The organism is Micrococcus sp. KRD012, from assembly GCF_017168555.1.
Classification (GTDB): Bacteria; Actinomycetota; Actinomycetes; order Actinomycetales; family Micrococcaceae; genus Micrococcus; species Micrococcus luteus.
In genome coordinates this window covers 73,566-120,357 of record NZ_JABFBB010000021.1, presented here as the reverse complement: position 1 = coordinate 120,357, position 46,792 = coordinate 73,566, and the positions used below count along the sequence as shown (strand labels likewise).

39 protein-coding genes, 1 tRNA gene and 1 pseudogene are annotated in these 46,792 nt (G+C 73.7%); 18 read left to right on the top strand and 23 right to left on the bottom strand.

Annotation, left to right across the window (positions count from 1 at the left end; translation table 11 throughout):
* Positions 1-96: 96 nt before the first annotated feature.
* Positions 97-1,047: a proteasome assembly chaperone family protein gene (locus J1M37_RS09140; protein ID WP_052833426.1), complete on the top strand. Its 951-nt coding sequence runs from the start codon at positions 97-99 to the stop codon at positions 1,045-1,047.
* A gap of 22 nt (positions 1,048-1,069) precedes the next feature.
* Here J1M37_RS09140 and mshC read toward each other — a convergent pair whose 3' ends face one another.
* The 3 genes from mshC to J1M37_RS09125 form a co-directional block, all read right to left on the bottom strand.
* The gene (mshC, locus tag J1M37_RS09135) at positions 1,070-2,338 is read right to left on the bottom strand and encodes a cysteine--1-D-myo-inosityl 2-amino-2-deoxy-alpha-D-glucopyranoside ligase (protein WP_036384808.1); all 1,269 of its coding nucleotides are present in this window, start codon (positions 2,336-2,338) and stop codon (positions 1,070-1,072) included.
* Positions 2,339-2,402: 64 nt separating this feature from the next.
* The gene (locus tag J1M37_RS09130; RefSeq protein ID WP_036315183.1) at positions 2,403-3,236 is read right to left on the bottom strand and encodes an undecaprenyl-diphosphate phosphatase; all 834 of its coding nucleotides are present in this window, start codon (positions 3,234-3,236) and stop codon (positions 2,403-2,405) included.
* Positions 3,237-3,305: 69 nt separating this feature from the next.
* Complete coding sequence (locus J1M37_RS09125; RefSeq protein ID WP_036315190.1) at positions 3,306-3,524, bottom strand: hypothetical protein; 219 nt, start codon at positions 3,522-3,524, stop codon at positions 3,306-3,308.
* A gap of 93 nt (positions 3,525-3,617) precedes the next feature.
* On the opposite strand from J1M37_RS09125, the gene J1M37_RS09120 reads away from it, so the two are divergent.
* Entirely contained in the window at positions 3,618-3,857 is a 240-nt protein-coding gene (locus J1M37_RS09120; RefSeq protein WP_036384809.1) for a DUF5703 family protein, read from the top strand.
* Positions 3,858-3,908: 51 nt separating this feature from the next.
* Here the strand turns inward: J1M37_RS09120 and J1M37_RS09115 are convergent, their stop codons facing one another.
* Entirely contained in the window at positions 3,909-5,234 is a 1,326-nt protein-coding gene (locus J1M37_RS09115; protein WP_036384810.1) for a M20/M25/M40 family metallo-hydrolase, read from the bottom strand.
* A gap of 116 nt (positions 5,235-5,350) precedes the next feature.
* Between J1M37_RS09115 and J1M37_RS09110 the strand changes: the two genes are divergently transcribed.
* Both J1M37_RS09110 and malQ read left to right on the top strand, forming a co-directional pair.
* Positions 5,351-5,434, top strand: a tRNA-Leu gene (locus tag J1M37_RS09110).
* Positions 5,435-5,519: 85 nt separating this feature from the next.
* Positions 5,520-9,029, top strand: a complete 3,510-nt coding sequence (gene malQ / locus J1M37_RS09105; protein ID WP_206452461.1) for a 4-alpha-glucanotransferase — start codon at positions 5,520-5,522, stop codon at positions 9,027-9,029.
* A 67-nt stretch (positions 9,030-9,096) separates the two neighbouring features.
* Here the strand turns inward: malQ and J1M37_RS09100 are convergent, their stop codons facing one another.
* The 3 genes from J1M37_RS09100 to J1M37_RS09090 are packed head-to-tail and all read right to left on the bottom strand — an operon-like array spanning position 9,097 to position 12,718.
* Positions 9,097-9,990, bottom strand: a complete 894-nt coding sequence (locus J1M37_RS09100; RefSeq protein ID WP_041103818.1) for a MaoC/PaaZ C-terminal domain-containing protein — start codon at positions 9,988-9,990, stop codon at positions 9,097-9,099.
* Between the two features lie 2 nt (positions 9,991-9,992).
* Complete coding sequence (locus tag J1M37_RS09095; RefSeq protein WP_049146795.1) at positions 9,993-11,342, bottom strand: 3-oxoacyl-ACP reductase; 1,350 nt, start codon at positions 11,340-11,342, stop codon at positions 9,993-9,995.
* Between the two features lie 32 nt (positions 11,343-11,374).
* Complete coding sequence (locus J1M37_RS09090) at positions 11,375-12,718, bottom strand: acetyl-CoA C-acetyltransferase (RefSeq protein ID WP_041103821.1); 1,344 nt, start codon at positions 12,716-12,718, stop codon at positions 11,375-11,377.
* A gap of 118 nt (positions 12,719-12,836) precedes the next feature.
* Between J1M37_RS09090 and J1M37_RS09085 the strand changes: the two genes are divergently transcribed.
* Both J1M37_RS09085 and J1M37_RS09080 read left to right on the top strand, forming a co-directional pair.
* On the top strand, positions 12,837-13,550 hold the full coding sequence (locus J1M37_RS09085; RefSeq protein WP_041103822.1) for a TetR/AcrR family transcriptional regulator: 714 nt from the start codon (positions 12,837-12,839) through the stop codon (positions 13,548-13,550).
* Positions 13,547-15,670 (top strand): acyl-CoA dehydrogenase family protein, encoded by a 2,124-nt coding sequence (locus J1M37_RS09080; protein ID WP_044658927.1) that lies wholly within the window; start codon positions 13,547-13,549, stop codon positions 15,668-15,670. Before J1M37_RS09085 ends, J1M37_RS09080 begins: the two co-directional genes overlap by 4 nt.
* A 76-nt stretch (positions 15,671-15,746) precedes the next feature.
* Here J1M37_RS09080 and glgA read toward each other — a convergent pair whose 3' ends face one another.
* The gene (gene glgA / locus J1M37_RS09075) at positions 15,747-16,943 is read right to left on the bottom strand and encodes a glycogen synthase (protein WP_070709398.1); all 1,197 of its coding nucleotides are present in this window, start codon (positions 16,941-16,943) and stop codon (positions 15,747-15,749) included.
* 113 nt (positions 16,944-17,056) lie between these two features.
* Between glgA and glgC the strand changes: the two genes are divergently transcribed.
* Positions 17,057-18,301 (top strand): glucose-1-phosphate adenylyltransferase, encoded by a 1,245-nt coding sequence (gene glgC / locus J1M37_RS09070; protein WP_206452460.1) that lies wholly within the window; start codon positions 17,057-17,059, stop codon positions 18,299-18,301.
* 103 nt (positions 18,302-18,404) lie between these two features.
* The gene (pepN, locus tag J1M37_RS09065) at positions 18,405-21,053 is read left to right on the top strand and encodes an aminopeptidase N (RefSeq protein WP_041103827.1); all 2,649 of its coding nucleotides are present in this window, start codon (positions 18,405-18,407) and stop codon (positions 21,051-21,053) included.
* 79 nt (positions 21,054-21,132) lie between these two features.
* On the opposite strand, the gene J1M37_RS09060 is transcribed toward pepN, so the two are convergent.
* From J1M37_RS09060 to J1M37_RS09035, 6 genes are all read right to left on the bottom strand, one after another.
* A complete protein-coding gene (locus J1M37_RS09060) occupies positions 21,133-21,777 on the bottom strand; it encodes a hypothetical protein (RefSeq protein ID WP_241250976.1) in 645 nt (214 codons plus the stop codon).
* A 373-nt stretch (positions 21,778-22,150) separates the two neighbouring features.
* The gene (locus tag J1M37_RS09055) at positions 22,151-23,209 is read right to left on the bottom strand and encodes a lipoate--protein ligase family protein (RefSeq protein ID WP_206452459.1); all 1,059 of its coding nucleotides are present in this window, start codon (positions 23,207-23,209) and stop codon (positions 22,151-22,153) included.
* A 103-nt stretch (positions 23,210-23,312) separates the two neighbouring features.
* Entirely contained in the window at positions 23,313-23,570 is a 258-nt protein-coding gene (locus tag J1M37_RS09050; RefSeq protein ID WP_049160177.1) for a type B 50S ribosomal protein L31, read from the bottom strand.
* Positions 23,571-23,679: 109 nt separating this feature from the next.
* Positions 23,680-24,522: a TrmH family RNA methyltransferase gene (locus J1M37_RS09045; protein ID WP_206452458.1), complete on the bottom strand. Its 843-nt coding sequence runs from the start codon at positions 24,520-24,522 to the stop codon at positions 23,680-23,682.
* On the bottom strand, positions 24,515-25,360 hold the full coding sequence (locus J1M37_RS09040) for a sulfite exporter TauE/SafE family protein (protein ID WP_041103831.1): 846 nt from the start codon (positions 25,358-25,360) through the stop codon (positions 24,515-24,517). Before J1M37_RS09040 ends, J1M37_RS09045 begins: the two co-directional genes overlap by 8 nt.
* Entirely contained in the window at positions 25,357-26,181 is an 825-nt protein-coding gene (locus J1M37_RS09035; protein ID WP_052520061.1) for an ABC transporter ATP-binding protein, read from the bottom strand. Before J1M37_RS09035 ends, J1M37_RS09040 begins: the two co-directional genes overlap by 4 nt.
* Positions 26,182-26,267: 86 nt before the next feature.
* On the opposite strand from J1M37_RS09035, the gene serB reads away from it, so the two are divergent.
* Entirely contained in the window at positions 26,268-27,104 is an 837-nt protein-coding gene (serB, locus tag J1M37_RS09030; RefSeq protein ID WP_063189219.1) for a phosphoserine phosphatase SerB, read from the top strand.
* Positions 27,105-27,177: 73 nt separating this feature from the next.
* On the opposite strand, the gene J1M37_RS09025 is transcribed toward serB, so the two are convergent.
* Positions 27,178-27,936 carry an SDR family oxidoreductase gene (locus J1M37_RS09025; protein WP_206452457.1) on the bottom strand — a complete coding sequence of 253 codons (759 nt, stop codon included), beginning with the start codon at positions 27,934-27,936 and terminating at the stop codon, positions 27,178-27,180.
* A 37-nt stretch (positions 27,937-27,973) separates the two neighbouring features.
* Positions 27,974-28,720: a beta-ketoacyl-ACP reductase gene (locus J1M37_RS09020; RefSeq protein WP_041103838.1), complete on the bottom strand. Its 747-nt coding sequence runs from the start codon at positions 28,718-28,720 to the stop codon at positions 27,974-27,976.
* Between the two features lie 169 nt (positions 28,721-28,889).
* Here J1M37_RS09020 and J1M37_RS09015 point away from each other — a divergent pair, with 169 nt between their 5' ends.
* Positions 28,890-29,357 carry a DUF3099 domain-containing protein gene (locus J1M37_RS09015; protein ID WP_206452456.1) on the top strand — a complete coding sequence of 156 codons (468 nt, stop codon included), beginning with the start codon at positions 28,890-28,892 and terminating at the stop codon, positions 29,355-29,357.
* Positions 29,358-29,705: 348 nt separating this feature from the next.
* Positions 29,706-30,602 (top strand): SURF1 family cytochrome oxidase biogenesis protein, encoded by an 897-nt coding sequence (locus tag J1M37_RS09010; RefSeq protein ID WP_206452455.1) that lies wholly within the window; start codon positions 29,706-29,708, stop codon positions 30,600-30,602.
* Between the two features lie 30 nt (positions 30,603-30,632).
* Here the strand turns inward: J1M37_RS09010 and abc-f are convergent, their stop codons facing one another.
* The gene (gene abc-f / locus J1M37_RS09005) at positions 30,633-32,231 is read right to left on the bottom strand and encodes a ribosomal protection-like ABC-F family protein (RefSeq protein ID WP_113914471.1); all 1,599 of its coding nucleotides are present in this window, start codon (positions 32,229-32,231) and stop codon (positions 30,633-30,635) included.
* A gap of 122 nt (positions 32,232-32,353) precedes the next feature.
* Here abc-f and ypfJ point away from each other — a divergent pair.
* A pseudogene (gene ypfJ / locus J1M37_RS09000) lies at positions 32,354-33,296 on the top strand (KPN_02809 family neutral zinc metallopeptidase).
* Between the two features lie 108 nt (positions 33,297-33,404).
* Here ypfJ and J1M37_RS08995 read toward each other — a convergent pair.
* The 5 genes from J1M37_RS08995 to J1M37_RS08975 all read right to left on the bottom strand — a co-directional run bounded on the left by J1M37_RS08995 (position 33,405) and on the right by J1M37_RS08975 (position 38,025).
* Entirely contained in the window at positions 33,405-33,731 is a 327-nt protein-coding gene (locus J1M37_RS08995) for a metal-sulfur cluster assembly factor (RefSeq protein WP_002855327.1), read from the bottom strand.
* A 1-nt stretch (position 33,732) separates the two neighbouring features.
* Positions 33,733-34,497: a Fe-S cluster assembly ATPase SufC gene (sufC, locus tag J1M37_RS08990; RefSeq protein ID WP_036315253.1), complete on the bottom strand. Its 765-nt coding sequence runs from the start codon at positions 34,495-34,497 to the stop codon at positions 33,733-33,735.
* Positions 34,498-34,543: 46 nt separating this feature from the next.
* On the bottom strand, positions 34,544-35,782 hold the full coding sequence (gene sufD / locus J1M37_RS08985; protein WP_206452454.1) for a Fe-S cluster assembly protein SufD: 1,239 nt from the start codon (positions 35,780-35,782) through the stop codon (positions 34,544-34,546).
* Position 35,783: 1 nt separating this feature from the next.
* Positions 35,784-37,256, bottom strand: coding sequence for a Fe-S cluster assembly protein SufB (gene sufB / locus J1M37_RS08980; RefSeq protein WP_036315257.1), 1,473 nt, complete (start codon positions 37,254-37,256; stop codon positions 35,784-35,786).
* A 76-nt stretch (positions 37,257-37,332) separates the two neighbouring features.
* Positions 37,333-38,025: a helix-turn-helix transcriptional regulator gene (locus J1M37_RS08975; protein WP_225348950.1), complete on the bottom strand. Its 693-nt coding sequence runs from the start codon at positions 38,023-38,025 to the stop codon at positions 37,333-37,335.
* A 246-nt stretch (positions 38,026-38,271) separates the two neighbouring features.
* On the opposite strand from J1M37_RS08975, the gene J1M37_RS08970 reads away from it, so the two are divergent.
* Genes J1M37_RS08970 through J1M37_RS08955 form a run of 4 tightly spaced genes read left to right on the top strand, consistent with a single transcriptional unit; the run spans position 38,272 to position 42,086 of the window.
* Positions 38,272-39,279: an IS481 family transposase gene (locus J1M37_RS08970; protein WP_206452453.1), complete on the top strand. Its 1,008-nt coding sequence runs from the start codon at positions 38,272-38,274 to the stop codon at positions 39,277-39,279.
* A gap of 9 nt (positions 39,280-39,288) precedes the next feature.
* Complete coding sequence (locus J1M37_RS08965) at positions 39,289-40,254, top strand: ABC transporter ATP-binding protein (protein WP_342345135.1); 966 nt, start codon at positions 39,289-39,291, stop codon at positions 40,252-40,254.
* Entirely contained in the window at positions 40,251-41,027 is a 777-nt protein-coding gene (locus J1M37_RS08960) for an ABC transporter permease (RefSeq protein WP_101967465.1), read from the top strand. The genes J1M37_RS08965 and J1M37_RS08960 overlap by 4 nt, the downstream gene beginning before the upstream one ends.
* A 42-nt stretch (positions 41,028-41,069) precedes the next feature.
* Positions 41,070-42,086 (top strand): COX15/CtaA family protein, encoded by a 1,017-nt coding sequence (locus J1M37_RS08955; protein WP_049147877.1) that lies wholly within the window; start codon positions 41,070-41,072, stop codon positions 42,084-42,086.
* Between the two features lie 87 nt (positions 42,087-42,173).
* Here J1M37_RS08955 and J1M37_RS08950 read toward each other — a convergent pair whose 3' ends face one another.
* Complete coding sequence (locus tag J1M37_RS08950) at positions 42,174-43,157, bottom strand: heme o synthase (protein ID WP_036315269.1); 984 nt, start codon at positions 43,155-43,157, stop codon at positions 42,174-42,176.
* A 262-nt stretch (positions 43,158-43,419) separates the two neighbouring features.
* On the opposite strand from J1M37_RS08950, the gene tkt reads away from it, so the two are divergent.
* Both tkt and tal read left to right on the top strand, forming a co-directional pair.
* On the top strand, positions 43,420-45,594 hold the full coding sequence (gene tkt, locus J1M37_RS08945) for a transketolase (RefSeq protein WP_095353369.1): 2,175 nt from the start codon (positions 43,420-43,422) through the stop codon (positions 45,592-45,594).
* A gap of 59 nt (positions 45,595-45,653) precedes the next feature.
* The gene (gene tal, locus J1M37_RS08940) at positions 45,654-46,772 is read left to right on the top strand and encodes a transaldolase (protein WP_036338557.1); all 1,119 of its coding nucleotides are present in this window, start codon (positions 45,654-45,656) and stop codon (positions 46,770-46,772) included.
* Positions 46,773-46,792 lie beyond the last annotated feature (20 nt).

The window sequence follows — 46,792 nt, the reverse complement described above, 5'->3', positions numbered from 1 at the left end:
GGCATGGAGTGCATCCTATCGAGCGCCGCCGCCGGGGTGTGCCGGGCGGGTCGCGGGCCGTGGCCCCGTCGTCGGGCCGTGTCTAGGCTGGCCGCCATGACCGACGCTACCTCCGAGGACCAGCCGGACGACGTCCTGGGCCCGCTGCGGACCCACCTGACGGCGACCGTGGACGCGCTCGAGGCCGGGCGGCGGGCCCCCACGGTCCTGTTGCTGGCCTTCGAGGGGTGGAACGACGCCGGGGAGGCCGCGACCGGGGCCCTGGGCGCGCTGCGGGAGCAGTGGGACGCGGCGGACGCGGGACGGGTGTGCGACGGCGAGTTCTACGACTACCAGGTCACCCGGCCGCTGGTCCGGCGCGACGCCGACGGGCTGGGGACGCTGGACTGGCCGGCGGTCACCCTGCACGAGGCGCTCCTGGACCGTGAGGGTCGGCCCGTCGCGGGCGAGGCCGCCCCGCCGGACGGGGTGCGTGTGCTCCTCGCCGTCGGCGTGGAGCCGAACGTGCGGTGGCGCGCGTTCCTCGAGGAGCTGTTCACGGCGGCCGACGCGCGTGACGTGGACGCCGTCGTGACGCTGGGCGCGCTGCTGGCGGACGTGCCCCACACCCGGCCCCTGCGCGCCCGCCCGACCTCGCCGCTCGTGGACGTGCGGGTGGCCGTCGGCGCGGACCGTCCGGTCTACGAGGGGCCCACCGGGATCATCGGCGTCATCGCGGACGAGGCCGCACGCCGCGGCCTGCCGAGCCTCTCACTGTGGGGGACGGTGCCCCACTACGTGGCCCAGGCGCCCTCCCCCAAGACGCTGCTCGGGCTGGTCGAGGCGGTCGAGGACCTGCTGCACGTGAGCGTGTCCACGCGCGGGCTCGAGGACGACGCGAGGGCCTGGCAGCGCGGCGTGGACGAGCTGGCCGCCGAGGACCCCGACGTCGCCGCCTACGTCCGGCAGCTCGAGGAGGCCCAGGACACCCAGCAGCTGCCGGAGGCCTCGGGCGAGTCGATCGCGCGGGAGTTCGAGCGCTACCTTCGCGGGCGCGGCGGACGCTGACGCCCGGCCCCGCCCGGCGGGGTCAGCGCAGGCGCAGACCCAGCAGCGCCGCCACGACGTCGACGACCGGCACCGGGTCGGCGGCGGCCTCGGCCAGGCCCGGCAGGGTGCCGGCCGCCCATGCGTCGAGGGCCTCCAGCGCGCGGGGGGCGTCGAGGTCGTCCGAGAGCGCCGCGTGGACCGCGTCCAGCACGGCGACGCCGGCGGCGGCATGCGGCCCGTCCAGGGCGGCGCGCCAGCGGGCCACCCGCGCCTGGGCGTCGGCCAGCACCTGCTCGGACCACTCCCAGTCCGACCGGTAGTGGTGCGCGAGGATCGCCGCCCGGACGGCCACCGGCTCGACGCCCCGCGCCCGCAGACGGGAGACGAGTTCGAGGTTGCCGAGGGACTTGGACATCTTCTCGCCGTCCAGGGCCACCATGCCGGTGTGCGCGTAGGTGTGCGCGAGCGGCAGGCCGTCGACGGCGGTGGCGTGCGCGGCGGAGAACTCGTGGTGCGGGAACCGCAGGTCGGAGCCGCCGCCCTGCACCGTGAACGGCGCCGGCAGGTGGGCCCGGGAGATCACGGAGCACTCGATGTGCCAGCCGGGCCGGCCGGAGCCGAGCGACCGACCGTCCCAGGCCGGCTCGCCCTCGCGGTGCACGCGCCACAGCAGCGGGTCCAGCGGGTCGCGCTTGCCGGGGCGGTCGGGATCGCCTCCCCGCTCCGGGAACACCGCGGCCATCTCGTCCAGGCCCATCGCGGAGACCTGCCCGAGGCGCCAGTCGGTCGCGGACTGGGCCGCGCGGACGTCGAAGTAGACGTCCCCGTCGGGCTCGCCGTCGCCGCCCGGCACGCGGTAGGCCCGGCCCGCCGCCAGCATCGTCTCGACGGCGTCCACCACCAGGCCCACCGCCTCGGTCGCGCCGACGTAGTGGTCCGGGGCGAGCACCTCGAGGGCGGCCATGTCCGCACGGAACAGGTCGGTCTGCTCCTCGGCGAGCGCGCGCCAGTCGACGCCGGTCGCCTCGGCCCGCTCGAGCAGGGGGTCGTCCACGTCGGTCACGTTCTGGACGTAGGCGACCTCGAGACCGGCCGCGCGCCAGTAGCGGTGCAGCAGGTCGAAGGCCACATAGGTGCTCGCGTGGCCGAGATGCGTCGCGTCGTACGGGGTGATCCCGCAGACGTACAGCGAGGCGCGCTGCGCGTCGTTGCCCGGATGCCGAGTCCGTCCCGTGGCGGTGTCGTGCAGCCGCAGCCGGTCGGGGCGGCTCGGCACGGCGGGCGGGGCGGGGGTGCTCCAGGACTTCACGGGACTCCTCAGATCGGGGTGGTTCGGCGGTGCCGGGCCGCCATGCCCGGCGGCGGGAGCGGGCTCAGGCGCTGATGACGCCCGCGCCCAGCAGGGCGAACAGGACGCCGCCCAGGAGGATGCGGTACCAGACGAACGGCAGGTACGAGTTGGTGCTGATGAAGCGCATGAGCCAGGCGATGACCGCGTAGGCCACCACGAAGGCGATCGCGGTCGCGACCAGCGTCTCCCCCATGCCGTACGGGCCCTGCGTGCCGGGATCGGTGAGCGAGGTGTACAGCTTGTACAGGCCGGAGGCGAACACGGCGGGCACCGCCAGCAGGAACGCGTAGCGGGTGGCGGCGGGCCGGGTGTAGCCCATGGCCAGGCCGGCCGCGATGGTGCCGCCGGAGCGCGAGACGCCCGGGATCAGCGCGAGGGCCTGGGCCAGGCCGTAGAGGACGCCGTCCCGCACGGTGAGCTTCTCGAGCGGCTTGGTCTGACGGCCGAGCCGGTCCGCCAGGGCGAGCAGGACGCCGAACACGATGAGCATGGTCGCCGTGATCCACAGCGACCGGAACTCCGTGTCGATCCAGTCCTCCAGCAGCAGGCCCAGGACCGCGATCGGGATCGAGCCCACGATGATCAGCCAGCCCATGCGCGCATCGGGGTCCGAGTGCGGGATCCGCCCCGTGACCGCGGCGCACCACCGGCCGATGATGCGGGTGATGTCGCGCCAGAAGTAGATGAGGACCGCCAGCTCCGTGCCGAGCTGCGTGATGGCCGTGAAGGCCGCCCCCGGGTCGGTCGCGGAGGGCAGGAACTCGCCCACGATGCGGATGTGGGCGGAGGAGGAAATGGGCAGGAACTCCGTGAGGCCCTGCACCAGGCCCAGGATGATGGCTTCGATCCACGTCACGGAGGGTCACTGTACGCCACGGCCCCGGGTGGGAACCCGGGGCCGTGCGATCCGTCACGAGCAGGACGGTCAGTCGTCGTCGTCCTCGTCGTCGAAGAGGTCGAGCGGGGTGACCTCCTCGGTGTCCGCGTACAGGGCGTCCTCGTAGGCCTCGAAGGCGTCGGCCACGGCGAAGAAGGCGGCTTCGACGGCGGGGTCGTCCTCGCCCCGCTTGTTCTGCGCGGCCACGAGGTGTTCGTTCAGGGCGGTGGTGAGGGCCTCGAGGGCCATGCGGGCGTCAGAGCTCATGGGTGAACGGTAACCCGGTGGCCGGTGACGCGGCCAGGGGTGGGCCGTGCGGGACCGGCCGCCGGACCCGACGCCGTCTGCCAGGATGGGCGGGTGCGTGAACAGCTGATGTCCTCGACCCTCGACGCGATCTCCCGCGGACAGAAGTGGGAGTACCTGGTGATGACGGTCGCCGCCCACGAGTCCCTCGCCGACGCCCGGCGGCGCCTCGTGGAGCACGCGGAGTACGGCCAATGGGAGCTGCAGCGCTCCGTGCACTACCGTGACGGGGCGCGCCGCTACTGGATGCGCCGCCGGGTGATGCGCGTGGCCTCGACCCTGCAGACGGTCTGAGGCGCGGGCGCGACGACGGCGCCCCGGCCCTCGTCGCGCCCGCGGCCCGGATCAGCGCGGCTCCAGCATCCGCTCGAGCACCCGGCAGCCGAACTCGAGCGCGTCCACGGGCACCCGCTCGTCGATGCCGTGGAACAGGGACGTGAAGGCCAGGTCGGCGGGCAGGCGCATGGGCGCGAAGCCGTAGCCGGTGATGCCCAGCCGGGAGAGGGACTTGTTGTCCGTGCCCCCGCCGAGCATGAACGGCAGCACCTGGGCCTCGGGGTCCTCCGCCTGCAGCGAGGCGATCATCAGCTCCACCAGGTCCCCGGAGAAGGGGGTCTCCAGGGCGACGTCCCGGTGCTCGGGTGCGATGGTCACGTCGGGACCGGCGAGCTCGGCGATCGTGGCGAGGGCGGACTCCTCCTCCCCGGGGATCAGGCGCACGTCCACGGTGCCGGTGGCCGAGGACGGGATGACGTTGTGCTTGTAGCCGGCGGTCAGCCCCGTCGGGTTGGACGAGGTGCGCAGGGTGCCGGCCACCCAGGAACGGGCCTGCCCGAGCGCGTCGAGCTGCGGCGTCGGGTCCGTCTCGTCGAAGTCCACGCCCATGATCTCGGCCACCTGTTCGAGCAGCGCGCGCGTGGTCTTGGTGTACACGAGCGGCCACTCGTGCCCGCCGATGCGGGTCATGGCGCCGGCCAGCCGGGTGACCGCGTTGTCCGGGTGCGGGGCCGAGCCGTGCCCGGGGGCGCCCTCCGCGGTGAGGTTGAGCCAGGCGAGCCCCTTCTCCGCGGTCTGCACGAGGTAGGCGCGCGAGCCGTGCACCTCGGTGGAGAAGCCCCCCACCTCGGAGATCGCCTCGGTGCACCCGTCGAACACCTCGGGGTGATGGTCCACGACCCAGCGTGCGCCGTAGACGCCGCCGGCCTCCTCGTCGGCGAAGAACGCAACCGTCAGGGGTCGCCGCGGCCGGCGGCCCGTGCGGGCCAGGTGCAGCAGCACCGCGAGCACCATGGCGTCCATGCCCTTCATGTCCACGGCGCCGCGCCCCCAGATCATGCCGTCCTTGAGCTCGGCGCCGAACGGGTCCACGCTCCACTCGTCCGCCTCGGCGGGGACCACGTCCGTGTGCCCGTGGATGACGAGCCCCGGCGCCTCCGGATCCCAGCCCGGCAGGTGCCCGACGACGGAGACCCGGCCCGGCGCCGACTCGAAGAAGCGGGGGGTCATCCCCGCCTCGGTCATGAGCCGGGCGCAGTACTCCGCGGCCTCAGGCTCACCGACGGAGACGTTGCCCCCGCGGTTGGTGGTGTCGATCCGGATGAGGTCGCGGCAGATCTCCACGACGCGGTCCTCGGGGCGCGAGCGGGCGGGGTTCTCGATGTTCTCGACCATGGTTTTGAGCCTAGCCCGAACCCGTGCTATCTTTCTCGAGTTGCCCGGAGCGGGACGGACCGGACAGGACCGGAACGCGGTGGGCGACGGAGCCTCTCCCAGGGCTCCACCGATGAGCGCGAGTGGCGGAATTGGTAGACGCGCAGCGTTGAGGTCGCTGTGTCCGCAAGGACGTGGGGGTTCAAGTCCCCCCTCGCGCACCGCTCGTCGAGCAGCAGGGCCCCGGTCGTCACGACCGGGGCCCTGCGTGTTCCCCGGACCGGCGTCCCCTCTAGAGTGGTGTCTGTGCGACGGCAGGCGCCGTCGGTGGAACCGCACGACGGCATGGAGGACCTGATGGCCCTGGAAGCCCCCGCACTGCTGCACCGGCTCGCGCGAGCCCACGGGGTGCAGCCCGAGTACGTCGGGCAGGACGGCTCGGCCCAGACCGTGCCGGACGAGGCCCTCGTGAAGGTGCTCGCCGCCCTCGGGGTGTCGGTCCGTCCGGACGGGGTCGCCGCTCTGGCCGAGGCGCTGGAGGAGGCGGAGACGGCCCCCTGGCGGGACGTGCTCCCGCCCACCGTGGCCGCCCGGTCCGGCCACCGCCTGTCCGTGCCGTGCCACGTGGCCGCGGGCGAGCCGGTCGTGGCCCGCGTGCGCACGGAGGACGGGCGGACCCTCGAGGTGAGCGTGAGCGAGCCGGTGTCCGAGGTCCGCCTCGTGGACGGCGTCGAACGCGAGCGCGTCCACGTTCAGATCCCCGCCGACCTCGCCCCGGGCTGGCACCGGCTGGAGGTGACCAGCGGCTCCGGCTCCACCGCCTCCGCGGTCCTGGTCTGCGCCCCGACCCGGCTGAGCACGGCGCGTCCCTTCCTCGAGCGCCGCGGCTGGGGCGCGGCCGCGCAGGGCTACTCGGTGACCTCGGCGGACTCGTGGGGCATCGGCGACGCGGCGGACATGGCGTCCCTGGCCGAGATCGTCGCCCGGCACGGTGCCGACTTCCTGCTGCTGCACCCCCTGCACGCGATCGAGCCCGGCCCCCATCCGGCGGACTCCCCCTACTCCCCCGTCTCCCGTCGGTTCCTCTCGGCGCTGGTCGTGCACGTGCCCTCGATCCCCGAGTTCGCCGACCTGCCCGCCGCGGAGCAGGCGGAGCTGCGGTCGGCCGGCGCCCGCGTCCAGGCGGAGCTGGAGCGCACCGGCCGGATCGATCGGGCCGCCGTCGCCGCCGTCCTGTGGCCCGCGCTGCGCCGCGTGCACGAGGTGCCCCGCTCCCCCGAGCGCGAGGCCGCCTACGCACGGTTCCGCGCCGAGGCCGGCCCGGGCCTGGACGACTTCGCCCTCTGGTCCGTCCTGCGGCTGGACGGCGACGGCACCGGACCCGATCTCGCCGACCCGGCCTGGGCGCCGGGCGGGGTCGAGGCGGAGCGGGTCCGCGTCGAACGCGCGACCGACGTCGACCTGCACCGCTGGGTGCAGTGGATCGCCGCCGAGCAGCTCGCCGGCGTGCAGGAGCGGGCCCGGGCGGCCGGCATGCGCATGGGCGTCATGGTGGACCTGGCAGTCGGGGCGACCCGCGAGACCGCGGACGCGTGGATGCTCGGGGACGTGCTGGTGCCGACCATGTCCGTCGGCGCGCCGCCCGAGCTGTTCAACCAGCTGGGCCAGGACTGGTCGCAGCACCCCTGGCATCCGCGCCGCCTGGCCGAGACCGGCTACGCCGCGTTCCGGGACATGCTGCGCACCGTGCTGCGCGGCGCGGGCGGCATCCGGATGGACCACGTCCTGGGGCTGTTCCGCCTGTGGTGGATCCCGGAGGGCGCCGGTGCCACCCAGGGCGCGTACGTCGAATACGACCACGAGGCGATGCTCGCCGTGCTCACGCTCGAGGCCGAGCGGGCCGGCGTCGTCGTGGTGGGCGAGGACCTCGGCACGTTCGAGCCGTGGGTGCAGCGCCGCCTGGCCGAGGCCGGCGTGCTCGGCACGTCGATCCTGTGGTTCGAACAGGAGGACGGCGAGCCCACCCCGCCGGAGCGCTACCGGCGGCTGGCCATGGCGGCGGTGAACACGCACGACCTGCCGCCCACGGCCGGTTACCTCGAGGGCGTCCAGGTGGACCTGCGCGAACGGCTGGGCCTCTACACCGTGGACGTCGCCCAGGAACGCCGCCGGTCGGCGGAGGAGGTGCGCGCGTTCCTCGCCGCCGCGGCCCGGCGCGGGCTGCTCGCCGAGGCGGACGTGGACGTCCCCGACGCCGGCCCCGAGGTGCGCGAACGCCAGATCGTGGCCCTGCACCGCCTGCTCGCGCAGGCGCCCTCGGCCCTGCACAGCGTGGCGCTCGTGGACGCCGTGGGCGAGCGGCGCATCCAGAACCAGCCCGGCACCCTCCAGGACCAGTACCCGAACTGGACTGTGCCGCTCGGCGACGGCGCCGGACGGATGGTCTCCGTCGAGGACCTGGCGGACTCGGCGTCGGCGGCCCGGCTGTTCGACGCCGTGGACGCCGAACTGCGGGCGTCCGTGCCGGTGGGGATCGGGGTCAGCCTGCACACCTCCCCCCTGGCCCAGCCCGGCCGCGGCGACGCCGGCGGCATGAACGTCTACGTGCGGCAGGCCGCCGTGGCCCTGGCCCGCCGGGGCGTGCGGATGATCCTGCTGACCCGGGCGGAGGAGCCGGTGGGAGCGGATGCCGCACGGGTCCGGATGCTGGACGCCGGCGGGCAGGCCCCGCCGGTCACGGTCGTGGACCTCGCCGCCGGGCCGTCCGCTCCCGTGCCCAAGGAGGAGCTGGCGGGACTCGGCGCCGAGTTCACCCGCGCGGCCCTGGACTGGCTCGCCTCGGACGCCGTGCCGGGCGGTCCCGTCCTCGGTGGCGCGGACGCCCCGCCCGTCGCGTTCGTGCACGGCCACTACTGGCTCTCCGGGTCCACCGCCGCGGCGCTGGCGCGGGCGGCGCACGCCCCGTACCTGCAGACCATGCACACCACGGCGGCGGCGAAGATGCTCGAGGACCCCGAGCTGCGCGAGCCGGCCGCGCGGATCGAGGCCGAGCGCGAGGTCGCCGAGCGGGCCGACCTGCTCGTGGTCAACTCCGCCGCCGAGGTCGCCGACCTGCGCGAGCTGCTGGACGTGCCCCGCGCCCGCACCCGGGTGCTGCCCCCCGGGGCCGACCTCGAGACGTTCACGCCGGAGGGCGCCGCGCAGTGGCCGGGCGCCCCGGAGGACGACGGGGCCCTGCGCGTCCTGTTCGCCGGCCGCGTGCAGCGGCACAAGGGCCCGCACCTGCTCGTGGCCGCCCTCGGGGTGCTGCGCGAGCGGGCCGGTGGCGCGGGCGCCGACCCGGGGGTGCGCCTGCACGTGAACGGGGCCGCTTCGGGGGACGACGAGCTGGACCTGGCGGGCCTGGCCGCGCGGGAGGGGGTCGCCGACCTGGTGACGTTCTCCGGGCCGGTGCCCGCGCCCGCCCTGGCCGCCCAGTTCCGGGCGGCGGACGTCGTGGCGATGCCGAGCGCGTCCGAGACCTACGGCCTGGTCGCCCTCGAGGCACAGGCCTGCGGCACGCCCGTGCTGGCGCACCGGGTCGGCGGACTGGTCTACGCGGTCCTCGACGGCGTGTCCGGCCGCCACGTGACGGCGGGCACCCCCGAGGCGTGGGCCGATGCCCTGGCCGAGATCCTGGCGGATCGTGACGCCTGGGCGGCACTGGGGACCGGCGCCGTGCGCCACGCCGCCGGTCACTCGTGGGAGGCCTACGCGGACGGGCTGCTCGAGGCCGTCACCGCCGTGCCGCGGCGGTCGCCCGGGCTGGACGCCTGACCGCCCGAACGCACCGGCCCGCCGAGACAGCGAGTCTCGGCGGGCCGGTGCGCGGGCCCGGTGGCCGTCAGGACCCGAGCGGAGTGATCTCCCCGGAGAAGTGCGGGCGCCGGCGCCGCGCATCCCAGCCGCACACGCGCGTGCCGCCGTCGGGCCCGGGCTCGTAGCGGACGGCCACGGTGGTCGGCAGCACGACGGGCGCCTCGAAGTCGATGTGCCAGCGGAACCCGGCGCCGGCCGGCTCCCGGCCCTCGAGCATCCGGGCGGCCAGGAACATCCCGTGGGCGATCGCGCCCTTCATGCCGAACAGGCGGGCCGAGACGCCGGTCAGGTGGATCGGGTTCCAGTCCCCGGAGACGCCCGCGTACCGGCGCCCGGCCCCCGTGCCGAAGCGCCACTGGGCGGTCGGCGTCGGGGGCACGAAGTCCGGGCGGGCGGGCCGCTCGGGACGCAGGCCGGAGAGGTGGACGCCCTTGGCGAGGTACCGGGAGACGCCCTCCCACAGCAGTGCCTCCGCGCCGTCGTCGCCGGGCCCCTCGACGGTCACGACGACGTCCACGGCCGTGCCCGCGTGGTGCGGGACGAGACCCACCGCACGCGCGGTGACGCGCAGGGCGGTCTCAGCCGGGACGGGCCGGTGGTGCAGGACCGTGTTGCTCAGGTGCACCAGCCCGGGCAGGGGCAGCGGGAACTCGGGGTCGGCCATCAGCTCCATGGCCGCGCCGAACACCTGGGTGTGCACCAGGACCGAGGGCAGGTCCGCCGGATCCGCGGACCCGACGGCCCCGCGCCACGCGGTCACGGCCTCGGCCGGGATGCGGTGGCCGGTCACGACCACCTGACGGTCCGGGAGCTCGCGGGGACGGCGCCGACGGACGACGGCGTCCGTGGCGGCCCGCCCGGCGGCCCGGACGTAGAGCCGGCCGAGGGAGGGCGGGGCGGACAGCTGCGTGGTCTGCATCCTCACGCCCCCAGCTTCGACTGGCCGCAGACCCGCAGTGTGGCCCCGTTGGTGCCGCCGGCGGCGTCCGAGGCGAGCCAGGCCACCGTCTCGGCCACGTCCTGCGGCAGGCCGCCCTGCTGCAGCGCGTTGAGCCGCCGGCCCACCTCGCGCGTGGCGAGCGGGATCTTCGCGGTCATCTCGGTCTCGATGAAGCCCGGGGCCACCGCGTTGATCGTGCCCCCGCGGGCCGCGAGGACCGGGGCGGACGCCGCGGTCAGGCCGATGACCCCGGCCTTCGAGGCCGCGTAGTTCGTCTGGCCGCGGTTGCCCGCGATGCCGGAGATGGAGGCGAGGCCCACGATGCGCAGCCCCTGACCCGCCACGTCCCGGGCGTCCTCGGCGAGGAAGGCCTCGTTCATGGCCAGCTGGGCCGTGGTGTTCACGGCGAGGACGGAGTCCCAGCGTGCGGCGTCCATGTTGGCCAGCATCCGGTCCCGGGTGATCCCGGCGTTGTGCACCACCACGTCCATCCGGCCGTGCCGGGTGCGGCAGTGCTCGAGGATGCGCGCGCCGGCGTCCGGCGCCGTGATGTCCAGCGCGAGCGCGGTGCCGCCCACCTCGTTCACGACCTCGGCCAGCGCCTCACCCGCCGCCGGGACGTCCACGCCGACGACGACGGCCCCGTCGCGGGCGAGCGTCCGCACGATGGCGGCGCCGATGCCGCGGGCGGCGCCCGTGACCACGGCGACCTTGCCGGCCAGCGGGCGCGCCGCGTCGGCGGGGACAGCGCCGTCGGCGGTGGCGACGGGCACGAACTGGCCGGAGACGTACGCCGCGCGGCCGGAGAGCAGGAACGCCAGCGCGCCGGCCGCACCGGGGGCGGTGAGCGGAACGCCCTCGCCCAGGACCAGGCCGTTGGCCGTGCCGCCGCGGCGCATCTCGTGCGCGATGGAGCGGGTCAGGCCCGTCACGCCCTGGCGGGCGGCGCGCAGGGTCGGGTCCGTGGCGGACTCGGGGTCCTCGAACACCGTCACCACGCGCGAGGAGGAGCCCAGCGAGCGCAGCGCGCCGCCGATCTCCAGCGCCACCGCGCCGAGGTCCGCGGGCGTGGCGACCCCGTCGAAGCACGCGACGATCGCCGCGTGGCGGGCGCCCTCCCGGGGGGCGTCGGCAACCTCGAGGCCCCACGAGGCCAAGAGGGTGCGGGCGTCCGCGGCTGCGGGGGTCGCGCCCAGGACGAGCACGGAGCCGGGCAGCACGGGGTCGCCGGGGGTGTGCCGGCGCAGCTCGACGGGCTGAGGCAGGCCCAGGGCGCCGGTGAGGCGGCGGCCCAAGGGCGAGGCGACGAAGGTGCCGTAACGGTCGGTCATGGTCGGTCCTCTCGGATCGGGTCGGTCGGGGCTCAGCGGCCGCGCAGCAGGGCGACGATGCCCTGGCCGCCGGCGGCACAGACGGAGATGAGGCCGAGAGAGCCCTCCCCCTTCTCATGCAGCATCTTGGCCAGCAGGGCGACGATGCGGCCGCCGGTCGCGGCGAAGGGGTGACCGGCCGCCAACGAGGAGCCGTGCACGTTGAGCCGGGCGCGGTCCACCGAGCCCAGCGCACCCGGCAGCCCGAGGCGCTCGCGGCAGTACTCCTCGTCCTCCCAGGCGGCGAGCGTGGACAGGACGGTGCCGGCGAACGCCTCGTGGATCTCCACGAAGTCGAGGTCGTCGAGGGTGAGCCCGTGCCGGGCCAGCAGGCGCGGGACGGCGTAGGCGGGGGCCATGAGCAGGCCCTCGTGCCCGTCGACGAAGTCCACGGCGGCGTTCTCCATGTCCACGAACTCGGCGAGCACGGGAAGCCCGCGCTCGGCGGCCCACTCCTCGGAGGAGAGCAGCACCGCGGAGGCGCCGTCGGTGAGCGGGGTGGAGTTGGCCGCCGTCATGGTCGCCTCGTCCCCCAGCTGGCGACCGAACGCGGGCTTCAGGCCGGCCAGCTTCTCCGGCGTGGAGTCGGGGCGGAGGTTGTTGTCGCGGGCCAGGCCGTGGAACGGGGTCACCAGATCGTCCATGTACCCGGCGGCGTACGCGGCGCCGAGGTTCCGGTGGGAGGCCGCGGCGAGCTCGTCCTGGGCCTGACGGGTGATGCCCCACTTGTGGGTGGTCAGGGCCTGGTGCTCGCCCATGGACATGCCGGTGCGCGGCTCGCCCGCGCCGGCCGGCTCGGGCACGAGCTGCCCGGGGCGCAGCTGGGCGAGGGCGCGCAGGCGGTCCTTCGTGGTCTTGGCGGTGTTGAGCTGCAGCAGCACGCGGCGCGCACCGTCGGAGAGCGAGACGGGGGCGTCCGAGATCGAGTCCACGCCGCCGCCGATGGCGGAGTCGAGCTGGCCGAGCCGGATCTTGTTGGCCAGGGTGCCCAGGGCCTCCATGCCGGTGGCGCAGGCCACCTGGACGTCGGCGGCCGGGGTCGCGGCGGAGAGCGCGGAGCCCAGGACGGCCTCGCGGGTGAGGTTGAAGTTGCGCGGGTGCTTGAGGACGGCGCCGGCGGTGACCTGACCGAGGCGCTCGCCCTGGAGCCCGAACCGCGCGACGAGGCCGTCGAGCGTGGCCGTGAGCATCTCCTGGTTCCCGACCTCGGCGTAGGCGGTGTTGGCACGGGCGAACGGGATGCGGTTGCCGCCCAGGATGACGGCGGGGCGCAGCGCTCCGCCGGCGACGGCGGGGCGGGAGGCGGTCTCGGACGCGGGGGTCTCGTGGTGGGTCATGACGGTCCTCTCGACGGCGGGCCCACCGCCGACGCGGCGGGGGCGTTGTCACCCCGGACGATACGGACGTCGGCGGGGTGGGTGACTGTGATCCACAGTACCTGATACGCTCGGTTTCGTGAATCCCGTCACGTCCACCGCCCGGGACGGTCGCAGCGTCCGCTGGGACCGGCACCGCGCCGAGCGCCGTCTGGAACTGGTCCGGGCCGCCCGGTCGGCCGTGCACGCCCTGGGCGCACACGCCTCGATGGAGGAGATCGCGTCCCACGCGGGCACCTCCAAGACCGTCTACTACCGCTATTTCGGCGACCGCGAGGGCCTGCGCCTGGCGGTGTCCGAGCGGGTCACCGCCCACATGGAGCGCCGCCTGCTCGAGGTCGCGGACGAACCGGTCTCCGAACCCGAGGCGCTGCGTCGCATGGTCGAGGTGTATCTCACGGTCGCGGCGACGTCGCCCGAGGTGTACGCGTTCGCCGTCGCCCCGTCCCCCGCCGCGGCCGAGGCCCCTGTGCTGGGCCCGTTCCTCGAGCGCGTCTACGCCATGCTCGAGTCGGGCCTGGCGCGCGGGATGGCCGCGCGGGGCCACGCCCCGGCGCCGGCGGACCCGCTCGCCCTGTGGCCGCGCGCCGCCGTCGGCCTCGTCCGGGCCGCCGCCGAGACCTGGCTGCGGACCCCGGCCGCCGGTCGCATCCCGGTCGAGGCGATGGCCCGCGCCATCGCCGACTGGCTGCTCACCGGCCTCATCGGCGCCGCGCCCGGCGCCGCCCTCGAACCCGCGGCGGCGGACGCCGACCGCGCCCGCCCCCACTCACGAACAGGAGCATCGTCATGACCGTCCACGAGAAGCTCGCCCCCCAGTCCTCGACGCCCAGCACCGAGGTTCCCTCCGACGTCGCCGAGATCGCGCCCGAGCGGCCGACGCCCGGCTCCCTCGACGCCGCGGCCCTCGAGGAGGCCCTCCTCGGCCGCTGGGCCGCGGAGCGCCGCGAATCCCGCGAACTGGTCAAGGATCCCGCCCTGTGGCGCGACCCGCTGCTCGGCATGGACGAGCACCGCGCCCGCGTCCTGCGGCAGCTGGGCGTCCTCGTGGAGCGCAACGCGGTCCACCGCGCCTTCCCGCGCGAGTTCGGCGGCGAGGACAACCACGGCGGCAACCTCGCCGCCTTCGGTGACCTCGTGCTCGCCGACCCCTCCCTGCAGATCAAGGCCGGTGTGCAGTGGGGCCTGTTCAGCTCGGCGATCCTGCACCTGGGCACCGCGGAGCACCACCGCCGGTGGCTGCCGGGCGCGATGGACCTGAGCGTCCCGGGCGCCTTCGCCATGACCGAGATCGGGCACGGCTCGGACGTCGCCTCGATCGCGACGACCGCCACGTACGACGAGGCGACCCAGGAGTTCGTCATCCACACCCCGTTCAAGGGCGCCTGGAAGGACTACCTCGGCAACGCCGCGCTGCACGGCAGGGCGGCCACGGTCTTCGCGCAGCTGATCACCCGGGGCGTCAACCACGGCGTGCACTGCTTCTACGTCCCCATCCGGGACGAGGAGGGCGCCTTCCTGCCCGGCGTGGGCGGCGAGGACGACGGCCTCAAGGGCGGACTGAACGGCATCGACAACGGCCGTCTGCACTTCACTCAGGTCCGCATCCCGCGCACCAACCTCCTCAACCGCTACGGCGACGTGGCCGAGGACGGCACCTACTCCTCGCCCATCGCCTCCCCCGGGCGTCGCTTCTTCACGATGCTCGGCACGCTCGTCCAGGGCCGCGTCTCCCTGTCCCTCGCCGCCACCACGGCCTCCTTCCTCGGCCTGCACGGTGCGCTGGCCTACGCGGAGCAGCGCCGCCAGTTCAAGGCCTCCGACCCGCAGCGGGAGGAGGTGCTGCTGGACTACCAGAACCACCAGCGCCGCCTCATCGACCGCCTGGCCCGCGCCTACGCGGACGCCTTCGCCTCCAACGAGCTCGTCGAGAAGTTCGACGACGTCTTCTCGGGCCGCTCCGACACGGACGTGGACCGGCAGGAGCTCGAGACGCTCGCCGCGGCCGTGAAGCCGCTGACCACGTGGCACGCCCTGGACACCCTGCAGGAGGCCCGCGAGGCGTGCGGCGGCGCCGGGTTCCTCGCCGAGAACCGGGTGGCCCAGATGCGCGCCGACCTGGACGTGTACGTCACGTTCGAGGGCGACAACACGGTGCTCCTGCAGCTCGTGGGCAAGCGTCTGCTGACCGACTACTCGAAGGAGTTCGGACGTCTCAATGTGGGCGCCGTCTCCCGCTACGTGGTCCATCAGGCCTCGGACGCCCTCCACCGTGCGGGCCTGCACAAGGCCGTCCAGTCCGTGGCCGACGGCGGGTCCGAGCGCCGCTCGGCGAACTGGTTCAAGGACCCCGCCGTCCAGCATGAGCTGCTCACCGAGCGCGTCCGTGCCAAGACCGCCGACATCGCCGGCACCCTCTCGGGGGCCCGGGGCAAGGGCCAGGCGGCGCAGGCGGAGGCGTTCAACACGCGCCAGCACGAGCTCATCGAGGCCGCCCGCAACCACGGCGAGCTTCTGCAGTGGGAGGCCTTCACCCGCGCCCTGGAGGGCATCACGGATGAGACCACGAAGACCGTCCTGACGTGGCTGCGCGACCTGTTCGCGCTGCGCCTCATCGAGGACGACCTCGGCTGGTTCGTGGCCCACGGCCGCGTCTCGAGCCAGCGCGCCCGGGCCCTGCGCGGCTACGTCAACCGGCTGGCCGAGCGGCTGCGCCCCTTCGCCCTCGAGCTCGTCGAGTCGTTCGGCCTCGAGCCCGAGCACCTGCGCATGGCGGTGGCCACGGACGCCGAGACCCAGCGCCAGGAGGAGGCCCACGCCTGGTTCACGGCCCGCCGGGCCGCCGGCGAGGAGCCGGAGGATGAGAAGGCCGTGCGCGCCCGCGAGAAGGCGGCGCGGGGTCGCCGCGGCTGACCGTGGCCGTCCCCGGACGCACACGGGCCCCCGTCACCTCGCGGTGGCGGGGGCCCGTGTGCGTGGTCGGGCGGGCTCAGCGCAGCACGGCCTCGTAGACCTCGATCGTGCGCTCCGCGATGGTCTCCCACGAGAAGTGCTCGATCGCGCGGGCCCGGCCGGCCTCACCCATCGCGCGGGCGCGCTCCGGGTCCTCCACGACGCGGGTGAGCGCGGCCGCGAAGTCGGCGGCGAACCTCTCCTCGTCCACGGGCGCCCCCGTGCCGTCGTCGACCTGCTCGAAGGGGACGAGCAGGCCGGTCTCGCCGTCCTGCACGACCTCCGGGATGCCGCCCACGGCGGAGGCGACGACGGCGGTGCCGCACGCCATCGCCTCGAGGTTGACGATGCCCAGCGGCTCGTAGACCGAGGGGCAGGCGAACACGGTGGCGGCCGTGAGGATCTCCATCACCTCGTGGCGCGGGATCATCCCCTCGATCACGACGACGCCCTGGCGGGTGCGCCGCAGCTCGGCGATCAACCCGTTCACCTCGTGCGCCAGCTCCGCGGTGTCCGGGGCGCCTACGCACAGCACGAGCTGGACGTCCTCCGGCAGTCGCAGGGCCGCACGGAGCAGGTGGGGCACGCCCTTCTGGCGCGTGATGCGGCCGACGAACGCGACGGAGGGCTTGTCCGGGTCGATCCCGTACTTCTCCAGTGCGGCGGTGCCGGTCTGCGGGGTCCAGACCTGGGTGTCGATGCCGTTGTGGACCGTGTGCACCTTGGTCGGGTCCACGTCCGGGTAGCAGGCCAGGATGTCCCGACGCATGCCGTCCGAGACCGCGATGACCGCGTCCGCCCCGAGGTAGGCCGTGCGCTCGGCCCAGCTGGACAGGGCGTAGCCGCCGCCGAGCTGCTCCGCCTTCCAGGGGCGCAGCGGCTCGAGGGAGTGCGCGGAGAGGACGTGGGGGGTCTCGTGCAGGAGCTTGCCGAGGTGGCCGGCCAGGTTGGCGTACCAGGTGTGGGAGTGGATGACGTCGGCGCCCTCGAGGTCGCCGAGGATCGTGAGGTCGGTGGCCAGGGTCTGCACGGCCCCGTTGGCGGCGTCGAACCCGGGCGGGTTCGGGTACGTCAGGACGCGGGCCCCGTGGTAGTCCGGGTCGCGCGGCTCGCCGAAGGCGTGCACGCGGACGTCGGCACGGGAGGCGAGGACGCGGGTCAGCTCGGCGACGTGGACGCCGGCACCGCCGTAGATGGACGGGGGGAACTCTTTGCTCACGATGTCGATGCGCACGCCCCCAACCTAGTTCAGCCCGGCGGGGGTCGATAGTCTGGCGGCACGGATGCCCCGCACGCCCAGAGCACGCGTGCGGGTCGCGACGACCCGGCTCACGAGGAGTGACGCAGATGGTGCAGAAGAAGGTCCTCTCGGTCGTGCTGGCGGGCGGTGAGGGCAAGCGTCTGATGCCGCTGACGGCCGACCGTGCCAAGCCTGCCGTCCCGTTCGGCGGCACGTACCGCCTCATCGACTTCGCGCTGTCCAACCTGGTCAACAGCCGGTACCGCGAGATCGTCGTGCTGACGCAGTACAAGTCGCACTCGCTGGACCGCCACATCTCCGAGACGTGGCGGATGTCCACGCTGCTGAACAACTACGTGGCCTCCGTGCCGGCGCAGCAGCGCCGGGGCAAGGACTGGTTCACGGGCAGCGCGAACGCCATCTACCAGTCCATGAACCTGATCCACGACGCACGGCCGGACATCGTCGTCGTCATCGGCGCGGACCACGTCTACCACATGGACTTCCAGCAGATGGTGGACCAGCACATCGCCTCGGGGGCCAAGGCGACCGTGGCCGCGGTGCGCCAGCCGCTCGAGCTGGCCTCCTCGTTCGGGGTGATCGAGACGGACCCGCAGGACAGGACGCGGATCTCGGCGTTCGTGGAGAAGCCGGAGACGACCCCCGGCCTGCCGGACGACCCCACGCAGTTCCTGGCCTCGATGGGCAACTACGTGTTCGACACGGACGCCCTCGTGGCGGCGCTGAACCAGGACGAGGAGAACCCCGAGTCGAACAACGACATGGGCGGGGACATCATCCCGCTGTTCGTGGAGCGCGGCGAGGCCGGGGTGTACGACTTCACCACCAACGAGGTGCCCGGCGGCACGGCCGGCAAGCACTACTGGCGGGACGTCGGCACCCTGGACTCCTACTACGACGCGCACATGGACCTGGTGCAGCCGTGGCCGGAGTTCAACCTCTACAACCGCGAGTGGCCGCTCTACACCCGCCAGTCCGTCTCCCCGCCCGCCAAGCTCGTGCGCTCGTCCACCCGCCGCCCCGGCTCGGCGAACGACTCGATCCTCTCCCAGGGTGTGGTCATCTCCGGGGGCACCGTGGCCCAGTCCGTGCTCTCCACGGACGTGCGCGTGCACAACGAGGCGTGGGTGGAGCAGTCGGTGCTGCTGGACTCCGTCGTGATCGGCGAGGGGGCCCACGTGCGCAACGCGATCCTGGACAAGAACGTGGTCGTGCCCCCGGGCGCGCGCATCGGCTTCGACCGGGCGGAGGACGAGGCGAACGGCTACACCGTGACAGAATCCGGCCTGACGGTGCTCTCCAAGGGCCAGCCCGTCCCGAAGCCGCACTGACGCGGCCCCGGGCCGCCGGTCCCGGACCACCGCCGACGCGCGGGCACGCCCCGGTGTGTCCGCGCGTCGCCGTCCCCGCTGGATCCCCGACCGGAGGCTCGCCTTGACCGACACCACCCCCGACCTCGACGCCACCAACGTCACCCGCGCTGAGGCCGCGGACCGCTCCCGCCTGCTCACGGTGCAGGACTACGTCGTGGACGTGGACCTCTCCGACGCCCGGGACGCCGCGACCGACACCTATCCGGTCCGCACCGTGATCCGCTTCGCGTGCGCCGAGCCCGGCGCGCAGACCCACCTGGACTGGATCCACGGCGGTGTGGAGTCGGTGACCCTCAACGGCACGGCGCTGGACGTGGCCGAGGTCGTGGGCGGGGCCCGGGTGCTGCTGCCCGACCTGGCGGCGCAGAACGTGGTCGAGCTGGTCGGCCGTTCCGTGTACTCCCGGTCGGGCGAGGGCCTGCACCGCTTCACGGACCCCGCTGACGGCGAGGTCTACCTCTACACCCAGTACGAGCCCGCCGACGCGCGCCGCGTGTTCCCGGACTTCGAGCAGCCGGATCTCAAGGCCGCCTTCACCTTCTCCCTCACCGGACCCGCGGACTGGGTGCTGGCCTCGAACCGGCCGGAGGTGTCCCGGACGCCGGCCGGGGACGGTGTCGTCCGGGTGGAGTTCGCCCCGACGCTCCCCCAGTCCACCTACATCACGACGCTGCTCGCCGGCCCCTATGCGCAGTGGGAGGACGCCTGGGACGGTCACCCGGCCAGCGGTGCGCAGGCCGTGCCGCTGCGGCTGTTCACCCGGCGCACGATGGCCGACGCGTTCGACCCCGTGGCCGTGTTCGACGTGACCAAGCGGGGGCTGACGTTCTTCCACGACCTCTTCGGCGTCGCGTATCCGTGGGGCAAGTACGACCAGGCGTTCGTGCCCGAGTACAACCTCGGCGCCATGGAGAACCCGGGCCTCGTGACCTTCACCGAGGACTTCGTGTTCACCTCGCGGGCCACCGCGGTCCAGTACGAGGGCCGGGCCAACGTGATCCTGCACGAGATGGCGCACATGTGGTTCGGCGACCTCGTGACGATGCACTGGTGGGACGACCTGTGGCTCAAGGAGTCGTTCGCGGACTACATGGGCGCCCTCGGCGTGGACGAGGCCACCGACTTCCGGACCGCATGGGTGACCTTCGCGTCCCGCCGCAAGGCCTGGGCGTACGTGCAGGACCAGATGCCGACGACGCACCCCATCGTCGCGGACATCGTCGACCTCGAGGCCGCCCGTCAGAACTTCGACGGCATCACCTACGCCAAGGGCGCCTCCGTGCTCAAGCAGCTGGCCGCCTACGTGGGCCGTGCGGCGTTCCTCGACGCCGCGCACCGCTACTTCGCCGCCCACGCGTGGGGCAACGCCTCCCTCGCCGACTTCATGGCCGCGCTCGAGGCCGCCTCGGGGCGGGACATGCGCGCATGGGCGGACGCGTGGCTGCACACCTCCGGCGTGCCCCGCCTGCGGGTCGACGTCGACGGCGACGCCCCGGTGCTGCGCCAGGAGGGCACGGACCCGGTCACGGGCGAGTCGATCCTCCGCCCACACGTGCTGAAGGTCGGCGTCTTCACGCCCGGGCAGGACGGCGTCCTGCGCCGCACCGCCCAGGTCACCGCCGACGTGCCGGGCGGGGCGGAGCGCGCGGCCGTGCCCCTGCCGGACCTCGAGGTCCCCGGGGGCGTCCGCCTCGTGCTGCCCAACGACGAGGACCTCACCTACGCCGCCGTCGCGCTCGACGCGGGGTCGCTGCGCGCGGCCCTGACCCACCCCATCGCGGACCCGCTCGCGGAGGCCACCGTGTGGGCCGCCCTGTGGTCGATGACCCGCGACGGCGAGCTGCCGGTCGCCCGGTTCCTCGACGCGATGGCGACGCTGTCCGCGCGGATCGCGACCGTGGGCGTGCACGCGCAGGTGCTGGCGCAGGCCGCCGCGGCCGTGGGCCAGTACGCCCGCGCCGAGGACCGGGACGCGCTGCGCGCCCTGGTGGGCGAGGTGCTGGCCGAACAGACCCGGACGCTCGAGGCCGGCTCCGACCGCCAGCGCACCGCGGCCCGCACGTGGGCGACGCTGGCGCGGGCCGACGTCGGGATGGCCGCGGCCCTCGAGGCCGCCCTGCTCGGCGAGGACGCGGCGACGTCGGCGCCGGGCCTGGCGATCGACGCGGAGCTGCGCTGGCTCGTGCTCCAGGCCCTCGCCGCGACCGGCCGGGCCGACCAGGACCGCCTGGACGCGGAGCTCGAGGCCGGCCGCACCGCCCAGACGGTCACGTGGCATCGCCTCGCCACGGCCGCCCGCCCCGATGCCGAGGTCAAGGCCGCGGCGTGGGAGGCGGTCATGTCCGGTCGCACGGCCACTGGCACGGAGCTGTCCAACGACCTGCTCTCGGCCACGGCGGCCGGCTTCGCCGCGGGCGAGGTCGAGCTCCTCGCCCCCTACGAGTCCGGCTTCTGGCCGCGCCTGACCTCGGTGTGGGCCTCACGATCCAACGGGCTGGCCTCGCGCGCGATCGGCGGGCTGTTCCCGGGCCGCCAGGACGCGGTGGCCGGCGACGCGGACGCGCAGGAGTCGCACCCGACGCTGGCCGCGGCCCAGCGCTGGCTGGACGAGCACCCCGACGCCCCGGGGGCCCTGCGGCGCCTGGTCGTGGAGCACACGGACGCCCTGCGGCGGTCCCTGCGCGTGCAGGCGGCGCAGCCGGCGGGCTGAGCGGTAAGTCCTCCCGCGCAGAGTGGTCACGACACGCCGCCTCCCCTCGGGCGAGACGGCGTGTCGTGACCATTCCAGCTCAGGGCGCGGCGACGCGGAGCACGCGTTCCCGGCCCACCCGGCGCAGGCCCACGGCGTCGGCGGCGCGCTGGGCGTCCCGGTCGCGCATCCCCACCCGCTCGACGACGACGGGCCGCGTCTCCAGCACGGCCGTCAGTTCGGCGTGGCGCGCCACGTGCGCGGCCCCGCCGTCCGGGTCGAGAGACAGCGCCTGCCGGTCGGCCGCGTGGAGCCAGACCGCCGACACGTCCTCCACCGGGCCGCGCAGGTGCGCGCCGAGGGAGGCGTCGTCGAGCAGGTCGGAGACGTCGGCGTCCGCGAGGCGGGCCACGAGTGCGGGTGGCCCGGCGACCACCGCGGTCGTGTGGAGCAGGACCACGTGCAGCAGCTCCGGGTCGGCGTCCGCGGCGGGCGCGAGCACGACGCCCGGGTCCTCCCACGCCGTCGGCGCGACGCCGAGTCCCGCGGCCAGCCCGGTCCGCAGCGCGGCGGTCGCGTCGGCGCCCAGCACGTCGGCCGGCGCGACCGTGCCGAGGGCCAGCGGGTGGACGCCGAGCAGCCGGTTCAGGGCGCGGGCCTCGCGGTGCGCCCGGTCCACGAGGGCGGCCAGCTCGGGCGAGGTCTCCCCCACCAGCGGCAGCTCGCGCAACGTTGCGGCACCCACCGGCACCCCGGCCTCGGCCGCGACCGCTGCCAGCGCGTCCCAGTGTCGCGTCTCCTCCTGGGCAGGCGTGCGGCCGCCGCCCGGCTCGTCCAGCCGCGGTCCGTGAGCAGAGGCACGCGGCGGCCGGAGGCCAGCTCCAGCTCGAGGGCGCAGTGGACGTCCACGGTCGACCGTGGGCGCCCCGGGGCGTCGGAGCGGGCGATCAGGCGGACGGGGGCGTCGTCGTCGGGGGTCATGGTCCGATCCTGACAGAGCCGCCCCGCCACACCTCGACGCGTCGGGGGCGGTTTCGGGCGGTATTCACGTCGAATACCACCGCAAACCGCCCCCGGACGGAAGCGTGCCGGACGGTGCCGGGACGCCGTCAGGCGGCTCAGGGCACCCGCGCGGTCCACTCCGGGGTCGCGAACTTGGTGCGGGCCAGCTGCTCGGCCTCCTCGCGGGTGGCCTCGTCCAGCTCGACGCGGCGGGCGCCGTAGCGCTCCTGGAAGGTGGTCATCATGGTCTCCCAGATCTTGGCGCGGGAGACGCCGGTCTGGCGGCGGAGCGGGTCCACCCGCTTCTTCGCCGAGGCCACCCCCTTGCCGCGCAGCTTCTCCCGGCCGATGCGCAGCACCTCGAGCATCTTGTCCGCGTCGATGTCGTAGCTCATCGTCACGTGGTGCAGCAGTCCGGCCGTGCCCACCCGCTTCTGCGCGGCGCCGCCGATCTTCCCCTGGTCCGTGGCGATGTCGTTGAGCGGCTGGTAGAACGCGTGCACGCCGAGTCGGGAGAGCGCGTCCATGGTCCACTCGTCCAGGAACGGGTAGGTCTCCGCCGTCTCCAGCCCGTCGACCAGCGACGACGGGACGTGCATCGAGTACGTGACGCAGTTGTCCGCCTCCATGAACATCGCGCCGCCGCCGGAGATCCGCCGCACCACGTTGATGCCGTGCCGCCGCGCCCCCTCGGGGTCCACCTCGTTGGCGAGCGACTGGAAGGCGCCGATCACCACGGCCGGCTCGTTCCACTGCCACAGGCGCAGGGTCGGCTTGCGACGTCCCTCGGCCACCTGCCGGGTGAGCACCTCGTCCAGGGCCACGGTGAGCGCGATCGGCATCGGCTCCGGCCCGATGACCTCCCACTCGTGGTCCCCCCACGTGGTCGCCTTGCCGAGGGCCCGACGCACGGCCGAGGCCACCGCGAAGGCGTCCACGCCGAACAGCTCGGCCTCGGGTCGCAGACCCCGCTCGACGGCCTCCCGGATGACGCGGTGCTCGGCGTCCGCGGACAGCCCGGCCACCGCCGCGTTGAGGTCCTCGAGCGCCTCGTCCGGCTCGAGGAAGAAGTCGCCGTTGATGCTCGCGGTCGCGATCCGGCCGTCCGCGAGGCTCAGGTCCGCCGCGACCAGCTTGCCGCCGATCACCTTGTATTCACCGTGGAGAGTCCTCATGCCCGTCAGCCTACGGGCGACGCGACGGGCCCCGCACCGCCCGGATCGCTCCGTGGGCGCGGGGCCCGTCGTCGTGGTGGGCGTGCGGCTCAGGCCGCCGCGGTCACTTCTTGCCGCCGAAGCCCTTGAAGCGGGCGTTGAAGCGCTCGACGCGGCCGGCGGTGTCCATGATGCGCTGCTTGCCCGTGTAGAACGGGTGCGAGGCGGCCGAGATCTCGACGTCGATCACCGGGTAGGTGTTGCCATCGGTCCACTCCGCGGTCTTCTCGGAGTTCGCGGTGGTGCGGGTGAGGATCTTCTCACCGGAGGCGAGGTCGTTGAAGATGACGTAGCGGTAATCCGGGTGGATCTCAGACTTCATGGTGCATCCTTCGTGTCAGCCGCCTGATTGGGACCAGGGGCGCGAGAGGTGTGGTCAGGGGGTCCGCCGGACGGCGGGCCAGCCGCCCACTCTACCGCACCCGGGCCGGTCAGCGCGCGCGCAGCTCCCACAGCGCGACCGCCGCGGCCGCGGCCACGTTCAGCGAGTCGACGCCGGCGGGCATGGGGATGACGACGTCGGCGTCGGTCTGGGCGAGGGTCTCGGGCCGGACCCCCGGCCCCTCCTGGCCGAGGACGAGGGCCAGACGCTCGGCGGTCCGCAGCGGCTCGATCCGAGCGGAGTCCAGGCCCACGGCCCGCTCCGTCACCTCGAGGGCGGCCACCGCGAACCCGGCCGCCCGCAGCGCGGGCAGCGACTCGGCGACCGGACCGGGCAGGCGCGCCCACGGCAGGCGGAACACCGTGCCCATCGAGACGCGGATGGCGCGCCGGTACAGCGGGTCGGCGGCCTGCGGGGTGAGCAGCAGTGCGTCCCAGCCGAGGGCGACGGCGGAGCGCACCACGGCGCCCAGGTTCGTGTGGTCCACGAGGTCCTCGGCGATGAGCACGCGCCGGGCGCCCGCGAGGACGTCGGCGAGCGGCCGGGGCGCGGGGCGGTCCATCGCGGCCAGGGCGCCGCGGTGCAGGTGGAAGCCGGTGAGGGCCTCGAGCACGTCGTCGGGTCCGGTGAAGACCGGGACGTCCGGATGGGCGGCGAGCACGTCCGCGAAGGACCCGCGGTAGCGGTCCCCCAGCAGGAAGGAGCGCGGGGTGTGTCCGGCGTCCAGCGCGCGGCGGACCACCTGGGAGGACTCGGCGAGGAAGACGCCGTGCTCCGCGTCGACGCGACGGCGCAGGGCCGCGTCCGTCATGGTCGTGTAGGGGGCCAGGCGGGGGTCGGCGAGGTCCTCGATCCGCTCCAGGCGCACCTCGCGGGTCCCGCCCTCACCCACCCGAGACCTGCCGCATCACCATGACCACCAGCCCGGCCAGGCCCACGATCACGATGGTGACGCGCAGGGCCGTCGGCGAGATGCGCCGCCCGATCCGCGCGCCCACGAGCCCGCCCACGAGCGAGGAGAGCGCGATCAACAGCACGGCCCGCCAGTCGATGCGGTCGAAGGCGAACACCAGGTAGAACGCCGCGGCGGTGAGGTTGACCACCAGCGACAGCCACGTCTTCACGGCGTTGGCGTGCACGAGGGTGCCGCCCACCAGCAGCACGCCGAAGATCGCCATGAGCATGACGCCCTGGGCGGCCACGAAGTAGCCGCCGTAGATGCCGGTCAGGAACACGAGCGTCCACAGCGTCGGGGTCACGGGGCCCACCGGCACGGGAGAGTCCGCGCCGGGGGTCGGTCCCTGGTCCTCCGCCCGACGCCGGACCCACCCCTGGATGCGCGGCTGCAGCACGACGACCGTCAGGGCCACCACGAGCAGCACCGGCGCGACGTAGCCGAACACGGCCGGGGGCAGCGTGGTGAGCAGGGCGGCGCCGATGACCCCGCCGAGCAGGGACGCGACGGTCAGCTTCGGCAGGAGCGCCCGGGACTGGGCCAGCTCGCGGCGGTACCCGTACGTGCCGGAGAAGCCCGAGGCCACCAGGCCCATCGCGTTGGAGACCTGGGCCGTCACGGGCGGGAACCCGACCGCCACGAGCGTCGGGAAGGTGACGAGCGTGCCCGAGCCGATCACCGAGTTGATCGTGCCGGCCCAGAACCCCGCGAGCAGCACGAGCAGGACCTGCCACAGGTCCATGCCCAGCAGCTGCGCGGTCAGCAGCCCCGTCACCGGGCCACGGCGGTGTACCGACCGCCGGTGCGGGTCACCTTCAGGTCCGTGCCGAACGCCGCGGAGAGGTGCTCCTCGGTGAGCGTCGACTCGATGGGCCCGGCCGCCACGACGCCGCCGTCCCGCAGCAGCAGGGCATGCGTGAAGCCCGGGGGCACCTCCTCGAGGTGGTGCGTGACGAGGACCAGCGCGGGCGCGTCCTCGTCCGTGGCGAGCGCCGTCAGCTGGCGCACGAGGTCCTCCCGCCCGGCGAGGTCCAGGCCCGCGGCGGGCTCGTCCAGCAGGAGCAGCTCGGGATCGGTCATCAGGGCACGGGCGATGAGCACGCGCTTGCGCTCACCGTCGGAGAGGGTGCCGAACGCGCGGTGCGCGAGGCGGGAGAGCCCCCAGGTCGCCACGAGGCCGAGCGCGCGGGCGCGATCCTCCGTCTCGTACCGCTCGCGCCACGTGCCGGTGATCCCGTAGGCGGCGGTGACGACGGCGTCCTGCACGGTCTCGTTCGCGGGCACCTGGGCGGCGAGCTGGGCGGAGGACAGGCCGATGCGCGGGCGCAGCTCGAACACGTCGACGGCGCCGAGCACCTCGTCCAGCACGCCGACGTCGCCGGCGGTCGGGTGCAGGCGGGCCGCAGCCAGCTGGAGCAGCGTGGACTTGCCGGCGCCGTTCGGGCCCATCACGATCCACCGCTGCCCCGCGCGGACCGTCCAGTCCAGGGGGCCGAGGATGTCGGTGGTGCCGCGGCGCACGCGCACGCGGCGCATCTGCAGCACGGCGTCCTCATCCGGGAGGAACCAGTCGTCGGGAGGCGCGGGGGTGGTCATGGGGGCCAGCCTAGTCCGGCCGGCCGGCGCGTCGCCGATGCGACGCACGCCCGGCCGCGCCCGCACCCCCGCCTAGGATGCCGCGCATGAGCACCCTGCGCCGCCTCGTCGTCACCGCCGACCCCGCCCTCCTCGTCACGGACGCGCCCCCGGCCGGCGTGCCCGACGACGCCGAGCGGCTCACCGACGACGGCCTGCTGGGCTGGCGCTTCGCCGCGGACGAGTGGGCGGCGGCCCCGGAGCCGGGCTCCGGGTGGGACGTGCTCACGGTGCCGGCGACGGTCGCCGCCGCGCCGGCGCCCCTCGTGGTGACGGACGTGGACTCCACGCTGATCCGGCAGGAGGTCATCGAGCTGCTCGCCGCCCACGCCGGCCGCGAGGCCGAGGTCGCCGAGGTGACGGAGCGGGCGATGCGCGGTGAGCTCGACTTCGCCGCCTCGCTGCACGCGCGCGTCGAGGCGCTCGCGGGGCTGCCCGTGGGCGTCGTGGCGGACGTGGTGCGGGCCATCCGGCCCACCGACGGAGCCCTCGCGCTGATCGAGGCCGTCACCGCGGCCGGCGGCCGGGTGTGCGCGGTCTCCGGCGGCTTCACCCAGGTGCTCGCCCCGCTGGCCGAGGTGTGGGGCGTGCACGCCTACTGCGCCAACGAGCTCGAGGTGCGGGACGGGCACCTGACGGGGAAGGTGCTCGGCGACGTCGTGGACCGCGCGGCGAAGGCCGCCATGCTGCGCGCCTGGGCCGAGGACGCGGGGCTCACCCCCGAGCAGGCCGTCGGCGTGGGCGACGGCGCCAACGACATCGATCTGCTCGAGGCGGCCGGCTGCGGCGTGGCGCTGTGCGCGAAGCCGATCCTCCGGGAGCACGCGGACGTCGTCGTCGACGTGCCCTCCTTCACCCCCCTGCGGTGGCTCCTCGGTCTCTGAGGCGTCCGCTCCCGGAGGTCACGAGGGCCGGATCCCACGGATCCGGCCCTCGTCGTCTGGGGTGTGGTGGGGTTCAGTCCTGCCCGAGGAAGTCCTCGGCGCCGCCCACGAGCTCGGTGTGGCCGACCTCGAGGCCCTCGCGGCCCACGAGGGAGGCGATCTCGGCGGCGAACTCCTCCACGGTGTAGAGCTTGCCGGCGGCCTCGCGGCGGGCCTCGATGGCACCGGGCTCGGCGCGGTCGAGCAGGGTGGCGGTGATGGTGCCCTCGATCATGTCGCCGGAGACCACCACGAAGCCCACGCCCTTCTCGGTGAACGCGGGGATGCGCTCGCGCAGGGCGTCCTCGCCGGCGCGCTTGGAGCGGGCCACGGGCTCGTAGGAGTCCATCGTGGCGACCTCGTCGATGAAGTGCGCCTGGTGGGAGGTCACGAACACGATCTGCCCGCCGGCACCCATGCGCTCGAGCGCGGCGTCGGCCAGCGCGGCCTGGGCGTCACGGTTGAGCTTCAGGGCGTAGTCCTCGCCGAACTGGGACTCCATGCCGCCCGAGGCGTTGAGCACCAGCACGTCGAGCGAGCCGAAGTGCTCCACGGCGGCGTCCAGCAGCGCGGCCCGGTCCTCGGCGACGGTCACGTCGCCGCCCACGGCCACGGCGCGGCCGCCGGTCTCCTCGATCTTCTGCACCACCTTGTTCGCGCGCGGCGCCTTCTGGCGGTAGTTCACCACGACGCCCGCGCCGCGGGCGGCCAGCAGCTCGGCGGTGGCGGCTCCGATGCCGCGGGAGGAGCCGGTGACGACGACGCCGCGTCCGGCCAGGTCCTGCTCGGTCATGTTCTGTGCTTCCTGTCTGCTCAGCGGTCGGTGGTCGTCAGTGGCCCATGCCCAGGCCGCCGTCCACGGGGATCACGGCCCCGGAGATGTACGCGGCCTCGTCCGAGGCCAGCCAGCGCACGACGCCGGCCACCTCCTCCGGGGCGGCGAAGCGGCCGGCCGGGATGGACGTCTTGTACTGGGCCTTGAGCTCGTCGTCGAGGGACTGCGTCATCTCGGTGTCGATGTAGCCGGGGGCCACGACGTTCGCGGTCACGCCGCGCGCGCCGAGCTCGCGCGTGATCGAGCGGGCCATCCCGACGAGGCCGGACTTGGAGGCGGCGTAGTTGACCTGGCCGGGCGAGCCGAGCAGGCCCACCACGGAGGAAACCAGGACGATGCGTCCGCGCTTCAGGCGCATCATGCCCTTGGTGGCGCGCTGCACCACGCGGAAGGCGCCGGTGAGGTTCGTGTCGATCACCGAGGTGAAGTCGTCCTCGGACATGCGCAGCAGCAGCTGGTCGTGGGTGATCCCGGCGTTGGCCACGAGCACCTCGACCGGGCCGTGGGCCTGCTCGACCTCGCGGAAGGCCGCGTCCACGGAGGCCGCGTCCGTCACGTCGGCCCGGACCGCGAGGACCCCCTCCGGCCCCTCCCCCGAGCGGGAGGTGATGGCCACGCGGTCGCCGTTCGCGGCGAACGCCCGGGCGATGGCCAGGCCGATGCCGCGGTTGCCCCCCGTGACGAGGACGCTGCGGCCGGCGGCCTGCGCGTCCGCTGCGGGCGTGGTGGTCTGATCGGCCATGGGAACACCTTCCGGACGGGACGGGACTAGACTGGAGCACCGGCGCGGCGCCGTCGACGCCGTCCTGCGGGACGCCGCCGACGGCGGGCGCGCCGGCATGTGAACCACCACTCTACGTCCGCGGCCGCGCGGGGGCCCCGCAGGGCGCGACGTGCCAGGAGGATGCGCCATGACCAGCTCCGCCGCCGGCTCCCGAGCCGGCCGTCCCGCCCACGCCGGGCGCGGGACGACACCGGAGGTCCAGGGGGTCACCACCGCCGCCGCCGGCCGCAGCGCGGACCGGGAGGCGCGCATGAAGGTCTACCTGGTCCAGATGCTGCTCCGCACCGCCTGCTTCGTCGCCGCGCTCTTCACCCACGGCTGGTGGCAGCTCGGGTTCATCCTCGGCGCGGTCGTGCTGCCCTACGTCGCCGTCGTGCGCGTGAACAACACCGGCCCGCAGCAGGCCGGCACCCTGCGCGCCGTGCCCACCCAGGGACCGGCCCTGACCCCCCGCCCCGACGACGCGGCGGCGCCCGAGCCCGTCGTGGTCACCGGCGACCTCGTGGACGACCCGCGCGACCGTGCGCCACGGGCGCTGGGCCGAGGGTCCTCGTCCGCCGGCGGTCCCGGCCTGCCCGGACGGGGCGGCGCGTGATCGGCGCGGTCCCCGGTGAGCCGGGCATGGACCTGCTGGGCGCCCTCGCGGCCGGCCGCCTCGACCCCGCCGCGGGTGCCTCCGCCACCCGATCCCCGCACGCCGCCGCGGACGGGCCCGAGCGGCCGGTCTGCTCGCGTCGCGGCTGCACCGCGGAGGCGACCTGGGCCCTGGAGTGGAACAACCCGCGCGTCCACGCCCCGGACCGGGTGAAGACCTGGCTGGCCTGCGCGGACCATCGGCCCTTCCTGGACGACTTCCTGAGCGCCCGCGGCTTCCTGCGGCGCTCCCGCCCACTCGACCCGCCCGCCACGGAGGCGCCCGAGGTCGAGACGCCCGAGACCCCCCATGACGGCCCCGACCGCCCGCGACGCCGAACGCCTGCCTCCCCTGCGCTTCGGCTTCCTCGCCACCGGCCCGTGGATCCTCGGCTTCGTGGTGTGCATCCTCTTCGCGTTCCTGTGCCACGCGCTCGCCCAGTGGCAGTGGGACCGCCGCGTGGAGGTCCAGCACCGCGTCAACCGCGTCCTGGAGAACTACGACGACGACCCGGTCCCGTTCGCCGAGGCCTCCCGGCTGTTCACCGCGTTCCAGACCGAGGACGAGTGGACGCCCGTGACACTGACCGGCGAGTACCTCGTCGACGAGACGCTCATCGTCCGCAACCGTCCCCGCGCCGGCCAGCCCGGCTACGAGGTGCTCGTGCCGTTCCGGACGGACGAGGGCCCCGTCGTCGTGGTGGACCGCGGCTGGCTCCCGGTGGGCAACACCCCGGGTCAGCCGGACGCCGTGCCGGCCCCGCCCACCGGCCACGCCGAGGTCGTGGTGCGGGTCAAGCCCGGGGAGCCGGCCCTGGACCGCGACGCCCCGGACGGCCAGGTGCCCTCGATCGACCTCACCGAGATCGCCGACACCGTGGGCGGGCCCGTGGCCGGAACTGCCTACGGGATCATGGTCACGGAGGACCCGGCGGTGGAGCCGATGCCGCAGAAGCTCGTCGAGCCCACCCTCGACGAGGGCCCGCACCTGTCCTACGCGATCCAGTGGTACCTGTTCGCGGCCATGGGCTTCGGGGTGTGGGGGTACTCCGCGTGGATGCGCGCCCGCAACGACCGGGCCGACGCCCTCGACGACGCCGCGGACGACGGGCTGCTCTCCGCTCACCGGGTCCCCCGCGCCAAGCCGGTCCGGCGGCGCGACGGGCGGCTCACGGATGAGGAGGCCGAGGACGCGCTCTTCGACTGAGCCCGCCCTCCGTCTCAGCGGCCCGCGCACTCAGGCGAGGGTGATGAGGTCCCTGTAGTCGTCGTTCCAGAGGTCCTCGACCCCGTCCGGCAGCAGCACCACGCGCTCGGGGTCGAGCGCCTCGACGGCGCCCTCGTCGTGGGTCACGAGCACCACGGCGCCCTCGTACTGCTGCAGGGCGTTCAGGATCTCCTCGCGGCTGGCGGGGTCGAGGTTGTTCGTGGGCTCGTCCAGCAGCAGCACGTTCGCGCTCGAGGCCACGAGCGTGGCCAGCGCCAGGCGGGTCTTCTCGCCACCGGAGAGGACGCGGGCGGGCTTGTCGACGTCGTCGCCCTGGAAGAGGAACGATCCGAGCAGCGTGCGCGCCTGGGTGTCGCCGAGCTGCGGGGCGGCGTGGCGCATGTTGTCCAGGACCGACGCGTCCTGGTCCAGGGTGTCGTGCTCCTGGGCGAAGTAGCCCAGCTTGAGCCCGTGGCCCGCCTGGACCTCGCCGGTGTCCGGGGTCTCCTCCCCGGCGAGCATGCGCAGCAGCGTCGTCTTGCCGGCGCCGTTGTAGCCCAGGATCACCACGCGCGAGCCGCGGTCGATCGCCAGGTCCACTCCCGTGAAGATCTCGAGCGAGCCGTAGGACTTGGAGAGGTTCTCGGCGCGCAGCGGCGTCTTGCCGGAGGCCTGCGGGGTGGGGAAGCGGATCGCGGCCACGCGGTCGACCGCGCGCTCGCCCTCGACGCCGCGCATGAGCCGCTCGGCGCGCTTGATCATGTTCTGCGCGGCGGTGGCCTTGGTCGCCTTGGCACGCATCTTCTCGGCCTGGGCCATGAGGGCCGAGGCCTTCTTCTCCGCGTTGGCGAACTCCCGGCGGCGGCGCGCCTCGTCCTGCTGGCGCTGGGCGAGGTAGTTCTTCCACGTCATGTTGTAGACGTCCATGGTCTGCCGGTTCGCGTCCAGGTAGAGGACCTTGTTCACGGTCATCTCCATGAGCTCCACGTCGTGCGAGATCATCAGGAGGCCGCCGGAGTAGGTCTTCAGATAGTCGCGCAGCCACACGATCGAGTCGTGGTCGAGGTGGTTGGTGGGCTCGTCCAGCAGCAGGATGTCCGCGTCGGAGAAGAGGATGCGGGCGAGCTCCACGCGGCGGCGCTGGCCGCCGGAGAGGGTGTGCAGCGGCTGGTCCAGCACGCGGTCCGGCAGGCCGAGGTTGGACGTGATCCGGGCGGCCTCGGACTCGGCCGCGTAGCCGCCGCGGGCCTCGAACTCCGCCTCCAGGCGGGAGTAGCGGTTCATCGCCCGCTCCCGCTCGGCGTCGTCGACGGCGGCCATGCCGGCCTCGGCCTCCCGCATGCGGCGGATCGTCTGGTCCAGGTCGCGGGCGGAGAGGATGCGGTCGCGGCCGGACTGGTCCATGTCCTCGACCTTGGGGTCCTGGGGCAGGTAGCCGATGCGCCCGGTCCGGGTCACCGTGCCCGCCGTGGGCTGCCCGCCGCCGGCCAACACCTTGGTCAGCGTCGTCTTGCCGGCGCCGTTGCGCCCCACGAGGCCGACCTTGTCCCCCTTGTCCACGCGGAAGTTCACCTCGTCCATGAGGAGACGGGCGCCCACGCGCAGTTCGACATCGGTGACGGTCAGCATGGGGGTGTCAGACTCCAGGGGTCGAGGGAAGAACAGGGGTGCATCGGCAGGTCCCGGCCGATCTCGACGGGCGGGGGCCAGCGCGGTGCCGGGCCAGTCTAGTCCGTCTACACTCTGGCCCCATGAGCTTCAACGAGAACGTGCAGATCGACGCCGGCCGGGCCCGATCGGGCGGTGGCGGCGGGCTGGGGGGGCATCGCCATCGGCGGTGGCGGCGGCCTGCTCGCGGTGCTGCTCGCGATCTTCGCCCCCGGGCTGGCCGAGCAGCTCGGGATCGACACGGGTGGCGGGTCCGTCGGCCAGAGCCAGTACCAGCAGCAGACGGGCTCGGGCGGCCAGAGCCAGCCCCTCTCGGACGAGGAGTGCGCCAGCGGTGCGGACGCCAACCAGAACACGGACTGCCGGGTCATCGCGACCACCGAGGCCGCGGACGAGTTCTGGGGCGAGTACCTCGCGCAGTTCTCGGACATCCAGTGGCGCCAGCCGCAGCTCACCCTGTTCCAGGGCGGTGTGAGCACCGGCTGCGGCAGCGCCTCCTCGGCCACGGGCCCGTTCTACTGCCCGGCGGACGAGTCCATGTACTTCGACACCGCGTTCTTCGAGACGCTGCAGACCGACTTCGGCGCCGAGGGCGGGCCGCTGGCGGAGGAGTACATCGTGGCGCACGAGTACGGCCACCACGTCCAGCAGGTCACCGGCTACCTGCAGCACTCCAAGGACGGGACCACCGGCCCCACCTCCGGCGCCGTGCGCGCGGAGCTGCAGGCCGACTGCTTCGCCGGCATGTGGGCCGGGCACGCCGCCTCCACCGTGGACCCCGAGTCCGGCGAGCCGTTCCTGAAGCCGATCTCGCAGGACCAGCTGCGCCAGGCCATCGACGCGGCCTCCGCCGTGGGCGATGACCGCATCCAGTCCACCCACACCGGCCGGGTGGACCCCGAGGCGTTCACGCACGGCACCTCGGAGCAGCGCATGGCCTGGTTCATGCGCGGCTACCAGAGCTCCCAGCAGGAGCCCGACATCCGCCAGTGCGACACGTTCCGGGCCTCCTCCCTGGACATCTGAGCCGGGAGCGCCGGGGCGCCTGCCGGCCCGTCCGCACTCCCCCACCACGACGGCGGCCCGTCACCTTCTGCGCGAAGGTGACGGGCCGCCGTCGTGGTCCGGGCCGGATCAGATGTTGAAGCCGAGGGCGCGCATCTGGTCGCGACCGTCCTCGGTGATCCGCTCGGGGCCCCACGGGGGCATCCAGACCCAGTTCAGCCGCCACTCGTCCACCATGGTGCCGATCGCGCGGGAGACCTGGTCCTCGATCTCGTCCGTGAGCGGGCAGGCCGCGGTGGTCAGGGTCATGTCCACGAGCAGCGCGCCGTCGTCGGCGTAGTGCAGCCCGTAGAGCAGGCCCAGGTCCACGACGTTGACGCCCAGCTCCGGGTCGATCACGTCCTTGAGGGCCTCACGGATGTCCTCCGTGGGCGCCTGGTTCGTGGTCTCCGTCATCTCAGGCCCCCGCCGCGGCCTTCTCGAAGCGGGCGTAGCCCTCGGCCTCGAGCTGCTCGGCGAGCTCCGGGCCGCCGGACTCGGCGACGCGGCCGTCCACCAGCACGTGCACGTGGTCCGGCTTGATGTAGTTGAGGATCCGCGTGTAGTGGGTGATCAGCAGGGTGCCCATCTCGTTCTGCGCCTGGGCGCGGTTGACGCCCTCGGAGACGATGCGCAGCGCGTCGACGTCGAGGCCGGAGTCGGTCTCGTCGAGGATCGCGAACGTGGGCTTGAACAGCTCGAGCTGGAGGATCTCGGCGCGCTTCTTCTCGCCGCCGGAGAAGCCCTCGTTGACGTTGCGGTTCATGAACGCCGGGTCGATCTGCAGGGCCTCGAAGGCGCCCTTGACGTCCTTGGTCCAGGTGCGCAGCGAGGGGGCCTGGCCGTCGAGCGCGGTCTTGGCGGTGCGCAGGAAGTTGGTCATGGTGACGCCCGGGATCTCCACGGGGTACTGCATGGCCAGGAAGAGGCCGGCCTGGGCGCGCTCGTCGACGCTCATCTCCAGCACGTCCTCACCGTCGAGGGTGATGGAGCCGGAGGTGACCTCGTAGCGCGGGTGGCCGGCGATGGTCGAGGCCAGGGTGGACTTGCCGGAGCCGTTCGGGCCCATGATCGCGTGGGTCTCGCCCGTCTCGATGGTCAGGGAGAGGCCCTTCAGGATCTCCTTGGGGCCGTTCTCGGTCGCGATCTGCACGTGCAGGTCGGTGATCTGCAGGGTTGCCATGGTGGTTCTCCTCGGGTGGAAGGCGGTGGGGTCTGCGGGGCGTCGGTCAGAGCTGCGCGATGCGGAGCTCGTCCTCCATGACGGCGGTCAGCTCGTCCTCGACGTCGCCGACACCGATCTTCTGGATGATCTCGTTGAGGAAGCCGCGCACGATCAGGCGGCGGGCCTCGGTCTCGGGGATGCCGCGGGCCATCAGGTAGAACAGCTGGGTCTCGTCGAAGCGGCCGGTCGCGGACGCGTGGCCCGCACCCTCGATCACGCCGGTCTCGATCTCCAGGTTCGGCACCGAGTCCGCGCGCGCCCCGTCGGAGAGCAGCAGGTTCTGGTTCTTCTCGTACGTGTCCGTGCCCTCGGCCTCCTTGCGGATCAGCACGTCGCCCACCCACACGGTGCGCGCGTCCGTGCCCTGCAGGGCGCCCTTGTAGAGCACGTTCGAGACGCAGTCCGGCTGGTTGTGGTCCACGAACAGGCGGTTCTCGAGGTGCTGCCCGGCGTCGGCGAAGTACAGGCCGTACATCTCGGCCTCACCGCGCTCGGCGGCGAACCGCGCGGTCGGGGTCAGCCGCACCACGCCGCCGCCGTAGGACACGGCCACGTGCTTGAAGTGCGCGTTCGTGGCGACCGAGGCCTGCTGGGCCGAGACGTGCACGGCATCGCCCTCCCAGGCCTGCAGCGCGACCACGTTCAGGCGGGCGTCGCGGCGCACGTCGAACTCGACGTTCTGGGCCAGCACGGCGGTGCCGCGGTGGGCAATCACGACGTCGGCCTGCGCGTTCTCCTCCACGAGCACGGTCAGGTGCATCGCGGCCGGGTCGGCCGAGGAGCCGACGACGTCGATGCGCACCGGCTCGGCGACCTCGCCGGAGATCGTCACGACGGTGGCCCCGGAGACCGAGTTCCAGGCCGCGGCGGACACGCGGTCGTCCGGGGTCAGGACGGAGCCGACGCGGGCGTCGTCGCGGGCCACGGTCTCCACCGTGACGCCGGCCTGCTCGGCCACGGCCACGGCGGGCGCGGCACCGGTCAGGCGCGCGTCGTCGCCCTCGGGCAGGTGCAGCCCGCCCAGGCGCTTGAGCGGGGTGAAGCGCCAGTCCTCCTCGCGCCCCGTGAGCACGGGGAAGTCGGACAGCTCGAAGGAGCTGAGGCGATCGGCGCGCGAGCCCGCGGCGTTGCGCTCCCGGCCCCCGGCCCGGGCGGCCGGGTTCTGCGCGGCGGTGAGCTTCTCGCCCTCCTCGCCCATGCCCGGGATCATGGTCCGCTGGGTGTTCTCCACGGTGTCGGTCATGTCAGCCCACCGATCCTTCCATCTGCAGTTCGATCAGCTTGTTGAGCTCGAGCGCGTACTCCATGGGCAGCTCGCGGGCGATCGGCTCGATGAAGCCGCGCACGATCATGGCCATGGCCTCGTCCTCGGACATGCCACGGCTCATGAGGTAGAAGAGCTGCTCCTCGGACACCTTCGAGACGGTCGCCTCGTGGCCGAGGGTCACGTCGTCCTCGCGGATGTCGATGTACGGGTACGTGTCGGAGCGGGAGACCGTGTCGACGAGCAGGGCGTCGCACACCACCGAGTTGGCGGAGCCGTTCGCGCCCTCGGCGATCTGCACCAGGCCGCGGTAGGCGGCGCGGCCGCCGCTGCGGGCCACGGACTTGGACACGATCGAGGAGTTCGTGTGCGGGGCCATGTGCACCATCTTGGAGCCGGTGTCCTGGTGCTGGTCCTTGCCCGCGAACGCGACGGAGAGGGTCTCGCCGGTGGCGTGCTCGCCGGTCAGGTACACGGCCGGGTACTTCATGGTCACCTTGGAGCCGATGTTGCCGTCGATCCACTCCATGGTGCCGCCGGCCTCGACCACGGCGCGCTTGGTCACGAGGTTGTACACGTTCGTGGACCAGTTCTGGATGGTGGTGTAGCGCACGCGGGCGTTCTTCTTCACCACGATCTCCACGACGGCCGAGTGCAGCGAGTCGGACTGGTAGATCGGGGCGGTGCAGCCCTCGATGTAGTGCACGTACGAGTCCTCGTCCGCGATGATCAGCGTCCGCTCGAACTGGCCCATGTTCTCCGTGTTGATGCGGAAGTAGGCCTGCAGCGGGATCTCCACGTGCACGCCCTTGGGCACGTACACGAAGGAGCCGCCGGACCACACGGCCGTGTTCAGGGAGGCGAACTTGTTGTCGCCGACCGGGATCACGGTGCCGAAGTACTCCTCGAAGATCTCCGGGTGCTCCTTGAGCGCGGTGTCGGTGTCGAGGAACACGACGCCCTGCTCCTCCAGGTCCTCGCGGATCTGGTGGTAGACGACCTCGGACTCGTACTGGGCGGCGACGCCGGCCACGAGACGCTCGCGCTCGGCCTCGGGGATGCCCAGGCGCTCGTAGGTGTTGCGGATGTCCTCGGGCAGATCCTCCCAGGTCTTGGCCTGGCCCTCGGTGGAGCGCACGAAGTACTTGATGTTGTCGAAGTCGATGCCGGACAGGTCCGGGCCCCACGCCGGCATCGGCTTGCGCTCGAAGTACTTGAGGGCCTTCAGGCGCAGGTCGCGCATCCACTCCGGCTCGTCCTTCTTGCCGGAGATGTCGCGCACGACGTCCTCGTTCAGACCGCGGACGGCCTTCTCGCCGGCCGCGTCGGAGTCGGCCCAGCCGTACTGGTAGGCGCCGATGGCGTTGAGCTCGGGGTTCTTGTCGAGGATCTCCTGGATCACGCCGGGGTCGGCGGTCTCTGCGGAGTCCCGCTGGACGATCTGGTCGGTCATCTCAGCCTCTCTCACTAGTCACTGCGGTCGGGGTCGGTCGGGTGGTCGGCGGGAGCCGGGGCGAGGCCCGCGCGGCTCAGTCGCGGCCCAGCGGCACATGTGTGGTGCACACGTGGGCGCCGGCGGCGAGGGTCGAGAGCCGGCGCACGTCCACCTCGAGCAGGCGGGCGAACAGCGCGGTCTCCTCCTCACAGAACTCCGGATGGCGCGCGGGAATTCCCTGGAAAGGGCAGTGCCCCTGGCAGACCTGGTCCGCGCGGAGGGTGGGCGCCAGGCCCGCGCCGAAGTGGCGCAGCGTGCCGGCGTAGCCGGCCTCGTCGAGGACCCGGGCGAGGATCCGGGTGCGGTCCTGCAGCGCGGTCTCCCGGCCGCCGACGGCGGCCGTGAAGCGCTCCTCGATCTCCCGGAAGGCGTGGCGCGCGGCGCGGCGCACCTCCTCCTCCCCGCCGAGCTCCTCGAGGCGGGCCAGGGTGTCCAGGGCGACGGCGAGGTGGTCCTTGGGCAGGTGCTCCTGCGCGTGCGAGGTGACCACGTAGCGACGGGAGGGCCGTCCCGCGCCGCGGGCCGCGGTGACCCGCTTGACCTCGACGAGCGAGTCCTCCTCGAGCGCGTCCAGGTGGCGGCGCACGGCAGCGGCGGTCAGCTCCAGCTCGCGACCGATCTCGGCCGCGCTCACGGGACCACGCGTCAGGACCAGCTGCAGCACACGCTCGCGCGTGCCCTCGGCCGGGGCCGGAGCGGGGGGCGACGCAGACTGATCCGAATACACCACGCCATCATGACCTATTGATCTGGAACGGTTCAAGTGAGGCTCGCCTGGCTTGATGACGCCCACGGCGGAACCCGCGTCAGACCGGGCGCCCCCGGCCCCACGAGCCGGGGTCGCAGGGCCCGAGGACTAGATGTTGTGGGTCATGAGGTTCTTGCCACGGGGTACGGGCTGAGATGAGACGAGCGGGCCCCTGCCGCAGGATGGAAGTTCCTCAACAACCCACCTGCCCGAAAAGACCCACTCATGACTCACGCTAACGCACCCCTGACCCCCACTGGCCGACTCAGGATGGTCCACCGCCACCTGCACGACGGGATCCCGCAGGCACACGTGGCCGCCGAGTTCCGGGTGAGCCGGCCCACGGTGGCCACTTGGGTCGCCCGCTACCGCGCCCAGGGAGAAGCCGGCCTTCAGGACCTGCCCAGCCGGCCGCACCGTTCACCTGCCCAGCTCGATCCGGTCTTGGTCGCCCAGATCCACGCCCTGCGGCGGGAGCGCAAGTGGTCCGCACGGCGCATCCATCACCACCTCGTCTCCGAGGGCCACCGGGTGTGTCTTCGTACCGTGGGACGGTGGCTGCACCGACTCGGGATCTCCCGCCTACGGGACCTGACCCCGGCCGGAGAAGACCTGCGCCAACGACCCCAGAAGATCACCGCGAGAGGGCCGGGGCACATGGTGCACCTGGATGTGAAGAAGATCGGGAAGATCCCAGACGGGGGCGGCTGGCGCACCCACGGACGTGAAAGTGAAGCAGGCCGTGCTTCCAAGCGCGGGCCTGGCCGGCGGGTCGGCTACACCTACCTGCACTCGGCGATCGACGGGTACACCCGCCTGGCCTACACCGAGGCGTTGGAGGACGAGCGGGCGGCCACGACCGTGAGCTTCTACTGCCGGGCGCGGGCGTTCTTCGCCGCCCACGGCATCACCGTGGACCGGGTGATCACGGACAACGGGAACAACTATCGGGCTGCGGACTTCACCGCGAAGGTGGTCTCGCTCGGGGGCCGGCATCACCGGATCCGCCCCTACACCCCGCGCCATAACGGGAAGGTCGAGCGGTACAACCGGCTGATGGTCGATGAGGTCCTCTACGCCCGCCCGTATACCTCAGAGCAAGCTCGGCGTGAGGCCCTGCAGGTGTGGGTGAACCACTACAACTACCATCGGCCTCATACCTCCTGCGGGAACGCCCCGCCGGCCTCACTGGCACCGACCCGAGTCAACAACGTCATGCCCTCCTACAACTAGACTGGCACAGTGCCCCGACCTCCCCTGACCCCGGATCCCGTGCCGCGCGACGAGCCCGTCCTGCGCCTGAGCGACGTCCACCGGAGCCTCGGCCGCGGCCGGTCCCGCACCCCCGTCCTGCGGGGCGTCGACCTCACCGCCCGTGCCGGCGCCGTCACGGTGCTGCTCGGCCCCAACGGGGCCGGCAAGTCCACCACCCTCGGCCTCTGCCACGGCATGGACCGGCCCGACGCCGGCACCGTGCGCGTCTTCGGCGCAGACCCGTGGCGGGCCTCCGCCAACCTGCGCGCCCGCATCGGCGTGATGTGGCAGGAGGGCGGCCTGCCGCCCGCGATCCCCGCCCGCCGCTTCGTCGGCCACGTGGCGTCCCTGTATCGCGACCCGCTGCCCGTCGAGCCGCTGCTGGAGCGCCTGCTGATCGCCGACGTCGCCGGTCGCCCCCTGCGCCGCCTCTCCGGCGGCCAGCGCCAGCGCGTCGCGCTCGCGGCCGCCCTCGTCGGCCGGCCGGACATGCTGTTCCTCGACGAGCCCACCGCGGGCCTCGACCCGGAGACCCGGCCCGTCGTGCACGACGTCGTGCGGGAACAGACCGACCGCGGCGCCGCCGTGCTGCTGACCACGCACCTGCTCGACGACGCCGAGCGGCTCGCGGACGACGTCGCCATCCTGCGCGCCGGCCGCGTGGTGCGCTCCGGCCCGCTGTCCGAGCTCACGCGCGTGGCCGAGGGCGACGTCGTCGACGTGGACTTCGGCGACGCCTCCCCCGACGCCGTCCGCGCCTGGGCGGACACCCTGCCCGCGCCGCTGCGCGCGGCCGGCCTCGGCGAGTCCGCCCGCCTGCGCGTGGCCGGCGTCCGCGGCCCGGACGACCTGGCCGTCCTCGCGGCGAGCTGGCGGGAGCACGCCCTGATGCCCACCCGATTCGAGCGCGCCGGACTGCGCCTCGAGCAGATCCTCCGGGAGACCGCCGCATGAGCACGCCCGTCGTCGACCACCGCGCCCCGGCCGGCACCGGAGCCCACGCGGGCGCCGCCCCGCTGGCCGCCCGCGTCCTGCGTCAGGCCGGCTACGAGACCGGCACCGCGCTGCGCAACGGCGAGCAGCTGCTCGTGACCGTGGTGCTGCCCCTGCTCGCGCTCGTGGGCGTGCACGTCACCGGCCTGCTCGACGCCCCGGGCCGCTCGGGCCTGGACGTGGCCGTGCCCGGCGTGCTCGCCCTGGCCGTGATCAGCTCCGCGTTCACGGCCACCGCGATCGCCACGGGCTTCGAGCGTCGCTACGACGTGCTCGCCGCCCTGGCCACCACCCCGCTGGGCACGCTCGGCCTCGTCGCCGGCAAGGCCCTGGCGGTGGTGGCCCTCCTGCTGGTGCAGGTGAGCGTGATCGGCGGCGTCGGCCTGGCGCTCGGGTGGCGTCCGGACCCCGAGGGGATCCTGCCGGCCCTCGTCGCCCTCGCACTGGGGGCCGCCGCCTTCACGGCCCTCGGGCTGCTGCTCGCCGGCACGGCCCGGCCGGAGGCGACCCTCGCCGTCGCCAACCTGCTGTGGGTGCTGTTCGGCGCCGTCGGCGGCACGGTGTTCCCCGCCCGGGTCCCCGGCGTGGACCTGCTCCCCTCCGGCGCGCTGGGCACGGCCCTGCGGGCCGCCCTCCTGGACGGGGTCTGGTCGCCCGTCCCCCTGCTCGTGCTCACCCTGTGGGGCGCCGTGGCCGTCGCGGCCGCGCTCCGCTGGTTCCGCTGGCGGCCCTGAGCCGTTCCCCGTCCCCCTGCATCGAACGATCGGAAGGACACCGTGTCCACCACCACCCCCGCGGCCCGGACCGCCCCGGCCGGACTCGCCGCCCGTCTGCCGCAGCGCCTCTCGAAGGCCACCATGGCCCTCGCCGTGGCGTCCCTGGCGTCCGAGATCGGCATCATCGTCACCGGCGGCGCCGTGCGCCTCACCGGGTCCGGCCTGGGCTGCCCCACGTGGCCCAAGTGCTCGCCCGAGTCCCTCACCAACACCCCGGAGATGGGCATCCACGGCTACATCGAATTCGGCAACCGGACGCTGACGTTCGTCCTGGTGGTCATCGCCGCCGCCATGTTCCTGTCCCTGTGGAACCTGCGCGGCACCCACCGGAGCCCCTTCTGGCTCTCCGTGGGCCTGCTGGCCGGCATCCCCGCGCAGGCCCTCGTGGGCGGCGTCGTGGTCCTGACGAATCTGAACCCGTGGTGGGTGGCCGGCCACTTCATCGTGTCCTCGATCATGGTGGCCGTGGCGACCCTGCTCGTGGTGCGCATCGCCGCCGAGCGCCGTGCCGGCCGGGCGGGGGTGCCCCTCGTGGACGGCGCCACCACCGGCCGGTCCCGTGCCGCCGCCTGGGCGGCGTTCGCGCTGACGTGGGCCGCCGTGTACCTGGGCACCGTGGTGACCGGCACGGGCCCGCACTCCGGCGACCCCGGCTCGCCGCGCCACGAGTTCGACCCGCTGCTGGTCACGCGTGCCCACGTGGTCCCGGTGTACCTGCTCCTGGCGGCCGCCCTGGTCCTGTTCTTCACGGTGCGCCGCGCGGCCGGCGCCTCCCGCCTGCAGCGCGCCGCCGTGCTGCGGCTCCTGCTCGCCCTCGTGTTCCAGGCCGCCGTGGGCTACACCCAGCACTTCACGGGCCTGCCGATCGGTGTGGTCCTGCTGCACATGCTCGGCTCGGCACTGCTCGTGGCGTCGGCGACGGAGGCCTGGGACCGGCAGGTCGCCCGCTACGTCACGGCCGGACCCGGTGCCGCGGTCGAGACCGCCACGCCCGCGCGCACCGTCGCTGCGGGCTGACACCCCGCGCACGCGAACGGCCCCGCACCGGCTGGTGCGGGGCCGTCGTCGTCTGCGTCCCGGGGAGCGCCCGGGGCGGACCCGAGGTCAGGCGCCGAAGTGCATCAGCGGCGCACCCACGAACGGGTCCACGGCCAGGGCGATGAACAGCAGCGTCAGATAGGTGATGGAGAGGTGGAAGACCTTCATGGCCTTGCGGTCCTCGAAGTCCTCGCGCTGGGCCTGCACCTGCAGCACGTGGGACTCCCAGATGAACCAGCCTCCGACGACGAGCGCGACCGCGGTGTAGACGATGCCGGCCCAGCCCATCGGCACGAGCAGGAGGGAGCACGCCACGGTGGCCCACGCGTAGAGCACGACCTGGTTGGAGACGTGGCGCGCGGAGGCGATGGCGCCGAGCATCGGCACGTCGGCCTGCTGGTAGTCGCGCTTGTACTTCATGGACAGCGGCCAGTAGTGCGGGGGCGTCCACAGGAAGACCACGAGGAACAGCACGATGGCCGGCCACTCGACGGTCCCGCGCACGGCCGCCCAGCCGATCAGCACGGGGAAGCAGCCGGCGATGCCGCCCCACACGATGTTCTGCTCCGTGCGGCGCTTGAGCACGAGCGAGTACACGACCACGTAGAAGAAGATGGCGGCCACACCCAGGCCGGCCGCCAGCCAGTTGGCGCCGAACCCGAGGATCAGGATGGACACGACCGTCTGCACCCACGCGAACACGAGGGCCTCGCGGGGGGTGACCTCGCCGGTGACGAGCGGCCGGTTCTCGGTGCGCTTCATGACCCGGTCGATGTCGCGGTCGATGTAGCAGTTGAAGGTGCCGGAGGCGCCGGCGGCGAGCGCACCGCCGACGAGCGTGGCGATCATGGTGAGCACGTCCGGGAAGCCGCGCTGCGCGAAGATCATGGTCGGCAGCGTGGTCACCAGCAGCAGCTCGATCACCCGGGGCTTCGTCAGCTCGACGTACGCCCGGACCTTGCGGCGCAGGGGCAGCGGGGACCGGTCGACGACGCCGGGCTCGGCGGCGGCGACGCGGGCGGCGGACGGCGACTCCAGGGAGGATGACATCTGCTTCTCACGGTGAGGGGACGGTGGGCGTGCCCGTCCCGGGGTTCGGATCGGCCACTCGGGCGGTCCGCCTGCGGTCAGGCCTTGACCCAGTCTACTCGTGTCAACGGCTGTTCGCCCGGGGGCGAAGCATGTCATGAGGCGCCCGGTCGGGCCCGCCCCGCCGTCGCGCGGCTAGGCTGGGACGACGGCCCCGCGCCGCGACGCCCCGGCGTCGGCCGGGGCCGCACCCCGACGCTCCCGATCCGCCAGGAGAGAACCCGTGACCGACGCCGCGCAGCCGTCCACCCCCCCGACCCTGGACCGGGTGGCCCCGGCCCGCGGGTTCGTCTACTCGGAGCAGGACCGCCGGATGGTGGACACGCTCAAGGCGCTCTCGGCGGACGCCGTGGAGAAGGCCGGGCACGGCCACCCCGGCACCGCGATCTCGCTGGCCCCCGTGGCGTGGCAGCTGTACCAGAACGTCATGCACCTGGACCCCACGGACGACCGCTGGGAGGGCCGGGATCGCTTCATCCTCTCCGCGGGCCACGCCTCGCTCATCCAGTACCTGCAGTTGTTCGCCGCGGGCGCCGGGCTCGAGATCGAGGACATCCAGGGGCTGCGCACCGAGGGATCCAGGACCCCGGGCCACCCGGAGTACGGCCACACCCACGGCGTCGAGGTGACCACGGGTCCGCTGGGCCAGGGCCTGGCGATGGGCGTCGGCTTCGCGTACGAGCAGCGCCGCGTGCGCGGGCTGATGGACCCCGACGCTGCCCCCGGCACCTCCCCGTTCGACCACCACGTGTTCGTGCTCGCCTCCGACGGGGACATCCAGGAGGGCGTCGCCGCCGAGGCCTCCTCGCTGGCCGGGCACCAGGAGCTCGGGAACCTGGTCGTCGTCTACGACGCGAACCGCATCTCGATCGAGGACGACACGGACATCGCGTTCACCGAGGACGTGGTCCGCCGCTACGAGGCCTACGGCTGGCACGTGCAGGAGGTCGACTGGACCAACGGCGCCCAGGGCCACGCCGTGACCGAGTACACGGAGGACGTGGAGGCCCTGTACGACGCCCTCGTCGCGGCCAAGGCCGAGACCGGCCGGCCCTCGCTGATCAAGCTGCGCACCGTGATCGGCTGGCCCTCCCCCACGAAGCAGAACACCGGCGGCATCCACGGCTCCAAGCTCGGCACGGACGAGGTCGCCGGCCTCAAGGAGAGCCTCGGGCTGGACCCGACCAAGACCTTCGACGTCGACCCCGAGCTCCTGGCCCGCGCCCGGTCCATCGCCGAGCGCTCGGCAGAGTACCGCCGCGGCTGGGAGGCGGCGTTCCAGGCCTGGCGCGAGGCGAACCCGGAGAACGCGCGGCTGTACGACCGACTGGCCGGACGAGAGCTGCCCGCTGGCTTCGCGGACGCGTTCCCGTCCTGGGACGCGGACGAGAAGGGCCTGGCCACGCGCGCGGCCTCCGGAGAGGTGCTCACGGCCCTCGCGCCGGTCATGCCCGAGCTCTGGGGCGGCTCGGCCGACCTCGCCGGGTCGAACAACACCACCATGAAGGGCGAGCCCTCCTTCATCCCGGCCCGCCGCTCCACCGCCACGTGGCAGGGCCACGAGTACGGCCGCACCCTGCACTTCGGCGTCCGCGAGTTCGCGGCCGGGGCGATCGTCAACGGCATCACGATCGGCGGCCTGACCCGTGCCTACATGGGCACGTTCCTGACGTTCTCCGACTACATGCGCCCCGCCGTCCGCCTGGCCGCCCTCATGGGCACCCCGAGCACGTACGTGTGGACGCACGACTCCATCGGCCTCGGCGAGGACGGCCCCACGCACCAGCCGGTGGAGCACCTGGCCGCCCTGCGGGCCATCCCCGGGCTCGACGTCGTCCGCCCGGCCGACGCCAACGAGACCGCGTGGGCGTGGCGGACGGTGCTCGAGCACCGGGACCGCCCGGCCGGACTCGTCCTGTCCCGGCAGAGCCTGCCCGTGCTCCCCCGGGACACGGACGGCTTCGCCCCCGCCTCGGGCGTGGCCCGCGGCGCCTACGTCCTCATCGACGCCACGGATGCCGACGGCGCGCCGACGCCGGCCCGCGCGCTGCTGATCGCGACCGGCTCCGAGGTCTCCGTGGCCGTGCGGGCCCGCGCGCTGCTGCAGGCCGACGGCGTCCCGACCCGCGTCGTCTCCGCCCCCTGCCTCGAGTGGTTCGCCGAGCAGGACGAGGCCTACCGGGCCGAGGTCCTGCCCGACGGCCCCGACGCCCCGGTCCGCGTCTCCGTCGAGGCCGGCATCGCGATGCCGTGGTTCGAGCACACGGTGACGGCCTCCTCCCCGGGCGCCCGCGTGAGCCTCGAGCACTACGGCGAGTCGGCCGACGGCGCCCGCCTGATGGAGAAGTACGGATTCACTGGCGAGCACGTCGCCGAGGTGACCCGCGGCCTCCTCTGAGGCCCGGCGCCCACGGCGCCCCGAGCACGTCCACCCCGAAGGGAAGGCACCCGCAGACCATGAGCACCCCGCAGAACCCGAACACCGCCGCGCTGGCCCAGGCCGGTGTGTCGATCTGGCTCGACGACCTCTCCCGCACGCGGCTGGACGAGGGCACGCTCGAAGAGCTGATCGCCACCCGCTCGGTCACCGGCGTCACCACGAACCCGTCCATCTTCGCGGTCGCCCTCGCGGACGCGGGCGCCTACCAGGGACAGCTGCGCGAACTCGCCGCGGCCGGCGCCTCGGTGGACGAGGCCGTCGTCGCCCTGACGACCGAGGACGTGCGCCGCGCCGCCGACGTGCTCGCGCCCGTCCACGAGCGCACCGGCGGGGCGGACGGCTTCGTCTCCCTTGAGGTCGATCCGCGCCTGGCCCGCGACGCCGCCGGCACCGTGGCGCAGGCCCGCGAGCTGGCGGCGGCCGTCGACCGTCCCAACCTCATGGTGAAGATCCCCGCGACCGTGGAGGGCCTGTCCGCCATCGCGGACGTGCTCGGCGCGGGCATCAGCGTGAACGTGACCCTGATCTTCTCCCTGCCCCGCTACCGCCGGGTGCTCAACGCCTGGCTCACCGGCCTGGAGAAGGCCCGGGCGAACGGGCACGACGTCCGCCGCCTCCACTCGGTGGCCTCCTTCTTCGTCTCCCGTGTGGACACGGAGGTCGACGCGCGGCTGCGCGCGATCGGCACCCCCGAGGCCGAGGCGCTGACCGGCCGGGCCGCCGTCGCCAACGCGCGCCTGGCCTACCGAGCCTTCGAGCAGGCCCTGGACTCGGAGCGCTGGCGCCTGCTCGAGGCGGCCGGCGCCCCCGTGCAGCGGCCCCTGTGGGCCTCCACCGGCGTCAAGGACCCCGCCCTGCCGGACACGCTGTACGTCACCGAACTCGTGGCACCGCACACCGTGACCACCCTGCCGGAGAAGACCCTCGAGGCGGTCGCCGACCACGGGGTGATTGCGGCGGACACCGTCACGGGCGCCTACGCCGAGGCCGATGCCCTGCTCGACGCGGTCGGCGCGGCAGGCGTGTCCTACCAGGACGTCGTGGACGTGCTGGAGACTGAGGGCCTGGAGAAGTTCGAGGCCGCGTGGGACGAGCTGCTCGGCTCGGTCCGCTCCGGGCTCGACGCCCATCGCTGACCGCACCCGCCCCCCGACCC

Excerpts from the sequence above, each read along its gene's own strand:
- J1M37_RS09140 (WP_052833426.1), top strand. The coding sequence starts at position 97 with ATGACCGACGCTACCTCCGAGGACCAGCCGGACGACGTCCTGGGCCCG.
- J1M37_RS09125 (WP_036315190.1), bottom strand. The coding sequence starts at position 3,524 with ATGAGCTCTGACGCCCGCATGGCCCTCGAGGCCCTCACCACCGCCCTG.
- J1M37_RS09115 (WP_036384810.1), bottom strand. The coding sequence starts at position 5,234 with ATGGTCGAGAACATCGAGAACCCCGCCCGCTCGCGCCCCGAGGACCGC.
- J1M37_RS09100 (WP_041103818.1), bottom strand. The coding sequence starts at position 9,990 with ATGCAGACCACGCAGCTGTCCGCCCCGCCCTCCCTCGGCCGGCTCTAC.
- J1M37_RS09095 (WP_049146795.1), bottom strand. The coding sequence starts at position 11,342 with ATGACCGACCGTTACGGCACCTTCGTCGCCTCGCCCTTGGGCCGCCGC.
- J1M37_RS09090 (WP_041103821.1), bottom strand. The coding sequence starts at position 12,718 with ATGACCCACCACGAGACCCCCGCGTCCGAGACCGCCTCCCGCCCCGCC.
- J1M37_RS09080 (WP_044658927.1), top strand. The coding sequence starts at position 13,547 with ATGACCGTCCACGAGAAGCTCGCCCCCCAGTCCTCGACGCCCAGCACC.
- glgC (WP_206452460.1), top strand. The coding sequence starts at position 17,057 with ATGGTGCAGAAGAAGGTCCTCTCGGTCGTGCTGGCGGGCGGTGAGGGC.
- J1M37_RS09055 (WP_206452459.1), bottom strand. The coding sequence starts at position 23,209 with ATGAGGACTCTCCACGGTGAATACAAGGTGATCGGCGGCAAGCTGGTC.
- J1M37_RS09050 (WP_049160177.1), bottom strand. The coding sequence starts at position 23,570 with ATGAAGTCTGAGATCCACCCGGATTACCGCTACGTCATCTTCAACGAC.
- J1M37_RS09035 (WP_052520061.1), bottom strand. The coding sequence starts at position 26,181 with ATGACCACCCCCGCGCCTCCCGACGACTGGTTCCTCCCGGATGAGGAC.
- serB (WP_063189219.1), top strand. The coding sequence starts at position 26,268 with ATGAGCACCCTGCGCCGCCTCGTCGTCACCGCCGACCCCGCCCTCCTC.
- J1M37_RS09025 (WP_206452457.1), bottom strand. The coding sequence starts at position 27,936 with ATGACCGAGCAGGACCTGGCCGGACGCGGCGTCGTCGTCACCGGCTCC.
- J1M37_RS09020 (WP_041103838.1), bottom strand. The coding sequence starts at position 28,720 with ATGGCCGATCAGACCACCACGCCCGCAGCGGACGCGCAGGCCGCCGGC.
- J1M37_RS09015 (WP_206452456.1), top strand. The coding sequence starts at position 28,890 with ATGACCAGCTCCGCCGCCGGCTCCCGAGCCGGCCGTCCCGCCCACGCC.
- J1M37_RS09010 (WP_206452455.1), top strand. The coding sequence starts at position 29,706 with ATGACGGCCCCGACCGCCCGCGACGCCGAACGCCTGCCTCCCCTGCGC.
- abc-f (WP_113914471.1), bottom strand. The coding sequence starts at position 32,231 with ATGCTGACCGTCACCGATGTCGAACTGCGCGTGGGCGCCCGTCTCCTC.
- J1M37_RS08995 (WP_002855327.1), bottom strand. The coding sequence starts at position 33,731 with ATGACGGAGACCACGAACCAGGCGCCCACGGAGGACATCCGTGAGGCC.
- sufC (WP_036315253.1), bottom strand. The coding sequence starts at position 34,497 with ATGGCAACCCTGCAGATCACCGACCTGCACGTGCAGATCGCGACCGAG.
- sufD (WP_206452454.1), bottom strand. The coding sequence starts at position 35,782 with ATGACCGACACCGTGGAGAACACCCAGCGGACCATGATCCCGGGCATG.
- sufB (WP_036315257.1), bottom strand. The coding sequence starts at position 37,256 with ATGACCGACCAGATCGTCCAGCGGGACTCCGCAGAGACCGCCGACCCC.
- J1M37_RS08970 (WP_206452453.1), top strand. The coding sequence starts at position 38,272 with ATGACTCACGCTAACGCACCCCTGACCCCCACTGGCCGACTCAGGATG.
- J1M37_RS08960 (WP_101967465.1), top strand. The coding sequence starts at position 40,251 with ATGAGCACGCCCGTCGTCGACCACCGCGCCCCGGCCGGCACCGGAGCC.
- J1M37_RS08950 (WP_036315269.1), bottom strand. The coding sequence starts at position 43,157 with ATGTCATCCTCCCTGGAGTCGCCGTCCGCCGCCCGCGTCGCCGCCGCC.
- tal (WP_036338557.1), top strand. The coding sequence starts at position 45,654 with ATGAGCACCCCGCAGAACCCGAACACCGCCGCGCTGGCCCAGGCCGGT.